This window comes from Gymnodinialimonas mytili (genome assembly GCF_037544085.1).
Taxonomy (GTDB): Bacteria; Pseudomonadota; Alphaproteobacteria; order Rhodobacterales; family Rhodobacteraceae; genus Gymnodinialimonas; species Gymnodinialimonas mytili.
Genome location: NZ_JBBIFW010000006.1, coordinates 111,821 through 165,596 on the forward strand (window position 1 = coordinate 111,821; position 53,776 = coordinate 165,596).

Sequence of the window (53,776 nt, forward strand, 5' to 3'; positions counted from 1 at the left end):
GGGATGCCCGGAGGCGCCAAAGCATAGCCATCCACCGCAATGCCGATGTGGTATAAACGATCTCCTTCATAGGCACCAAACCGGCGATCGATCTCGGACACCAAGATCGCTTCCCATTCTTCGGGGGTCGCATTCCGCGAGGGCGGGACTTGCTGCATGTTCTCGGCCACAACGATGTTGTGCGACAGGCGGAAGTCTCCCATCGGGGGTAGGTCTTCATCCAAAGGGTCCCCGGCGGCACAGGCCATCAGGAACAAAACCAACCCCAACGGGGCAAAGCGGGCCAATTTCCGGAATTCGAAAGTCATGCTCGGCGTCTCCTCAAGGTGGCGCGTCTGATGTTTTTCGATGAAATAGCGCAGGACGGCAAAGGCGTGAAGGGCAGCCGGCAGAATGACGCTGACCCTGTGGCCAAGATATCAAGCTCGGCGCCCGAAACTGGGGGAGTCCGAAGGACGGGGGGCATCCCCCGGGCTGCGTGCCAACGCAAAACAAGCGTATGCGCCGCAGGCGCGCAATTTGATCCAGGGCGGACCCTGTCGATCAGGTGAAGCGATTGTCTCGCGGGAAGCCACGCGGGGCCATGCGGCCAGCGCTGGCACGTTTTGCGGTCCATTCGGCCAAAGCCATTTCGGTCCGCGTTCGGCCCGCCGGATCCAACCAGCTGAGCCCATCGGCCAGCACAAAGGTTCGCACATCCGACAGACCGCCGTCCTTGTAGCGCTGCAAACGCACCCCTTTGCCACGGGCCATTTCCGGCAATTCCTCCAGCGCGAAGACCAGCAATTTGCGGTTCTCCCCCACGACGGCCACGTGGTTGTCACCTTCCCCGACCGCGACACACGCCACCGCTATGACATCGCCGCGCACGTTCAACACCTGTTTGCCGGACCGGGTCTGCGCGAGAATCTCCTCTTCGGCGACCACGAAGCCATCCCCGGCGCTGGAGGCCATCAGGCGCTTCACGCCAGGCCTGTGCACGAAGAGATCGACGATCCGTACCTCGTTGGGCAGATCCACCATCAGGCGCAATGGCTCCCCCAGACCACGCCCGCCCGGCAGCCCGTTGGCGGCAAGCGTGTAGACACGGCCCTGGCTGCCGAGGATCAACAGTTTGTCGGTCGTCTGGGCGTGGAAAGCGAAACGCGGGCCGTCGCCGTCGCGGAATTTCATCTCGGACGACAGATCCACATGGCCCTTCATGGCGCGGATCCAGCCCATCTGGGAACAGACGACGGTGATCGGCTCCCGCTCGATCATCGCCTCGATCGGCACATCCTCGACCTCACCGGCCTCGGCAAACATCGTCCGCCGCGCGCCGCCTTCGGCTTTGGCGCCGAACTTGGCACGGACCTCACGCAATTCTTCGGCGATGCGATCCCATTGCAGGCTTTCCTCGGCCAACATGTCCTCAAGCCCCGCGCGCTCCTCCATCAGGCGGTCGCGTTCAGCCTGCAACTCCATCTCTTCCAGGCGCCGCAAGGACCGCAGGCGCATGTTGAGGATCGCTTCGGCCTGCACCTCGGTCAGTTCCCCGGCACCTTTGGGCGTGCTGACATAATCCGCCTCGGAGGTGGCACGGACAAAGTCGCGGTCCCAATCTTCCCGCATCAGGGCGGCTTTAGGCGCGTCGTCATAGCGGATGATGTCGATCACGCGATCGAGGTTCAGGAACGCGATCAGAAACCCTTCGAGCACTTCCAACCGGTGATCGATCTGCGCCATCCGGTGGCGCGAGCGGCGCAGCAGCACGTCGCGCCGGTGGTCGAGGAAGGCCCGCAGCACCTCTTTCAACGAACAGACTTTCGGCGTCCGCCCATCGATCAGCACATTCATGTTCAGACTGAAGCGGTTCTCCAGATCCGATTGCCGGAACAACGTGCCCATCAGCACCTCGGCATCGACGGTCTTGGCGCGCGGTTCCAGCACGATGCGGATATCATCAGCGCTTTCATCTCGCACGTCCGCCAGGATCGGGACCTTCTTTTGCTGGATCAGTTCCGCCAGCTTTTCGATCAGCTTGGATTTCTGGACCTGATAGGGGATTTCGGTCACGACGATCTGCCATTGACCGCGCCCGAGATCCTCGACCTCCCACTTCGCGCGGACGCGGAAGCCACCTTTTCCGGTGCGATAGGTTTCAGCCATCGACTCGGGCGGCTCTACGATTACCCCGCCGGTGGGAAAATCCGGCCCCTTCACGTAGTTCAACAGCGTATCGTCCCGCGCATCGGGCGTCTTGATCAGATGCAGGCAGGCTGCGATCAACTCGTCCAGATTGTGCGGCGGGATATTCGTCGCCATGCCCACAGCAATCCCGCTGGATCCATTGGCCAGCAGGTTCGGGACCTGCGCGGGCAGCACTTCGGGCTCGGTCAGCGTGCCGTCATAATTGTCGCGGAAATTCACCGCATCCTCGGACAGACCTTCCAGTAGCGCCTCGGCCATCGCAGTCATGCGCGCTTCGGTATAGCGGGATGCGGCCGGGTTATCACCGTCGATATTTCCGAAATTCCCCTGCCCGTCGACCAGCGGATACCGGATCACAAAATCCTGCGCCAAACGCGCCATGGCATCATAAATCGCTGCATCGCCATGGGGATGATAGTTCCCCATCACGTCGCCGGAGATCTTGGCCGACTTTCGGAAGCCGCCATTGGAACTCAACCGCAGCTCGCGCATTGCGTATAAGATACGGCGGTGTACAGGTTTCAGCCCGTCGCGCGCGTCCGGCAGCGCACGGTGCATGATTGTGCTCAGCGCATACTGAAGATATCGCGAACCGATCGCGCGGCTCAGCGGTTCCGCCTCTAGGCGGCCATCTTGTGTGTCGTCATCACTGCTCATCTAGATCATGGGATAGCGTCCCGCGCGCGCCCCAACAAGGACCGAAAAGACGCCGATGCCACCACAGCCCAAGATTTCCCCTGTTTTTGCGTCAGAGACTTGGCATATCACCTGTGCCCGAGAGGATGAGGGAGGCCGCGGATGATCAAGTGGGCGATCGCATTGGTTGCGGCGATCTACATCGTGTTGCTGGTGATCCCGGATGAATCCGAGGCGCCGGAGGTGACCGAGGCATCTGAGACCTCCGATGGTGAGACCACGCTGGCGAACTTCTTTTCCGACCTGATCACGCAGGCCGAGGACAATGCCTCGCGCCCGCCCCCGAATGAAGCTGCATTCTCAGACGATGACGCCGCACTCCGCGAAGCAAACGGAAGCTATCAACTGGAGACAGCGGATGGCGAAGTGTTGGATGTGGTCGCTGTGATCAATCCGTTTGACACCACCATCACCGAGGACAGCGATCGTGAAATTGCGCGGGTCACACTTGGCAATGCCTCAGCGCAGCCACGCCCAGATACGCCCGCTGCCGAGATTTCGGCCGACGCGGCACCTGACGTAGAACCATCCGACGATACCTCAGCAGTATCCGCGCTGTGGCAGGTTACCGGTGATCGTGTGAATTTCCGTGCCGGACCATCGACCGACGATGCTATTCTGACGGCCTTGGTGCGTGGGGATCAGGTGGAATACCTGGCTGATGCGCCCGACGATTGGGCCAGGCTGCGCGTCGTCGCCACGGGCGTGGAAGGCTTCATGGCGCTTGAGTTTTTGGAACCTGTCACCAACTGACCCGGTTGCGCCAGAGACCACACGCGCCTAGGCAGGATGTGCAAGGCAGGGACATCATGACCAAATCCATCCTGATCACCGGCTGTTCTTCGGGCATCGGCTATGAGGCCGCGGTGACGCTAAAAGCGCGTGGCTGGCAGGTGTTTGCTGGCGTCCGGCGCGACGACGATCGCGCCAGGCTTGAGGCCGAAGGTTTCGACGCTCCGATCTTGGACGTTACTTCGGCCGAGAGCATCACCTCAGGTTTTCAGAGCGTTCTGGATCAAACAAACGGTCGCCTTGATGCTCTGTTCAACAATGCTGGCCATGGCTTGCCGGGCGCGGTCGAAGATCTGCCGGTCGATGGGCTGCGGGAATTGTTCGAGACCAATGTGTTTGGCCTGCACGATCTGACAACCCGCGCGATCGCCGTGATGCGCCGGCAGGGTCATGGACGGATCGTACAGCATTCCTCGGGCTTCGGGCGCCACGTGATGCCCTGGCGCGGGGCCTACAACGCCTCAAAACATGCGCTGGAGGGTCTGACCGATACGCTGCGACTGGAACTGCGCGGCAGCGGGATCCACGTCTCGACGCTGAATACCGGACCTGTCACGTCGAAGTTTCGAATCAACTCGATCCCTCCCTTCGAGCGCTGGATCGACTGGGAAAGCTCCGCCATTGCCGAACGGTACCGGGCCGAGTTGCTGCCATTTCTCTATGAAGACAAGGGGCGCGCGATGTTCCAGCGTGAACCAGACGCTGTTATTCGCCGCCTGATCCATGCCATTGAGGCGCCAAACCCGCGGCCGCGCTATCACATCACCCCGGCCGTCCATATTGCCGAGGCTCTGAAACGGGCACTTCCGCAACGGATGATCGATGCAATCGCCGCGCGGCTCTAGCCTTTGGACCGATGCCCTCTAGGTTGGCCTCGGACAGTGATCGGAGAAAACATGACAGACGACCCGCTATTGTTCCTTGCGCTGCTGGCCTGTGCCGCGGTGCTGGTTGTGCTGCTTTTAGGGATCAACGCCTTTCGCAAGGGCGGACCCGAGGCCAGCCGCCAATCCAACAAGTTCATGCAATGGCGGATCGGGTTGCAGGCCTTGGCCGTGGTTCTGATCTTGATCTTCGTCTTTTTCCGCCAGCAATCGGGGGGCTGAACCCATGGTCGTTCTCAACAAAATCTACACACGCACGGGGGATGCGGGCGAAACGGCCCTAGGCGATGGCAGCCGGGTCGCCAAGCATTCACAGCGCGTGACGGCTTATGGAACAGTGGATGAACTGAATGCGACGCTTGGGGTCGCGCGCCTCCATGCCGAGGGTGAAATGGCCGATCAGATCGCAATGGTGCAGAACGATCTGTTCGATCTGGGTGCCGATCTGTGCACTCCGAATATGGAAATGGATGGCAATCGTGAATATCCGCCGCTGCGGATCGCTGACGCTCAGGTTGAGCGGCTAGAGGCCGAGATTGACGCGATGAATGCCAAGCTGGATCCTTTGCGATCCTTTATTCTGCCAGGCGGCTCGGCGCTGGCAGCGCATCTGCATATTTGCCGGACAGTCTGTCGGCGGGCCGAACGGCTGTCGGTGGAGCTGGTGGGCGTCGAATCGATCAATCCGGCGGGCGTGAAATACCTCAATCGCCTCTCTGATTGGTTCTTCGTCGCGGGCCGCATCGCCAACAACAACGGCAAAGATGACGTTTTGTGGGTTCCAGGCGCGAACCGCTGAGGGAGGCTCTGAGGCGCAGCTTCGCTTTATGACGCGCGCGTCTTTTCAATGGCGCCCGTCCTTGTATTCGGAATAGCGCGTGGCGAGGATGCTCATCTCGCGCCATTCCAGAAGACGGGACAGATAGGTCAGCCAATCCCGGTCTCGCGCGGCAAAGGCGAACCGTTCAATCAACATCGCGGTCTGCGGCGCCTCCAACGCGGCAAGCAGATGTTGGCGATCCGCCAAAGGCATTCCGCTGAACCACAGGTGAAGATCCTTCGGGCTCGCCCTGCCATCGGGATGCGACGTGACATGCCCCCGGGCGAGCGTGGTCCATAGTCGAAGCTGACGCAGCGGTCGCGCTTGGCGAAATTCCTCAAACAGATCGGGCAGCCGGTTTCCGAACAGGCTCAGATAGCACAGCACGTTGTCGAACGATCTGGCCCTTTTGGCCACGGCATAGCGCGCCAAGTCCAGAAGGTAATCGTTGATCTCGGCCTGTTTCTGCGGGCCAAGGCGCGGCGCAAAACCTGTCGCGAACAGATAGGGGATCAGGTAATCGGCAGGCAGATAGTGATGTTGGCGGCTATAGTCGCGCGCTTCGGCATCGGGCAATGTCGTCATATGCCCCAAATGCGCGATCACATGGGTCAGGATGATGTACGCCTCCAGCCGCGCCTGTTCATCCGTCGCGGCCTCGACCGCCGCAGCGCCGCCGAAATACTGATTGATCAGGTCATCGGTTAGCCGTGTTGGAGGTGTCTTCCGTATGCGTTGCAACGCCTCGGGATCGATGCACCGATCACAACAACAGACCAGGTGCAGCTCCCGCAATGGATCTTCGGGTAACGCTGCGACCAAGGCGTTTGACCGGTCCGAGATGCGACAGGCCAAGCCTCTAATCTCGCTTTTCTTATAGCCCGTCCGCACCGCCATCACACATGAACACCAAATTGTTTCTCAGAATTTATGTGGCTGTTAACCGATCTTGGTCTAAACTTTTCTGCATGTCGCATATCAAACCCAACCGGCAGTATAGCAAGGCTGAATATGTTTCAGACGCTGTCGTGCATGGTTTGGGCATTGGCGGTGCGCTGGTTGCTGGACCCGTCCTGATCACCCTTGTCGTCGTGTGGACGAAAGATGTGGGGCTGACCACAGCGGTCAGCATCTACGCGGCCTGTTTGCTGGCCATGTGGGTCTGTTCGGCGTTGTACAATCTGGTGCAGCGGGCAGATTTGACGCCCAGACTTCGGCAGCTCGACCAATCGGCCATCTATTTCAAGATCGCAGGCACCTACACACCCTTTGTCGCGCTGGCCTCGGGGTCTGCTGGATTTCTGGCCGGGATATGGGCCACGGCACTGGGCGGCGCATCGATCATCCTATTCTCGCGCAAGGCGCCGCTTTGGCTTGCCATCGTGCTGTATCTGGGCCTGGGATGGGCGGGGGCTGTCTTGGGCGGGCCGCTTTTGTCCGGCATCAGCGAAACTGCGCTGGCCCTGCTGGTCATCGGCGGCTTGCTCTATTCTGCGGGAATCATCTTTCTGATCAGCCATCGATTGCCGTTTCACAACACGATTTGGCATGTCTTTGTGCTGATCGCGACGGTCAGTTGCTACGCCGCAATCGTCACGGAAGTGGCCCAAGCCGCTTGACGTGCACGTAACGCGGCGTCGGATCGCCGCGGCGCGTCGATTTTGGCCTATTTTCCACCTGCGCTTGGGTCTATCCCTTCTTGCCAGATAGTTGCTTGGGTCCGCCCCGGCTTTTGACAGAGGGAGAACGCCATGAAGGTCTTGGTACCTGTGAAGCGCGTGATCGATTATAACGTGAAGGTTCGCGTGAAAGCGGACGGCTCGGGCGTCGATCTTGCCAATGTAAAGATGTCGATGAACCCGTTCGACGAGATTGCGGTGGAAGAGGCCATTCGCCTGAAAGAGGCCGGAAAGGCCGAAGAGGTGGTCGCCGTCTCCATCGGGGTAAAGCAGAACCAAGAAACCCTGCGCACGGCCCTGGCGATGGGCGCGGACCGCGCCATCCTGGTGATTGCTGCCGATGACGTCCATACGGATATCGAACCGCTGGCCGTTGCCAAAATCCTGAAAGCCGTGATCGACGAGGAACAGCCCGGGCTGGTTCTGGCGGGCAAACAGGCCATCGACAATGACATGAACGCCACCGGTCAGATGCTGTCGGCTCTGCTGGGATGGTCGCAGGCCACCTTCGCGTCAGAGGTCGATGTCGATGGCGACAGCGCCAAGGTCACGCGCGAAGTCGATGGCGGCTTGCAGACCATCGAAGTGAAGATGCCTGCCATCATCACCGTCGATCTGCGCCTGAACGAGCCGCGCTATGCCTCTCTCCCGAACATCATGAAGGCGAAGAAAAAGCCGCTGGATGAAAAAACCGCCGCCGATTACGGCGTCGATGTCGCACCACGCCTGACGGTGGTCAGCACATCCGAGCCCGAGGCGCGCGCCGCCGGTGTGAAAGTCGGGTCGGTCGATGAACTTCTGACGAAACTCAAAGACGAAGCGGGGGTACTGTAATGGCTGTTCTTCTGATGGCAGAGGTCAATGCGGGCGAATTGTCGATGGACGCCACCGCCAAGGCCGTGACAGCAGCAACGCAATTGGGGGATGTGACCGTACTGTGCGCCGGAGCATCTGCCAAAGCCGCCGCTGATGAGGCCGCCACGATTGCGGGCGTCTCGAAGGTGCTGTGCGCCGAGGATGACGTGTTGGGTCATCGCTTGGCCGAACCGACAGCGGCGCTGATCGCTGAGCTCGCCGGCGACTATTCTCATATCGTGGCACCCGCCACGACGGACGCCAAAAACATCATGCCCCGCGTCTCCGCGCTACTGGATGTCATGGTGATCTCCGACGCGTCAGGCGTGGTCGATGCCGACACGTTCGAGCGTCCAATCTACGCGGGTAACGCGATCCAAACGGTGAAATCGTCAGACGCAAAGAAGGTTGTGACCTTCCGGACCTCAACCTTCGATGCCGCCGCCACGGGTGGATCCGCATCGGTTGAGATGATTGACGCCGCAGGCAATCCTGGCCTGTCGTCGTGGGTCGAGGACAAGGTCGCAGCCAGTGATCGGCCTGAACTGACCTCCGCCGGGATCGTCGTCTCGGGCGGTCGTGGCGTTGGCAGCGAAGAGCAATTCGCCCTGATCGAGGGCCTGGCCGACAAGCTGGGCGCTGCCGTTGGCGCTTCACGCGCTGCGGTCGATTCCGGGTATGCTCCGAACGATTGGCAGGTTGGCCAAACCGGCAAAGTCGTCGCGCCGGAATTGTATGTCGCCGTCGGAATTTCCGGGGCCATTCAGCACCTGGCGGGCATGAAGGACAGCAAGGTCATCGTTGCAATCAACAAGGATGAAGAAGCGCCCATCTTCCAAGTGGCTGATTACGGCCTGGTCGCAGATCTGTTCGACGCTGTGCCTGAACTGACCGGCAAGCTCTGAGGCGTTGCTCAACTTAGGATTGGCCCTGCACGGCGTCCGGTCGTGCAGGGCTTTTTTGATGATTCAAGACAAATGATTAAGCAATTCCGCCGCCGCGCGATCATGGATACGCGGACCGGGCAATAACCGGGCGGCCGCCTCTTCCCGCGGCCCGAAGAACTTACCCTTCGTGCTGTCAGCATCTTCAACCACATCAGGCACAGCGATTGTGACAGATGCTGCCATCTCAGACACGGCATCCAACATCCGCTGGCTGACAAAAAGTGGATCGCCCCCCAGGCCCTCGGGGGCCGGGCAATCAGGCGTCTTGTTCGAAAGCCATAGCAAATGCACCGGCGCATCAATGGAATCGATCAATCGCCGCATACGGGCGACCCAAGCGGCCTCAAGCTCGGTTTTGATGATACCAAACCGGTCTTCGGATAGGTTGTGCAGATGGCTGAGCAGATGCCGTGTGAAATGAAACTCTGTAAAATCCACATCAGGAAATATCGTACGCAGCATCGAGCTCGCCTTCAAAAAGCGATCGTTCCGGCGCGGATGCACATGGTAGAACCGATTGGTCATGTTGTGGGCGCTGGTGATCTGCAACACCACGGCATCCGCCTTTGCCATAGCGGAACCAATGGCAACATCGTTCGTCAGCACATCCAAACCCGCATTCACCACGCCTAGGTTCAAAACCGGTTGCGGGAGCGCCGAGTCCAACTGCGACGCGAATGGCGCATGTATGAAGCGCCCAAATGTTTCCGACCCGCCCACGCAAACGACACATGGCCCCAAGCTGTCGGATATTGGCCCACGGAACCTTAGAGGCGATCCCGGGAGCGCCGCTGTGTGATAATCAAGAGGCATTCGCCCCCGCTGCTCAAAACTCATAATTCCTCACTCCAATTGAAGGGAGACTCACCCAACGCCCATGGTGACACCAAGGCGTTGATCAATTCCTAAACGACTGTTTTATTGAAATTTTTCCTAGATTTGCACAGATCCGCTCCATTCCAGTCGCGGCGATAGCGATCTTGTGCCCGCCGCGACACCCTGCCTATGGTGCGCGCAACGAAACTCGGCACCGAAAAGGAGCGTCCATGGGCATCGACAGCATTGGGATCGTCGGCGCGGGCCAGATGGGAAACGGCATTGCGCATGTCTGTGCGTTGGCCGGGTATGGTGTGGTGCTATCCGACGTGAGCCAGGATTCATTAACCCGCGCGACAGAGATCATCGATGCAAATCTCGGGCGTCAGGTTGCTCGCGAGAAGATCTCGGCTGCCGAGAAGGATGCGGCCATGGGCCGGATCCGGACGACTCTGCGATTGTCCGACGTGGGGCCTACCGACCTGATCATCGAAGCCGCAACCGAGCGGGAAACAGTGAAGCAGGCAATCTTCGAAGACCTGCTGCCACATCTCAAACCCAATACAATCCTAACCTCCAACACCTCGTCGATCTCGATCACGCGGCTGGCCTCACGCACCGATCGCCCCGAGAAATTCATGGGGTTCCATTTCATGAACCCAGTGCCGGTGATGCAATTGGTCGAATTGATCCGTGGCATTGCCACCGATGAGCCCACCTTCACAGCTTGCAAATCCGTCGTGGACCGGCTGGGCAAAACCGCCGCAACGGCCGAGGATTTCCCGGCCTTTATCGTCAACCGCATTCTGATGCCGATGATCAACGAAGCGGTCTACACGCTGTATGAGGGTGTTGGAAATGTCACCTCCATCGACATGGCCATGAAGCTGGGCACCAACCATCCAATGGGGCCGCTGGAATTGGCTGATTTCATCGGGCTGGATACATGTCTGGCGATTATGAACGTGCTGCATGACGGATTGGCCGACACCAAGTACCGGCCTTGTCCTTTACTTACCAAATATGTCGAGGCTGGGTGGCTTGGTCGCAAAACCCAGCGCGGTTTCTACGATTACCGCGGGGAAGGCGGACCGGTTCCGACGCGATAGCGGGTCAGCCGCCGCCCCCACCGCGCCCACGCGCGGCGCTGGGCCTAAAGATCGGACGGGCCTGGGCCCGCTAGGGAGAACAGGCACGGACGCTCACGGGAGTGGCCCCGGGTGCGGATCTCGGTGAAAGTGTCGGTATGGCGCGCTATTGGTTCGGGTTGTCTTTCAAAGACAGCGTCCGCTCGCGTAGCCATGCCATGAACTCACGCGGCTTCCCAATCCGATCATGCCATTCTTCGGGCTGGATCGGCTTCCCGATGATCGGCGCTTGCGGTTTGTCGAAGCTGTTCACCACTTCGTGGATCAGCAGGCCCTGACGAATCACTGGGCTGATCCGATTGGCAATCTGATATGCGCGGCTGTTCGATCCGGTGAAGAAACACGGAACAATGGTCGCGCCGGATGTGCGGATCATCTTCGCGGTGAAAACGTTCCACTCCCCCTCCAAAGGCGGGCCCCACATCCGATCTGCCGCCGCAACGGCGCCAGACGGGAAAAGCGCAATCAACCCACGTTCCTTTAAATGCGCCATAGCCTGCGCCCGCATATCCAACATCTTTTGCTGGGCATCGGGTTCATGGGGAAACGGAACCGAGATCATGTAACTGGCCGCGGCTTCGTCCAAACCGGTCAGCAGAGCGCGTGTCAGGATCCGGTAATCGTTTCGGCGGCGTCCTATCAGATCCGCCAGGATCATCCCATCGACCAACCCATGTGGGTGGTTTGCAACAAAGACAACCGGACCATCTTTCGGGATACGGTCCAACTGGGATTGCGGGGTCTGCAGGTCGATCCCCATCACCTTCATCGTGGCGGGCCAGAAGGCCTGACCTTTGAATTCGCCCAAATTCTCGAATTGCCGCACGCGCCGCAAGATCGTGATCTTGCCGGTCATCCATTCAATGGCCTTGATCGTGAAGCGTACGATCGGACTGGGAAACGAATTGGCATAGGTCAGGGACCGACGGTCATACTGACCGTTGGCACCGGAAGCCCGGGTTGGCGCTGGGGCCGAGATATTTCGGGTACCGAGATCCGTCACGAGCCCTCGTCTTTCCTCATCCTGAGACGCTGCGCAAGTCCTGCAAGCGTGTCAGGTATCCTCGCCGAACCGCTGGGCGACCAGAGCGTCCAGCGCATTGGCCAGGTCTTCCGCCTGTACCCCACTGGTTTCGACTTCAATAAAGGTTCCCTGAGAGGCTGCCAACATTAAAAGGCCCATGATCGAGTCCCCGGCGGCGCTCAGCCCATCTTTGCGGACGATTGCCGTTGCGTCATAATCCTCAACCACCTCAACGAACCGGGCCGATGCGCGCGCATGCAGGCCCTTCACGTTCACAATCTTCATCTGGCGGGTATGCGTCGTCATCTCTGTCATGACGCCCGGCGTATCTTATTCCGGCGCCCCGTCAAAACTGTTGATGTAACGACGCCCCGCCTCTGTTGCACGCATGACAGCCTCTTCAACGGTCAGATGACGGGATTTGGCCAGCTTGATCAGCATGGGCAGGTTCATTCCGGTCAGGATCTTGCGGTTCGCTGGTCGGCAGGCCCGCAGCGACAGGTTTGACGGCGATCCGCCATACATATCCGTCACAACGACAACGCCGTCGCCGGTATCGACAGCATCCGCCGCATCGCAGATCTCGCGTGTCCGCGCTGTACGGTCATCCTCGGCACCTATCGAAATCGCACGCATGCCCATCTGCTGGCCCACGACATGTTCGGTGGCACGCAAAAACTCCGGCGCTAGGCCGCCATGGGCGACAATCACGATGCCGATCACGCTTAACTCGCTTCCTCATCTTCAACCGACGGGCTGGCTGGCGTTTGATGCGATGCAGGTGCGTGGGATTGCGGATCCGTGCGCGCCACATCTCGATGTCGTTTTGACACCCGCCAGCCCTGCTCCGCAAGGTGTTGCGCGGTAATCTCTACCAAAGCCACGGATCTGTGACGTCCACCCGTACACCCAAACGCCACGGTTAGGTGGCTTTTGCCCTCTTCGCGATAAGCCGGCAGAAGCAAATCGAGCAATCCCGCCACCTGATCGCAGAAGGGCGCGAACCTCGGATCATCCCTGATGTGGGCCTGCACATCCGGCGATCTACCGTCCTGTGGGCGCAGCAACGGGTCCCAGTGGGGGTTGCGCAAGAACCGGCAATCAAAAACCAAGTCTGCCCCCAAAGGCAGGCCGCGCTTGAAAGAAAACGAGGTCAGTTGCACGGCCAAGCCGGGCGCCTGATCATCAGGGAACATCGCGGCGATGCGTGCCTTCGTATCATGAGGCGTCAATCGGCTGGTATCCAGCAAGATCGTTGCCACATCTCGCAACGCGCCGACCATATCGCGATCCAACGCAATGCCTGCCATAGGATCGGCATCAGGCGCCAAGGGATGTCTACGCCGCGTTTCTGAATAGCGCTGCTGCAAGGTCGCCGTGTCACAATCGACATAGATCATTTCAGCTTCAAAAGCGGGATCGGCTTGCAGGCGCGCGAAGGCCTGCATCAACTCATCTGCGCTGAAATCGCGGGTACGTGAGTCGATCCCCAAAGCCAGCGGGCGGGCGGGCGGCGCACCCTCCAGCAAGCGCGAAAGAAGTGATAGCGGCAGGTTGTCAATTGCTTCAAACCCAAGGTCTTCCAGCACATTGATGATCGTTGAGCGCCCGGCGCCGGACAGGCCCGTGACGAAGATCACTTGGGCAGGGGATTGGGCGTCGGTCATGGAATGTTCCAGGTTTCAAAAGGTGGCGTTACAAGTGTGCGCGACCATAGCGAAGCATTTGGATCACGGCAGGCGCTAGGGTGGGCGCTCCAGCGCCTCGGATCAACTCTGCCTCGGCTGCACCAAAAGCGACGGAGCGTCGCGGCGGCAAGCGATCTGGTTCCGGCGTGTCCAGATCCACAGCCAGGTGAAGCGGCACGCTCGAAACGACAGGTCCGGCATTCAACAGCCCGATCCCTCTTGCCTCGATCAGCGGCGGGGCAGTCTCAGGGCGAACCAAATGGAGAATAGCGGCGCGTTGTTCAGCGATCACACCGTCGTCGGAGACAAGCTGCGCACCATAGGCCATCAAAGCCAGCGCGAGACTGGATTTACCCGATCCGCTTGCCCCCAAGATCAGAACCCCGGCATCGTCGAGCGCGACGGCACTTGCCCTCAGAAACACGCGTGAAACGTCGTTACCGGGGTAATCCGCCCATCCGGTCAGCACCTCTGGATCTGATGCGGATCCGACTGCCATATCACTAGATGGGCAGACCGACCACAAAGCGTGCGCCCAGCGGTTCCGAAGTGAGATCCGCTTCGGTGGGGCGGATGTTCTCGGCCCATATAACGCCGCCATGGGCCTCGATAATCTGCTTGGAGATCGCCAGGCCAAGGCCGGAATGGTTGCCAAATTGCTGCACTGGGCGCTCGGAATAAAAGCGGTTGAACACCTTGGTGAGCGCCTCTTCGGGGATGCCAGGCCCGGTATCTTCGACGACGATTAGCACACGATTTTCACGCCGCCGTGTCCAAAGCCGGACTGCATCGCCATCTTCGCAAAAGGAAATTGCATTGGTCAGCAGGTTCACGAAGACCTGCGCCAAGCGCCCCTCCAACCCGGCGAGACGGATCGGCGTGTCGGGCAGGTCCGAGATAAACTCAACCCCCTTGGCCGCTGCTTCCTCGGAATGGTAGTGGGAGAGATTGTCGAGTGTTCGGACGAGGTCGAACTCCTCCTCCTCCTCTTTGACCAGTTCGCTATCCAATCGCGATGCGTTGGAAATGTCACTGACCAGGCGGTCAAGGCGCTGCACGTCGTGCTCGATGACATCGATCAGACGCTGGCGCTGTTCGTCATTTTTAGCGAAGCCCAATGTTCCCACGGCAGAACGCAGCGAGGCCAGCGGGTTTTTGATTTCATGACTGACGTCAGCTGCGAATTGTTCGTTCGAATCGATCCGATCGTAGAGCGCCGCAACCATGCCGCGCAGCGCGCCAGAGAGGCGCCCGATCTCATCCGGGCGCCCGGTCAGATCCGGGATACGCACCCGGGTCGGCGACATCTTTCGGGCGTTCTTATCTCGACCCAACTCCGCCGCCGCCGAGAGATCGGAAAGCGGATTGGCGATTGTCGAGGCCAAGACCAAGGATAAGCCGATGGACACCAAAAGTGCCACCACGAACATCTGCAGCAATTGCTCCCGTTCGACCCGGACCAGCTGGTCGATTTCGCCCGCTGCCGTCGTCACAACAACGACCCCAACCGGACCGCCCAGGCCTTCAATGGGCGTCGCGGCAGCATACACCGAGCCAGTCGTATTCAACCCTCGCCGCAAAAACGTCGCGCCATCCAGAGCGCTGGCCACCATGGCGCGATGAAATCCCGAATCGTCAATTTGGGTTTCCGGCGCGTCGGAGTTCCCCAGGACTTGGGCCATTGTGTTCCAGATCGAATTCAGGAAATCCGTGATCATCAGGCTTTCGGATGACTCCGTCGCCAAACCGCGGACTGGGCGCGCCGCACTGCGTGACAGGGTGCGAGTGGATGTCACCAAGGTTCCGTCGTCGGCATAAACGACAATATCGACACCGTCGGACAATCCGATCCGCGACAACACATCGCCAGCGTCAAACGTATCACGGTCTGAGAGGTCGACCCGCGTATCAGCGGGCAGATTTGCTTCAAAGATATCTGCGATCAGCTGCGCCTCGACAGCCAACGCCCGCTCGCGTTGCACCACCAGGCTGTCGCGGAAGGGATTGAGGTACATGACCCCAGCCACCAACACGACGATTGCCAGGAGGTTGAACAGAATAATCTTGCGCGCCAGAGGAGAGCGATTGAGAGAGATAAGAGACCGCCGCGCGCGCGCTGCGCGCAGCTCACTCTCAACCGTGCCCTGGGGACGGTCCCAATCCTCTCCTAGGACGATATCCGCCCGCTCTACGGCGGCGCGGTTGGTCATCGATGCGTCGGCTGGCACGCCAGACCCCTGATTTATTCTTCGTTGTACCGATAACCGATGCCGTAGAGCGTCTCGATCGCCGAGAAATCATCGTCCACCGAGCGCATCTTCTTACGCAGGCGTTTGATGTGACTGTCGATCGTCCGGTCGTCGACATAGACCTGCTCGTCATAGGCAACGTCCATCAGCTGATCGCGGCTTTTCACAAAGCCTGGCCGCTGCGCGAGCGCCTGCAGAAGCAGGAATTCGGTCACGGTCAGCGTTACGTCCTGGCCTTTCCAGGCAACGGCGTGACGAAGCGGGTCCATCTTCAGATGTCCACGTTCCAGAACGGTGCTTTCTTCGGGGGTGCCGGTCGCATCGGAGGCAATCGCATCCTGGCGCCGGAGGATCGAACGGATCCGTTCCACCAAAAGACGCTGCGAAAACGGCTTGCGAACATAGTCGTCCGCGCCCATGCGCAGGCCCATCAACTCGTCAATCTCATCATCCTTGGAGGTCAGGAAGATCACCGGCATCTGCGACTTCTGACGCAGACGTTGCAGCAGATCCATCCCATCCATCCGGGGCATCTTGATATCAAACACACCAAGATCGGGCAGTTTACGATTAAATGCGTCCAACGCGGACTGGCCATCGTTGAATGTTTCGACGTCGAAACCCTCTGCCTCCAGGGTCATCGATACAGACGTCAGGATATTCCTGTCGTCGTCGACAAGTGCGATACGCGCCATTTGTCTATCCTCGATTACTGCTCGATTTTTAGTTTTTCGAACAGCTTCATTGTTTCAGTCTAAGAATCAATCGGAAATGACTGATCCGTAGCTTCGATGGTTCAGGACTGTGGCGGATTTGCGTTAACACTTAGTTTAACCCGCCCAATTTGGGGACAATCGGCAAAAAATGGGCTGGTTGTGGCCGATCAGTGCCACCAAAACATGCGGAAATCCGGTGGTTGCGCTAATGGTTGCGCTAACTGTGACGGCACATCCTATCCAGGTTCAAAATCATCATGTTATAGCGGGACCCTGGGTGGCGGTTTCACATAGCGAAACCGACCTTCAACACAGCAAATAAAGGCGAATCTCGCCTGACAGGAGCATGAAAGCCATGACCAACGGACGCGTGAACCCCGCACACACGCTTGAAACCCAAGGCATCACGGGGCTCGGCTCGGTCTATTACAACTTGCTGGAACCGGCGCTGATGGAGGCCGCGGTGGCGCGCGGCGAGGGCCGGATTGGCCTGGGCGGTACATTCCTGGTCTCAACCGGCCAATTCACCGGTCGATCCCCCAATGACAAGTTCGTTGTTCGCACGCCAGAGGTCGAAGATCATATCTGGTGGGACAACAATGCGCCGATGACGCCGGAGGCTTTCGACCGCCTGCACGAAGATATGCTCGCCCACATGACGGGCGGCGATTACTATGTTCAGGATCTATATGCAGGCGCCGACCCCGCGCATCGCCTGGATGTGCGTGTGGTCAGCGAGCTGGCTTGGCACAACCTGTTCATCCGCCACCTGCTGCGGCGCCCCGACGCCTCGGAACTGGCCAGCTTCATTCCCGAATTCACCATCATCAACTGCCCTAGCTTCAAAGCAGACCCCGCAAAACACGGCTGCAATTCGGAAACGGTGATCGCCCTGAACTTCTCGAAGAAGCTGATCCTGATCGGCAATACGGAATATGCGGGTGAGAACAAGAAATCGGTCTTCACGCTTTTGAACTACATGCTGCCGGAAAAAGGCATCATGGCGATGCATTGCTCGGCCAACCATGCGATTGGCGACCCAGACGACGCGGCCGTGTTCTTCGGCCTCAGCGGCACGGGCAAAACCACCCTGTCCGCCGATCCATCGCGCATCCTGATCGGTGATGACGAGCATGGCTGGTCTGACACCGGCACGTTCAATTTCGAAGGCGGCTGCTACGCGAAGACCATCAATCTGCGCGAAGAAGCTGAGCCTGAAATCTACGCGACGACCAAGAAATTCGGCACCGTGATCGAAAACATGGTCTACGACGAAAACACGCTCGAGCTGGATTTCGACGATGACAGCCTGACAGCGAATACGCGCTGCGCCTATCCGCTCGACATGATCTCGAACGCGTCTGAGACTGGGCTTGGCGGCCACCCGAAGAACATCGTGATGCTCACCTGCGATGCTTTTGGGGTTCTGCCGCCTATCGCGCGCTTGTCCCCCAGCCAGGCGATGTATCACTTCCTCAGCGGGTTCACTGCAAAGGTAGCAGGGACCGAACGTGGCGTGACCGAGCCGACGCCAACCTTCTCGACCTGCTTCGGCGCGCCGTTCATGCCGCGCCGCCCAGAGGTCTACGGCGACCTGCTGCGCGAGAAAATTGCGGAATACGGCGCGACATGTTGGCTGGTGAACACCGGCTGGACCGGCGGCGCCTTCGGCACCGGATCGCGGATGCCGATCAAAGCCACGCGCGCCCTGCTGACCGCGGCGCTCGACGGCACGCTGAACAAGGGCAAGTTCCGCAAGGATCCGCATTTCGGCTTTGAAGTGCCCGAAACCTGCCCCGGTTGCAGCGACGATCTGTTGGATCCACGCGGCACATGGGCCGATGGCGCCGCCTATGATCGTCAGGCGCAAAAACTGGTCCAAATGTTCTCGGACAACTTTGCGCAATATGTCGCCCATATCGATGACGACGTAAAAGCCGCCGCCATCTGAACCGCCTAAAGCGTTACGACGATTGGGCTGATCCTGACAGCGAGGGTCAGCCCTTTTTCATTGGGGAGCCGAATTATGCGGCGTGTGTTGGTGAGCCTTCTGGCGATCATTTTTGCCCTCTGCTCGGTGGCTCAGCCAGCCCAGGCCAATCCCAGAACCGGTGAAGATATCGCCGAATTGATCTATGGCATCTATTGCACCCGAGAGCCTGAACGGCAGGATCCGGCCCCTGACACGGCCTCTGGGTTTATCAATATCGTACCCGGCCTGCCCGACTTTGCCTTTCAACAGAAAGTTGTCCCTGCGGAGATCGGCATAGGCTTCGGGGTCTTGGTCACCGCCCGGCAGGGTCGGATCCTGGATCCGGTCACCATCACCGTCACACATCCGCCCTACCCGGATTCAGGCATCACAGTCGAAAGCTGGGTGACCGATATCGACGGAATGGGGCCCAGCTTGGCGGGATACTCCTTCGACACCCCCAATGAACTGGTGACGGGCGCATGGACCTTTGAAGGTCATGACGCGGCGGGGGTGGAATTGTTTCATATCACGTTCGAGGTGGTGGACCCGGCCATGATGCCCCAGGTGATCGACACGTGTTTTGATGCGTTCCTTTCTTAGCTTCGGGTGGCGTCAACCGAACAGACCGCGCCGCACCAGATTGGCCCCTGCGACAATCAACACGATCAGTGTCGCCTTTCGGAACAATTCCGCATCCAACCGATCACCGACCCAGAACCCCACGCGCATGCCAAGGAATGTCGGCACCAATAGCACCGCGGAAAACGTCGCCGTCGCCCAGGTGAAAACGCCAGACGTTATGTGCCCGACCAACAAACTGACCGACCCTAGGCTGTAGATCACGCCCTGGATCAGCATTTGGCGCGATTTGGGGGTGTCCAGCGCCATGAGATACAGCACCGTTGGCGGCCCCCACGTGCCCGTGAAACCACCCATTGTCCCGGCAAGCCCGCCGACCAGCCATTCGGCCATGCGGCGCCGTTGAGGCGGGATGACAAGACGCACACCCGACAATTGAATGATCGACAAAGCCAGAACCGGCACGCCCAGGACCAGATAGAATACTTGCTCCGGCACCAGTTTCACGAACTGCGCCACGATCAGGATCATGATGCAGACCAACAGGACGTAGCGGCGGAAATCCCAGATGGTGGCGCGCGCCTCAGCGATCGGATGGCGCGAGACCTGCAGCAGGTTCGACACCAGGGCCGGTAGGATCACACCCGCGACGGCAATCAACGGCTCCAAGAAAAGCGAGAGCCCCGACATGATGATCAATGGAAGCGCAAAGCCAATCGCGCCTTTCACGATCCCCGCGACAAACGCCACCAATCCCGCCGTCAGCAACGCCCAAGGCGGGATAAGATCGAACAATTCCGCAAGCATAGGCCTGTTCTACGTTGCTTCCGGCAGGGCTGCACCCGCAAAGTGGGCGCGACATTTTTGTGCGCGTATCGACGCATTGCAGCATTTATGTTGCGCTGCACCTGCAAACGCCCTAGGTCTTTGCGAAACGGCTATACTGCCAGCACCAGACGTTCGCCCGAGGAGATTCGAGACATGCCCCGCGACGCCCATCTGACGACCGAAACAAACGTGATTTTGACTGATCTTCTGGCCCTAACCGCCGCCGCAATCCCACCTGCCGAAACCTTGCTGGGGCGCGCCAAAGACATCCTGCGCGGGACGTTATCTGAGGATGGTCGCATTTCGGGCGCACGGATTGAAGAGAACCAAACAGCTGCGCACGGATTGGCTTGGATCGCCACCTATGTCGAGGCGCTGCGCCAAATGCATGGCTGGGCGGAGCGGCTGCACGCCGAGGACAAATTCGGCGAGGTCGAGCAGTTGATCCTGCAGATCACCTTTGGCGAATATCTGTGGCAGATGTATGGTGGCTTGCCGATGAGCCAGGGCGAAATTCTGCGCCCGCAAGATATCGGCCTGACCCAGGACGATCAGCGCGCCATGATGGATAGCGCCGTGATGACCTTGACCCAATCGGGCAACACGCAGGCCGCCCGCACGCGGTTGGTCGAGTTGATGCGCGAGCGCTCGGCCGAGATCACCGTGGGCGCCAGCGGGCTCGACGACGAACTGGAGATGATCCGCGAGCAATTCCGCCGCTATTCCGTCGATCGCGTTATCCCCGATGCCCATGAGTGGCATCTGAAAGATGAGCTGATCCCGATGGAGATCATCGAGGAATTGGCCGAAATGGGTGTATTCGGCCTGACCATCCCGGAAGAATTCGGCGGCTTTGGCTTGTCGAAAGCCTCCATGTGCGTCGTCTCCGAAGAATTGTCGCGCGGCTATATCGGAGTGGGCTCGCTTGGCACGCGTTCCGAGATCGCGGCCGAATTGATCCTGGCGGGTGGCACCGATGAGCAGAAGGCCAAGTGGTTGCCCGGCCTCGCCTCGGGGGAGATCCTGCCGACCGCCGTCTTTACCGAGCCGAATACCGGCTCCGACCTCGGATCGCTGCGTACGAAGGCGGTGAAGGATGAAAATGACGATTGGATCGTCAACGGTAACAAAACCTGGATCACCCACGCCGCCCGCACCCATGTCATGACTGTTCTGGCCCGCACAGTGCCAGACACGGACGATTATAAAGGCTTGAGCATGTTGCTGGCCGAGAAGACCCCCGGCACTGACGAAGCGCCCTGGCAGGATGCGGGGATCAGTGGCGGCGAGATCGAAGTGCTCGGTTATCGTGGTATGAAGGAATACACGGTCAATTTCGACGATTTCAAAGTGAAGGGCGAAAACCTTCTGGGCGGCGAAGAGGGCCAAGGCTTCAAGCAGCTCATGCAGACCTTCGAATCTGCCCGCATTCAAACCGCAGCCCGCGCCGTCGGTGTCGCGCAATCTGCCCTGGATGCGGGGATGCAATATGCCGAAGACCGCAAGCAATTCGGCAAGTCCCTGATCAATTTCCCCCGCGTGTCGGGCAAGCTGGCGATGATGGCCGTCGAGATCATGGTGGCCCGTCAGCTCACCTATTTCTCAGCACGCGAAAAAGACAATGATCGCCGCTGCGATCTGGAGGCCGGAATGGCCAAGTTGTTGGGCGCGCGTGTGGCCTGGGCCGCTGCGGACAATGCCTTACAGATCCATGGCGGCAACGGGTTCGCCTTGGAATATGGGATTTCCCGCATCCTCTGCGATGCTCGGATCCTGAACATCTTCGAAGGTGCCGCAGAAATTCAAGCACAAGTCATTGCGCGTCGTTTGCTCGCCTGACGAAACGATGCGAAAGGTCCGGCGGACCTTTCGCAGCCCTAGCGCTGGATGTGCTTTGACATTTTGACAAAATATCTTGAATTTGTCAGAACAGTTTTAACTATGGGATAACACCAGGTGGAGTTTTCCTATGACCAAGACCGTCCTTCTGACCGGCGTGACAGGGTTTATTGCCAAACGGATCGCGTTAGATCTGTTGAATGCTGGCCACAACGTCCGCGGGTCATTGCGCAACGTAGCGCGCAGTGAAGAGGTGCGCGACGCCCTTCGCCCGCATCTGACCTCGCCTGCCGCCCTGAACCAGCTTAGCTTCATCGAGCTGGATCTGACCAAGGATGACGGCTGGACCGACGCGATGGCGGGCGTGGACGTCGTGATGCACACCGCCTCTCCTTTTCCGATGGCGTCACCGAAGGACGAAAACGATCTGATCCGCCCCGCCATCGATGGCACGCTAAGGGCCTTGCGCGCCGCGCAAAGCGCGGGTGTGACGCGGGTGATCCTGACCTCTTCGGTAGCGGCTATCGAAGCCAAGGACAAAACCGATCCCCTTGGCCCCGAGGATTGGAGCGATCCCGACCACCCAATCGCAACCGCCTACTACAAATCAAAAACCCTGGCTGAACGTGCCGCCTGGGATTTTGTCGCGGATCATCCCGAGATGCAGTTGACCACGATCAATCCCGCGCTGGTCCTGGGCGCGCCATTGGATCAGAATTATGGCACCTCACTTGCGCTGATCGAGCGGGTGATGGGCGGCAAAGACCCCGCAGTCCCCTCATTGGGCTTTGGGATTGTCGATGTCGCCGACATCTCTGCAATGCATATTGCCTCGATGGACAAGCCTGTGAGCATCGGCAACCGCTATATCGGAAGCTCGGGCAGCATGACGATGCCCGACATGGCGGCATATCTGGCCAATGCCTATCCTGACCGCAAAATCAGCACACGGGTGGCCCCCAAATGGTTGCTTCGGGTGTTGGGCATCTTCGACCCATCCGTCCGTACGATCCTGCCTCAGCTTGGACGGCGACCGAAATTCGACGCCCAAACAACCGAGCGTGACCTGGGCATCAGCTTCACCTCGGTCAACACTGCGATCGACCGTGCCGCGGCAGCAGTGGCGCGCGCGTGATCCGCTCATTTCTCGCCCTGCCGATCCCTGGCGACACCGTTGATGCTTTGACCGCCCTGCAAGCAAGCATACCGTTCGGGCGCCCGGTGCCAGAGGACAATCTACATCTGACCTTGGCCTTTCTGGGCCAGGTCGATGTCGACGTGCTTGAGGCGCTGAATGATATGCTAACCAACGCACACCTGCCTGCACCTGACATCGCCTTCGACAATCTGGACACCTTTGCGGAGATGGAGCAAGGGCTGGTTTTCGCATCAGTGACACGATAGGACGCGCTGTTTGCGCTTCAATCCAAGGTCGCTAGCATGGCGCGTCAGGCGGGTGCAGACCTACCAAGGCGCCGGTTTCGGCCCCATGTCACGCTGACGCGGGCGAACCGGCAACCCAAGGGCCTCGACCGCGATCAGCTGGCCTTGGCCATAGGGCTACCTGTCGACATAGTCGGATATCGCGCAGACAGGCTTTGCCTTTATCGCTCTGAGCTAGGCCCAAAGGGTGCGTTGCATGAAGCTATGGCCGAGTATCCGCTCGGCTGAGGGCTTCGACAAAGCGTTGTCGCGCCGCAGGCAGCCTGCGATCCCCAAGGCTCGGCGCCAGATGTTGCGTCAGAAAGTGCCCGGTTGTTTGGAGCCCCGCCAAGACATCTGACAAGCTGCCATCGCCACCCACCATGACCGGCGGCAGGGGCAACAGACGATCCACCCAATCCCCAGCCGCGTGGCGCGCAACGGCGCGTCCTGTGCGGGGTGAGACGTAGCACAGATCCTCATTCGTACCGCTGACGGCACAGGCGCTCAGATCAAGGCCAAAACCCGTCTCTTCCAACAAGGCCATTTCCCAACCCAGATAGGCCTGCGCCCAACTCTCGGCTCCAAAATTATCCAATAACGCCAAGCTGCGCGCATAAAGCGCGGGATAAGCCGCGCGTTCCGGCAGAGCAAAGGACAGCAGCGCACAGACCGCGCTCAACCCCGCCAGCGCCAGCCTGTCATCCATCGCCTCTGCGGCGCGGCTGGTTTTCAGTTCGATTGTGAAGCTGCCTATGTGATCAGCCAGACGCGCACGCCAGGTGGCATCAAGCTGCGCCCCCACTTGCAGCAACGGCGCCATCTTGCGCGAGGCGCCGCCCCGCACGACACCCAGATGTCGACCGTGTTCAGCGGTAAACAGCTCAAGAATGGCCGCTGCCTCACCATGGCGCCGAACCGCCAGCAAAATCCCCTCTGCACGCCACTCCATGGCGGAACTATCCCGCCGAAAGGTGCGGTTGTCGATCCACAGGAGCAATGAAAAAAGCCCGGCCCCCTTGGAAATCAATGAAAGCTCGTGATTAGGGTTAGGCATGTTTCCCGCGCTCCCCCCTTCGGCCCGCTGGACGGCCTTGATCATCGCAATTGTCGCTGCGGCCTCGCTTGCGGGATTATTTGTGCACAACATGCAGATCGAACGTTATGGATCACCCGAAGCGACCGCCTGGGCGATGGCGCGCTTTTTCACGATCCTCACCAACATTGCGGTTGTGTTGACGTTTCTGGTCGCTGCGCTGCGCCGTGATGGGGTCGGCGGACCGTGGATCGCTGCGCTGACTCTCGCCGTGGTCCTGGTGGGTGCCGTGTTCCACATCTTGCTATCGGGCATCACAACCTTTTCCGGGATCGGCACTTGGGCAAATCAAGGCCTGCACACGATCGTGCCGATTGCGTGTTTCTTGTGGTGGCTGATCTTTGCTCCGAAACGCACGTTGGATTATCGGGATCTGCCGATGTTCATTGTCTGGCCTTGCGTCTACGTGGCTTACGCCCTAGCCCGCGGGGCGAATGACGGCATCTATCCCTACCCGTTCATGGATCTGACAGAGATCGGCGCCGCTGCCGTGGCCACCAATCTGGCGGGCCTTCTGCTGACCCTGCTGCTGGGTGGGGTGATTTTTGTGATGGTCGGCAAATTCGCCGACCGCTAGCGCCCCTAGTCGAGACCAGGCTCATCCAGCAGATGCCGACCGGCGCGATCTTCGACCTCCACCACCCAAAGATCCGGGTCGAACGCGCTCTGACGCGTGATGGCGGCGTCGACCTCGGCCTCCGCGCTATCGGTCAAAGTCATCCACATGCGCGCGCCAGTCGCCGGGTCCGTGCTGCGTTGAAAAAGCTTCGCCTGACCATCCAACGTGTTCAGCTTGATCAAAATGGCGCCGGCGGTGCCGTCACCACGCGCCACGATGAAGGCCGGGATATCGTATTGCCTGAGCCGTGCCAGATAGGCGGCGATCCAGAATTCCGCCGTCAGACGCATTACGCCCCATCGCGGAAATCGAGTCCCATTTCCGAGTAACGCTCGGCCTCATCCAGCCAGCCGGGCCGGACTTTCACTTGCAGAAACAGATGTACCTTATGGCCAACAAACTCCGTGATCTCTTCGCGTGCAGCCTTTGAAACAGCTTTGATCGTCTCACCGCCTTTGCCCAGAATAATGCCCTTATGGCCGTCGCGCGCCACATAGATCACCTGATCGATCCGCGCGGACCCGTCTTTACGCGCCTCCCAGCTCTCGGTTTCGACCGTGAGCTGATAGGGCAATTCCTGATGCAGTCGCAGGGTCAGCTTTTCGCGAGTCATCTCGGCGGCGATCATGCGCATGGGCAAATCAGCAATCTGATCTTCAGGGTAGAGCCACGGCCCCTCGGGCACCTCGGTCGCAAGCCAAGCGCGCAAGTCATCGACACCGTGACCCTTTTCAGCCGAGATCATGAAGGTCCGCTCGAATCCGAAGGCTGCATTCATATCTTCGGTCAGTTTCAACAGAACCGGCGCTTCGACCCGGTCGATCTTGTTGATCGCCAACGCGACTTTGCGCCCATCCGTCCGATCCTGCAGCCCGTCCAAAATGGCTTGGACGCCCTCGGTCAAACCACGATGGGCCTCGATCAGCAAAACCACCACATCGGCATCCGCGGCCCCGGTCCATGCGGCGGCAACCATGGCGCGGTCGAGCCGCCGGCGCGGTCGGAACAGGCCAGGCGTATCCACAAACACCAATTGGCTATCGCCTTCCATCGCCACGCCACGGATCCGTGCGCGCGTCGTCTGCACCTTGTGCGTCACGATCGAGACCTTCGCCCCCACCGTGCGGTTCAGCAGGGTAGACTTTCCGGCATTGGGTTCTCCGATCAGGGCGACGAAACCGGCACGGGTGGGCATGGAGGTATCCTTTTGATGCGGTACCGCGGCTCATAGCGGGAAACCACGCGGCGCGTAAGGGGCTAGCCGCTTTCCAACATTTGCAACAGGGCGCTGGCGGCGGCCTGTTCCGCTTGCCGTTTCGCCGTGGCCTGCCCGTCGGCATAACGCCCATCGGCAAGCGTCACACGCACCTGAAAGACCGGCGCGTGATCCGGACCGGATCGCGCCAACTCACTGTAGCTGGGCGGCGCCATACCACGGCCTTGCGCCCATTCCTGCAGGGCGGTTTTGGCATCGCGGGCGTCATCGGCGACCCGGTCGATCCGATCCCCCCACAGCCGCAAGACAACCTCTTGCGCCACATCGAAGCCCGCATCGAGATAGACGGCGGCGATCACAGCCTCCATCGCGTCACCAAGCAAGGCCATCCGCCGACGCCCGCCGGCGCTCATCTCGGATTTGCCAAGACGCATCGCAGCCCCGACATCGATCTGACGCGCCACATCTGCGCAGGCTTCTTTGCGCACCAACGCGTTGAAGCGCGGCGCCAATTGCCCTTCTTTGGCGGCCTCATCGGCGGCCAAGACTGCCTGCGCCATCACCAAGCCCAGTACGCGGTCGCCCAGAAATTCCAAACGCTGATTGTCGCCCCGCGTCGGTGACGACAAAGAAGAATGGGTCAGAGCGCGCGCCAAAAGCGATGGATCGGCAAAGCGATGGCCCAGCCGATCCATGAAGATCTCTAGCTCACGCGACGGTTTCACTCGATTTCCCGGAAGAACCGATCGCTGCGCCAGGTCCAGAAATAGACCATCCGATCACCCGCAGACGAAAAGATGACGCGATCCGCGCGACCCAAAAGGTTCTCGGCGGGGACGAAACCGACACCGCCTACGGTTTGTTCAAACCGCGAATCGATGGAATTGTCACGGTTGTCCCCCATGACGAAGTAATGTCCCTCGGGCACGACAAATTCGCCGGTATCATCGCCACGGGTGTCATCTGAGATGTTGAGGATCGAATGGGTGACGCCGCCCGGCAGTTCTTCGGTCGCGCGTTCTTTCTGGCAGAGGCCGCCCTCGCCCACCGGTGCGTTGGAACAACGGGGTATGTGGCCCTGGGGGCCCTGACGCTCGGCGACCTCTTCGAACGGCTCTTCCGGCGTCAGGCGCACCGGCTCTCCGTTCAGATGCAGCACCCCTTCAATCATCTGCACGCGGTCGCCGGGCAGGCCAATCACGCGTTTGATGAAATCGGTGCCGTTGGTGGGGTGACGGAACACAACCACATCGCCGCGCTCGGGATCGGAGCCAAAGATACGCCCTGAAAAGGGGCACATCGAAAACGGGCAGGAATGCTGCGAATACCCATAAGCCATCTTGTTGACGAAAAGAAAATCGCCGATCAGCAATGTGTCCTTCATCGACCCTGACGGGATCCAGAACGGCTGGAAAAACAGCGTGCGGAAGATTCCCGCGATGATCAAAGCATAGACGACGGTTTTCACCGTCTCCATGATCCCGCCTTCTGATTTTGCCATGTGGCCGCCCTTTGTCCTGCCATTTATGCCTCTGGCGGTTCTTGCCCGCGGGCCGCGCGTGAAGTCAAGCAAGCGCATCCGAAAAAGCCGTGACTGCACAAAACCTCAGTCGCACCCGGCGCGCCTTAGCTCACCTTGCGTTTGGAGACCGGGCCAACATTCGGGCGACGCTCTTCCTCTTCTGCGGGAAGGGCTTCGATCACCACCATTGCTTGAGCCCAGGGGTGATCGTCGGTCAATGTCACATGAATGACGGCGCTGTAACCGTCTGGGGTCATCTGGACCAAACGTTCCCGCGCCCAACCTGTGACCTCCATCACGGGTTGGCCAGATTGCAGGTTCCGCACGGCCATATCCTTCCACGCGATGCCCATGCGCAACCCAGTGCCCAGTGCTTTGGAGCACGCCTCTTTCGCAGCCCAGCGCTTGGCATAGATCGCCGCCGGATCGGTCATGCGTTCTGCCCGCGTTTGTTCGGTAATTGTGAACACACGATTGCGGAACCGGTCACCAAACCGGTCGAGCGCGCGCTGTATCCGTTCAATATTGGCCAGATCCGTCCCAATTCCGAGGATCATTGCAGCGTTACCGTCCCGGTTGCTTGGTTGACCGAGAACGTTACGATCTGGCTTAGGTTGCCATCTGGAAACCGGACCGGCACCGAGATTGTCAGGCCAGCAGAGGGATCATAGGCTGCCGTCGCTTCCGAAATCATCGCCTCGGCAAAGAAGGTCGGGCCGGGACCGGCATAGATGGCGGTGCAAATGCGAAACATCTCATAGTCTTCGACACCACCATTCGGATGCAGCACCACAATCGCCGCCCCTGCAGCGGCGGTGGGGCTGACATAGGCCTCCGCCACGCGGATCGCGCCATCTGCATAGGTCCGACTATAGGTTTCCCAGGGTTCCGATAGATTGGTGACGCTGACATAGGGATCACACTCCCCCACCACAGCAGCCTCTGCCCCATATGCAAACAACGAGACGGCGCCGAGAACGGCGACCGAGAATATAAAAAGGCGCATAAAACCTCCGGGTCTGAACGGCGGATGCGTCAACCCTTTCCGAAAACGCGAGGGTTCGCAACGGCTAAGCGGAAGGTGCCACGCCTGAAGACCGGGCGGCGTCCATCGCTGCGCGCATCCGCGTGATCGCACCGTCAAGACCCAGAAACACCGCTTCGCCGATCAGGAAATGCCCTATATTCAGCTCCGCAACTTCGGGCAGGGCGGCGATGGGACCAACCGTATCATAGGTCAGCCCGTGTCCCACATGGACCTCAAGCCCCAGATCGGTGCCGCGTTTTACGCCATCAATGATGCGAGCAAGCTCGGCATCCCGTGCCGCGATGTTCTCCTCAGCGTCGAAATCGGTATAGGCGCCCGAATGCAACTCGATCACCGGCGCCCCAATCCGCGCGGCGGCTTCGATCTGCACAGGATCAGCGGCAATGAACAATGACACGCGGATACCCGCATCGCTCAAAGGCCCGATGTAATGTGACAGGCGGTTCTGATCGGCTGCAACCTCTAGGCCGCCTTCAGTGGTCCGCTCTTCGCGGCGTTCGGGCACAATACAAGCCGCATGGGGGCTGTGGGACAAGGCAATCGCCTGCATCTCGTCAGTCGCGGCCATCTCGAAATTCAACGGAATCGAGATAGCCTCCATGATCGCTGCAATATCGGCATCGCGAATATGGCGCCGATCCTCGCGCAAATGCGCCGTGATCCCGTCCGCGCCCGACGCCTCAGCCGTCACCGCCGCACGTACAGGATCAGGTAGAGCCCCGCCGCGCGCGTTGCGGAGGGTTGCGACGTGGTCGATATTTACACCCAGCCGTAGCTTATCCATGTCTGATTACTCCGCCGCTTCTGCTTGCTTACGCAGCTTTTCCATTTTCTTATGTAACTGAGCCAGACGCCTTTTCTGATAGGCATGGATCACCGGGACGCTCAGGTAGTAGCAGATGAGCCCACACAGAATGCCGGGGATCAAACCACCGACGGCCCAAGGGAACACGATCGTATCCCAAAACACTTTCAGGTCGTTCCAATGGGCAACCTCATCGGTGAACATCGCTAGGAAATTGTGCCAAAGATCCGCCGCCGCATAGCCAAATCGCGCGAACATGGAATCGTTTACCTCGCCCGTCGGGCGGGTCCCCAGCATGAAGTGGCCCAGTTGCAGAGAGATGATCCCGATCGGCACATAGGTCAGGGGATTACCTATGAAGGTTGCCAACAATGACGCAATGATCGAACCGCGCATCAGACGCGCCAGCAACGCCGCCAGGACGAAGTGAAGGCCGAAGAAAGGTGTGAAGACCACAAAAGCGCCCGCAAAGATCCCGCGCGCGATTTGTTCCGGCGTTCCAGGCAAGCGCCGCATGCGATGTTGAACATATTGCGCGGCACGCCACCATCCGCCTCGCGGCCACAGCGCCTCGAAGACTACACGGTACCAGGGTCTGTAATCGCGGCGCCTGAACACGCGCGTTCCCTCCGTCGCGGGGCCGCCCTATGCGGCACCCTCTGGCGCAAGATATGGACCGGTTATGGGCGTCGGTCCAGGTTGCGGAACCGATCTAGTGTGGCCACATCCGAATCGGCCTCCACCGCCATCATGACAGCATGTAGATGTTCCGCGTCACGAACATCTAAATCTACCAAAAGTCTGAAAAAATCCGGCTTCCGATCAATAAAATGCAGATCTGAGATATTCGCGTTCTGTTCGCCGATCAACGTGCAGATACGTCCCAGGATACCATTTTCATTCGATATCGTGACATCCACGGTGACATTGTGAACGGCGGCATGGCGGCCTTCGGTCCAATGCAGGTCGATCCAGCGTTCGGGGTATTCGTCAAATGACGCAAGCGCAGGGCAGTCAATGGCATGCACGACCGGCCCTTTGCCCGGATAGGTGATGCCCACAATCCGTTCGCCAGGTACCGCCTGACAGCATTGCGCGCGCTGCGCCCTGGCGCCAGGTGGCAGGCCGATCACGGCGCGTTTGCTTTCGATGACGCCGTCGTCACGCTTATCGGCAATTTCAGGATAAAGCTGCGCTACGACGTCCCGCGCGCTCATCTCAGCGGAGCCGATGCGCGCCAGCACTTCCTCTCCGCTTTCCAGATTCAGGGCCTTCGCAGCCGTGTCCAAGGCCTTGTCGCTGGCTTTCTTGTCAACCTGTTCGAAAGCCACACGCGCCAATTCACGACCCAGCTTGATGTAGCGCCCGCGGTCGACCTCGCGCAGGCTACGGCGGATCGCGGCTTTGGCACGGCCTGTGGTCGCGATGTCGATCCAGGTGGCTTGAGGTGACTGGCCTTCAGCAGTAATCACCTCAACCGATTGGCCGTTTTTCAACCGCGTCCAAAGCGGCACGCGCAGCCCGTCGACCTTTGCGCCGACACAGGAATGCCCGATGCGGGTGTGGATAGAATAGGCAAAATCAATCGGCGTCGCCCCACGCGGCAATTTCACCACATCCCCCTTGGGCGTAAAGCAGAACACCTGGTCGGAGTACATTTCGAGCTTCACGTGTTCGAGAAATTCGTCGTGATCCTCGGCATTCTCAAAGCGTTCCGTCAGAGCCTCCAGCCATTTGGCCGGATCAACGGCGAATGGGTTTTCTGCGCGAACCCCGTCGCGGTAGGACCAGTGGGCAGCCACGCCTGCCTCGGCCACCTCATGCATCTGACGGGTGCGGATCTGCACCTCGACCTGCTTGCCGTCGCGCCCCGAAACCGTCGTGTGGATCGATCGATAGCCATTCGATTTCGGCTGACTGATATAGTCCTTGAAGCGGCCAGGGACAGATTTCCACCGTTGGTGGATCGCGCCAAGCACCCGGTAGCAATCGTCTTCCGTTTCCGCGATGACCCGGAAGCCGTAAATATCCGACAAGCGGCTGAAGGCGAGCTTCTTGTCCTGCATCTTACGCCAGATCGAGTACGGTTTTTTCGCGCGGCCAAAAACCTGCGCCTGAACCCCGTGCTTATCCAGAACCGCCTCGATATCGTCGGTGATCTTCGGGATCACGTCGCCGGTTTCCCGTTGCAGCGTGATGAACCGCCGCAAGATCGAAGAACGCGCCTCAGGGTTCACCACCCGGAATGACAGATCCTCTAGCTCTTCGCGCATCCACTGCATCCCCATACGCCCGGCCAAAGGCGCATAGATATCCATGGTTTCCTGCGCCTTCTGACGCTGCTTTTCGGATCGCATATGCCGAATGGTGCGCATGTTGTGCAGGCGGTCAGCGAGTTTGACCAAGATCACACGCAAATCCTTGGACATGGCCATGAACAGCTTGCGAAAATTCTCGGCCTGTTTGCTCTCGCGATTGCTCAGCTGCAGATTGGTCAGCTTGGTTACGCCGTCGACCAGCTTGGCAATTTCAGGACCGAAGCGCTCGACAACCTCACTATAGGTCGAACGCGTATCCTCAATCGTGTCATGCAGCAGTGCAGTTACGATGGTCGCATCGTCCAGCCTTTGCTCCGTCAAAATCGCGGCAACGGCAACCGGATGCGTAAAGTAGGGCTCGCCAGAATGGCGCAACTGGCCCGCATGCATTTCACGGCCATATTCAAAGGCGCTGCGAATCAGCGCCTCATTTGTCTTTGGATTGTAGTTGCGGACCAGGCTCAGCAGATCGTCGGCGTCGATATGGTCGTCGGCGCCGGCCAGGGGCTGAAGCCCAGCCTCCGCCGTCACTTCTGACCCTGCGCTTCCATGAGCGCGCGCAACATTTGCTCTTCGCTCATGTCATCTTGCGCGGGACGGTCCTGTTCAACACCCTGAAGCAACGCCATCGCATCTTCTTCGGGCTCATCGACCTCGATCTGGGTCTGATGCGATTCGATCAGACGCTCACGCAGGTCTTCGGCCTGTTGGGTCTCATCGGCAATTTCGCGCAAGGCAACGACGGGGTTCTTATCGTTGTCGCGATCAATGGTCAGCGGATCACCCGCCGAGATCTCGCGCGCGCGGTGCGAGGCGAGCATCACCAGTTCGAACCGGTTAGGAACCTTATCAACGCAATCTTCCACCGTGACACGGGCCATGGAACACTCCAGCAAGAAAACCAATCAGGGGCTTGAGCGGGCTACATAAGCCCGACCGCGCCTATTGACAACCGGATTCGCGGTGTTGCGTTGCGTCCGAAACGGGATGGATCTGCGCGATTTCGGCTGGGGGCAATGCATCCAGCATAGCGGCGACGCTTAATCCGGTAGCCGGATCAACCCAATCCGCGGCGATCTCCGCCAAGGGAACGAGCACAAAAGCACGTTCCGCGAGGCGCGGATGGGGCAAGATCAGCTGATCTGGCATCACTTGCGCAGCTTGTTCCGGGGTCAAACTCGCCCAACGGGCGCGGGTGGTTGGATCGGGTAAGATCGCATCATCCAATCCTATAAGATCAAGGTCCATGACACGCGCTTCCCAGCGATTGGACCGGGTGCGTCCAAATTCTTCTTCGACATCGTGGAGCACAGCCAACAAATCCGCCGCCGCACCATGCCATTCGACGCGCATCGCCGCATTCACGAATTGGGGCCCCGCCCCGGCTGGAAATGCAGGTGTGTGGTAAAGGCTGCTGCGCAGCACAGATCCGTCTACTCGCGCCGCAAGTGTGTCCATCGCCAACGGGACGGAGATTTCAGGCGGATTTCCGCCGGAATGAAGGTTTGCACCCAGTGCAACTAGTGCAGTTCTATGGCCACCTGTATACAACTTGACTTGCACCCCTGTGTCCTCGCCCCCATAGTAAATTATTAACCTGCGTCATGCGTCACCGGTTCACTCCCGGCATCTTAAAGCGTGTGGTGCATTACACTCACTCACGGGTATTGGACACCGTATGTTTTACCGGGATGAAAGGCTGGCGCTGTTTATTGACGGCTCCAACCTCTACGCCGCCGCCAAAGCTCTGGGCTTTGACATCGACTACAAGCTCCTTCGGCAAGAGTTTATGCAACGCGGCAAACTGCTGCGGGCTTTCTACTACACGGCTCTGCTGGAAAACGATGACTACTCACCCATTCGGCCCCTGGTCGACTGGTTGCACTACAACGGCTTCAGCATGGTCACGAAGCCAGCCAAGGAATTCACCGACAGCCAGGGACGGCGCAAGGTGAAGGGTAACATGGATATCGAACTGACGGTCGATGCCATGGAAATGGCTGGGCACGTTGATCATATCGTGCTGTTTTCCGGTGATGGAGATTTCCGCCCGCTGGTCGAAGCGCTTCAACGGCGCGGCTGTCGTGTATCGGTGGTCAGCACCATTCGCAGCCAGCCGCCGATGATCGCCGATGATCTGCGCCGACAGGCCGATAACTTCATCGAGCTCGAAGAGCTGAAGGATGTGATCGGCCGTCCGCCACGCGAGCCGCGGATGGAACCGCGCGAGCGCGTGGAAGAAACCGCGGAATAGTTCTGCATCCTGATCGAAAACCGTCCTCGCGCCATCAGCGAGGACGGTCCCTTTGCGTAAGGTTATGCAGTCAAGTCGTGTCGCGACAACGCCATCAAACCAGCGCCGACCAAGAGCAACGTTCCACCCGATATTACGGTGCGAATGATGTTGAACACCTGCCAACGCGGCGAATAATCGGCCCAGATCGCTCCGGCCTGCGCCAAATCTTCTGGGATTGCGACGTTGGCCAACGCCTCGTTCATTGGCACGTTGACCACCAGGGTGAGACCCAATCCGCCAACCAAATACAATACACCGCCTGCGGCAAATATGATCGCTGCGCGCGGTGAACCCGACCCATAGGCCAGAAACGCAGTGATCAGAACAGCGACCGGTGTTCCAAAAAATGCTGGCGCGAAAACGGCATTGCGAACCGACTCATTCATCGCCTGCATGGCTGCAATCGCGATCCGGGGATCTGCCGCGTCCAGCCCCCACATTGTCGAGCAAATCCACGCGTAGAAGAAGCCGAAGATCGCGCCTGCCAAAAGCAGCGACACAACGCCGAATCCAAACATCGCAAGGTGCATTACCACGATCCCTTCAATATCCGTAATTACAATTACGCCTTGTTGATATCCGTAACTGTAATTACGGTTTCGCGTCAAGGAGGATCTCCATGGATCGGACCCGACAAGAGGCGCGTCGTAAGCAAATTGAGGACGCGGCATATAGGATGCTCGGCGAAAGGGGGTATGCGGGCACATCCGTTCAAGCAATCGCCCGCGCCGCGAAAGCCTCTAACGAGACACTCTATAATTGGTACGGCGACAAGAAGGGACTGATGGCCGCTCTGGTGGCACGCAACACCGATACAGTGCGCATTGCCTTGGCACAGGCGTCTGGCGGCACCCCGATGAACCAACTGGCACAACTCGGACCGATCTTACTTGGAATGGTCCTGGGCCCCCGCGCCGTGGCGTTAAACCGCGCCGCTGCCGCGGATCCGTCAGGTGATCTTGGGCGCGCAATATCTGAAGGTGGACGTGAGGTGGTCGCGCCGCTGATCACCTCCATCATGGGCCAGGCAGTCCAAAACGGGACTCTATCCGGCTCGCCCGAGGATCTGGCGGAGCTTTACCTGACCCTGTTGATCGGGGACTTGCAGATCCGGCGAGTGACCGGTGCGATGGACACGCCCACCCCCGGCTACACCGCATCGCGAAGCGAAGCGGCACTGGCCGCCTTAAGCCGCATCGCGGCCTAAACAGCGCCCTCATATTCGCCGCGGGCGGGATAATCATTCGCGATCGCGAAATCGACGGCTCCCAGCAATTCGCGGAAATGCGGGCGCACGAAGGGCATGGTCTGGACAGACATGTAGTAAAGCGTCTGGTCTGGGTTGATTAAGAACAAGCCCGGCTCGGCAAAAAGCACTGGTTCTTCGATCCCGATAGATGTCTTGCCGCGAGAGGTCGAGATGTACAGGCCCCAGTCGCGCGCCTTCTCAAGCGACAAATCATAGCCAAATCGCAGCTTACTGGCGGCAATCTTGTCCTTCATGCCCAAAGCGCGATCCTCGACATCGCTGGAAATTGCGATGGTCCCGACACCCCGCTCAGCAAAGTCATCGACCAGCTTTTCCAACTCGGTCAGGTAGGTGGCGCAAAGCGGGCAATGCAAGCCGCGATAGAAACACACGATGGTTCCACGCGGATTGGCCTCGGCCGCCAAATCAAAGACCCCGCCACCGACCAGCGGCACGGAAAGGTCGGGCACAATCTGTCTGGGCATCAACATCGGCAATCTCCTCATTTGTCGATTGCACTCTGCACGGTGCGGATTTTGCTTCAATGCGCAGAGACCCCTGCGCCGATGCACCACTTTACGACCCGCGGCGCAGGGCTTACCTCTGGCATAATAGGAGATCCGCAATGACAAAGCCGCCGCTAACCATCTATCTCGCCGCACCGCGCGGGTTTTGTGCGGGCGTGGATCGCGCGATCAAGATCGTTGAAATGGCACTGCAGAAATGGGGCGCACCGGTCTATGTCCGTCACGAGATTGTTCACAACAAATTCGTAGTCGACGATCTGCGCGACAAAGGCGCGGTCTTTGTCGAAGAGCTGGACGATTGCCCTAATGATCGTCCGGTGATCTTTTCCGCCCATGGCGTCCCAAAATCCGTTCCCGCAGCCGCCCAGGCCCGCGAGATGGTCTTTGTCGATGCGACCTGCCCGCTGGTCAGCAAGGTTCATATCGAGGCCGCCCGCCACGCCGAGGCCGGATTACAGATGATCATGATCGGCCACAAAGGCCACCCCGAAACGATTGGGACCATGGGCCAGTTGCCCGATGGCGAGGTGCTGCTGGTCGAAACAGTCGACGATGTCGCCCATGTCGATGTACGCGATCCTGAGCGGTTGGCCTTTGTCACCCAAACCACGCTCAGCGTCGACGACACCGCCGATATCGTTGCGGCCCTTCAGGCGCGCTTCCCCGCCATCGTCGGCCCCCACAAAGAAGACATCTGCTATGCCACCACCAACCGGCAAGAGGCGGTGAAGGCCATGGCGCCCAAAGCCGATGCGATGTTGGTCGTCGGCGCGCCCAATTCCTCGAATTCCAAACGGCTGGTCGAAGTCGGCGCGCGGGCCGGCTGCGGCTATGCACAATTGGTGCAGCGCGGCACCGATATCGACTGGCGCGCCTTAGAGGGCATTGCGTCGCTTGGGATCACAGCAGGCGCCTCAGCCCCTGAAGTTCTGGTCAACGAGGTCATCGATGCGTTCCGTGATCGCTATGACGTAAGTGTCGAATTGGTTGAAACGGCCCAAGAAAACGTCGAGTTCAAGGTGCCCCGCGTGTTGCGCGAACCGGCTTGATTCATGGCTTTGCACCCCTCCGTCCAGGCGCTGCACGCGCTCGGAAAGCCGCTCCGTGACGATGACTTCGCGCTTATCGAGCAAGCGCATCCTTATATCGACGCCCTTCCCGCGCATCCCACCCGGGACGATGTCGCCGCGCTGCTGTCCATGCTGCCCGCGAACGGCGATACCGCCTCCGGCCTCAACTGGACAATCTTGCACCGCATCGAAGCGTCGCCCGACTGGCCGATCTGGGACCTTCTGGACCAGCCAGAGCACGAATGGCATCAAATCCTGCGCCAGCGCCTGATGAATGGAGGGGTCAAGCCTCCGAGCCGTACGTTTTGGCAAAAGATTCTCAAGCGCTAAGCCCGGTCCAGCATCAGCTGCTTGCACCCTCACAGAACAATCAACATTCTGTGGCAATGACCGAAATCACTTATGTTTATTCGGCGCATTCCGCCTTCGCCTATCTGGGCTCTGCGGAGCTATCACGCATCTGCACGGCCCACGGCGCGACATTGATTCACCGCCCGATTCTGCTGTCACCGGTCGTCGAAAAGCAAGGCAGTCTGCCCTTTCGCGACCGGAGCCAGGCCCATGTCGACTACTTCTTCGGGCGCGAGATCGAACGGTGGGCCGAGTTTCGCGGGGTACCGGTAATCGCCCATCGTCCTAAAGCCCATGATGCCGATTACAGCCTCGCCTCAGGCATGATCATCGCCCTCGGGGACAGCGGCGGCGGCGTCGACGATATGGCGCACCGGCTACTTCAAGCGCATTGGCGTGATGATATGGACCTGTCCGATGAAGCCGCTCTGAGGCGTGTTGCGGCAGAGGCTGGGCATGATCCCGAGATACTGCTCGCGCAGGCGGTTTCGTCCCCGGTGAAAGCGCAACTCGCCGCAAATAATCAATGGGCGCAGGACCACGACATCTTCGGCTCGCCCACCTACATCGTGAATGGGGACCCGTTTTACGGGCAGGATCATCTAGCCCTGGTAGAGCGCGCATTGGATCAGCCTTTCGCCCCAGCATGCTGGCACAATCCATCGGTGGATGGGTCACCTGACACCTCGGTATAGCGTGATCACGGCTCCGACCATTACCCGGGCGACTCGGCCAGATCCTTCCCTAGTGTTCCAGACGGACGCTATATTCGGAGCCATGGATCATCACGTAACATGCGACGCATAGAGGCCCGACGCGCTCGGAAAGACCCGGGTCGAGGAGGAATCCAGCGACCAACCCATCAATCTCGCCAATCCGAAAGCGCCAGCCGACGTGATCGGCACCTTGCGCTCACATAGCTTGCCAAATTTCAGATCGCTTGCCCAAAATTCTGGAATGCCGAACCCGTTTGATCTAGCAAACATTCTGATCCTGCCATTCATCGCCAGTCTCGTGACCATCGATACTACGAGTGCGCCCCGAAATGCATCGGTTTGGCTCGCATGGACAACAGAGACAATCAAAAAGCTGCCCAGCAAAACTTCCAGCTCTTCCAAGGGCATCACTCAAGACACGCGCATTGCCGTTTAAATGCTTCGCTCCGAGAATACGTCCTGCCGTAACCGTCCCGCCGGGCGTTTGATCAAGCTTGTGCAGCATAGCATTTTCACTAACGATGTCAGCGTCTTTCGAACCGCCTCCCTTCCATGCGCTACAAGGAATGTCCCGATGATCAGCCTGCAATTCCTCCTGACGGCCTTTGTCGTCGTCATCGCGCCCGGCACCGGGGTCATCTACACGCTGGCTTTGGGGCTTGGTCGCGGGCGTCGCGCATCGCTTTGGGCGGCACTAGGTTGCACCCTTGGGATTGTGCCGCACTTGCTGGCGGCGACCCTGGGCTTGGCCGCGGTGCTGCATGCCTCGGCGCTTCTATTCAACATCGTCAAATTCGCAGGCGTCGCTTATCTACTCTACCTCGCCTGGACCGCTTTGAAATCGGGCGGCGCCCTTCGTGTCGAGCCCAGTACCAGCGCCGAACCCGGCCTCGCCATTGCGCGCCGCGGCGCGCTGATCAACATCCTAAATCCGAAGCTATCGATCTTCTTTTTGTCGCTTCTCACACCTTTTCTCAGCGGCAATCCCGCGACAGTGACAGAGGAAACGCTTTTGCTGGGCAGTGTCTTCATGGCGATGACGTTTGCCGTCTTTGTGCTTTACGGCCTGTTCGCCGCCCAAGCCCGCAACTGGATCCTCGGCTCCGCCCGCACTATGGCTTGGCTGAACCGTTCTTTCGCCGCTATCTTCGCCATCCTTGCTGGTCGGCTCGCCTTAGAGCGCGCCTAATGCGCTAGCGTTCACACGCCAGCCAACCGCGCCCAGGTCGAAACGGTACTAACACCGCAATACGGTCAAATGCAGATATTGGCATCACATGGTTGGCGAACTTACGCTCCCAAAACACGCGGCGAGCTTTGGCGATTGCCAATTCAACGGCCAACCTTGTTTTGCCACGGGGCAACAGGGTCGACGGGTGGGCGACACGCCATGAGAGCCCCTTGCCGTCGATGCGAGACCGCGCCAAATACCACTCCATGACGCGCATCCCGACCTCCGCCCTGCTGCTCGGCCTCGCTGGCCTTGTCCCCTTTCTCTGGGGCGCGACCTCCTCGGTGGAACTTGCCCTGACATACCTACCGGTACCCGAAAGCCTCCCCAACGCCTTCATCGGGCCGGAGCTGCTGGTTACCTACGGCACCATAATCCTCAGCTTCATGGCCGGCGTGATCTGGGGCTTCGCTGCGAAAGGCTCCGGCACCTGGATGCCGATCGGGTTAACCCTGTCCGTCCTGCCCGCGCTTTGGATCTTCTTCTTCACGCCATCGCCAATCTCGGCACAAATCCTCGCCCTGATCGCGGGCTTCTCCGGGCTTCTGGCCATTGACTGGGCCTGTCTCCGACGCGGATTGGCACCGGATTGGTGGATGGCACTCCGCCTTCTGCTGACCGGTGTGGTTGTGTTTTGCCTCACAATCGGGTTCCTGTTTTTGCCATGACCCAGACAGATGCAGATGCCCAGACGCTTGCCGTCTATGAGCAGTCCGTCGACCGCTACGAAGCCGTGCCGATGTTGCCAGAACACATCGCGGCGCTGAATTCATTCGCCGACGCGCTTCCCAAAGGCGCTCGCGTGCTGGATCTGGGCTGCGGCCCAGGTTTACAAGCCGAGACACTGACCAAAGCCGGACTTGCCGTGGACGCCGTGGATGCGACCGAAGCCTTTGTGGCCGCCGCCATTGCCAGGGGAATTGATGCCCGCATGGCCACCTTTGAAGACCTGCCGGGCAACCGCGTATATGATGGGATTTGGGCGAGCTTCAGCCTGCTTCATGCCCCGCGCGACGCGGTGGCAGATCATGTGGCCCGGCTTGCCGGCGCGCTCACAGCCGATGGGATTTTCTTTCTTGGAATGAAAACCGGTGAAGGCGAGGCACGCGATGAAATCGGGCGTTTCTATAGCTATTTTTCAGTGGACGAGTTGCACACCATGTTAACCGATGCAGGGCTGACCGTGATTGATACGGTCACCGGCAATGGAAAAGGTCTATCGGGCTCTGATGACAGCTACGCTTTGATCCAGGCGCGCCGAGATGCCTGATCTATTCGCCTATACCGATGGTGCCTGTTCCGGCAATCCCGGCCCTGGTGGGTGGGGCGCGTTGATGCAAGCCAAAGATGGCGAGACAATCGTAAAGGAACGCGAGTTGAAAGGTGGCGAAGCCGAAACGACCAACAACCGGATGGAGCTTTTGGCTGCGATTTCCGCGCTTGAGGCGCTGGACCGACCTGCCCGGCTGACCATTGTGACCGACAGCGCCTATGTGAAGAATGGCATCACCGGTTGGCTACATGGCTGGAAACGGAATGGTTGGAAAACCTCCACCAAAAAACCGGTAAAGAACGTCGATCTCTGGCAACGTTTGGATGACGCGGCGGCCCGCCACCACGTCACGTGGGAATGGGTCAAGGGCCATGCGGGCCACCCCGAAAATGAGCGGGCCGACGAACTGGCCCGCGCCGGTATGGCACCGTTCAAGCCCAGCAAACGCAGCGCGGATGGATAAGGTTTGCCCGGTCGTCTTGCGCGGTGAGGAATTGCTTGTCTTTCGTCACCCCCTGGCCGGATGTCAGCTTGTGAAGGGCGGGATTGAACTGGGCGAGACTCCTCTGGATGCGGCATCCCGCGAACTTGCCGAAGAATCCGGCTTGCGCCTGCCACCGGCGCGCGATCTGGGACATAGCGACCGGATCACACCGAGCCAGCGCTGGCATTTCTGGCTGATGGGTCCCACCTCGGACACGTTGCCTGAGAGTTGGATTCATTGCACCCAGGATGATGGCGGCCACGATTTCGCGTTTTTCTGGCTTCCTCTCGGGACGCCCTCGCCACAGGGCTCTGCTGCTTTGTTTCAACGCGCTGCGGATACCATCGCTCGGGCGCTCGCCACCGGAAAGCCTGTGTCATGATCACAGCGCTCGCGCTCGACTATGCGGCGGCGGGCATTTTCGCATTGACCGGCGCGCCGGCCGCATCGCGTGGGCAATTGGACCTTGTCGGCTTCATCTTCTTCGTGGGGCTCACCGCAGTGGCTGGCGGCACATTGCGCGATCTGTTGCTTGATCGCGACCCTGTCTTTTGAATGGCCGACCCGATGCCGCTCGCCATTGCTGCGGGCGCCGCGCTTTTGATTTTCTTCACCGCGCATCGTTTGGAAAGCCGCCTAAAGTGGCTGATCTGGCTGGATGCCGCCGCCTTGGCCATCGCCGTGGCGGCCGGCGTCACCGTTGCACGTCGGATGGAGGTAGACGCATCCGTGGCACTTGTGATGGATGTTCTGACCGGCACGTTCGGAGGGTTGATGCGTGACGTGGTCGCCAATGAGGTGCCGCTGATCCTGAAACAGGGCGAGCTTTATATCACAGCCGCCTTTGCAGGAGCAGGCGCGGCTTTGATTGCTTCATTTTTCGCGGTGCCACCGCTTGTGCCGACGATTGCGTGTATCACCGTCACCTTCAGCCTACCGGCCGGGTCACTGCTGTTTGGAAGGTCGCTGCCGGTCTACAAACCACGCCCGCCGCGCAGCTAGTCGAACGTCCCGGTCACCCGCCCCAGAAGCATAAAAGCCCGCGCCGTGCGCGTCTCGGCGAGATAGACAATATCTTCGTCAGACGCGCCTTTCTCGAATTCCATAAAGGTCCGGTCGAAATGGCGCAGGAAGTGATGCACGGCGTCGCGAAACACCGGGTCTTTGCGCATTCGACCTGCGGCAAGCACCAACGAGGATCGGTCATGGATTCCCCCGAGCTGCGCAATCGGGCGCCCGCGTTCGCCTTGCGCAAATCGCCGCCAAACTTCAGGCCGCGCGCGATCAGGGCGCAGATCATCCATGTAGATGCCATCCTGGCTTAGCAAGGTCAGCACATCTTGGCTGGCACGGATAAGGCGTTCGGTCTGCCGATCTTCCAGCGCGCGGCGCAGGGTGCGAAAGCCTTCTTTGTCATGCTCATTTTCTGGAAAATTCAGCGCCCGGATAAAATCGGCCACCGTAATGGGCTCTTTATCCATCGGCTGTGCAAGGTCCAAAGCGGGTTGCGGCAAGGCCATGCCCGGCTCTGGCTCAACCTGAGGCACTGCGGCACGCATCTCGGACGGGTCGGCAGACCGCAGCGATGTAAACGTCGCCAATCGCGTTTCGGTATCCGCCTGGGCAGCGACCAAATCATCAAGCTTCTGCGCCAGTTCCGGCTTCATCTCCATAGACGCGCGCTGTTGCTGTTCCACATAAGCCGCACGCATCGCATCGATACTGCCTTGCAGCCGCGCCGCCTCCTGCCGGAGCGCGCGAGCAGTCCGCGCCGCCATCGCCGCCACCCAAATCAACGCCAATGGCAAAACAACGGCCATGATCGACAGCACAGACCACGAACTATTATCATCCGTAGCCTGGCCAAATCCCAAAAAGACCACCGCCGCGATCCAAGCCAGTGACATAAGAATGGCGACAACTTCGATCGTGGTGATCCGCGGCCCGGCATCCGCACCCGCATACAAACCCAAATCCAACGCCGTCGGCGTGGCCTGCGGGGACGTTATGTCTTGTGCGTTTGGGTCAGAGGACGGCATCGCAAAAACCTTATCGCGAAACGTCAATCATGCGCCGCGACGCGTTGGCCGATCAGACATACGAAATCTTGACGATTTCATAGTCCTTCGACCCGCCAGGAGTACGCACTTCGACGCTATCGCCCTCTTCCTTGCCGATCAAGGCGCGGGCCAACGGGGACTTGATGTTCAGCATCCCACGTTCGATATCCGCCTCGGCCTCACCGACGATCTGATAGGTCTTTTCCTCTTCGGTCTCTTCATCGACCAAATCGACGGTGGCGCCAAACTTGATCGGGCCAGACAGCGTTTTGGGATCGATGACCTGCGCCAGACTGATCATGCCCTCAAGCTCTTTGATGCGGCCCTCGATGAAGGACTGCTTTTCCTTGGCGGAGTGATATTCGGCATTCTCCGACAGATCCCCGTGTTCACGCGCCTCGGCAATCGCCTTGATGATCGCGGGGCGTTCCACAGATTTCAACTGCTTGAGTTCCTCGTTCAGGGCCTTATGGCCCGAGGGTGTCATCGGGATCTTGTCCATCACTCAACTGCCTTGCAAAAGCGTGCTAAAGCGGGGCTAAACCTCGCCACGAAAGTCAGAGGTTAGGCGCGTTCGCGTCAGGGTTCAACTGGGTTTGAGCCGCGTGAATCGCGCTTAGCTCGACCCCGCGATCCCGACCTCAACCTGCCCCGTGACGGCAACACCGACAGGCGGCGTTTCGTCTTCATCCGGAGGTATTGGCGCGCCATCGACACCACAGGCCGCAAGCAATCCGGTCAGTGCCAAAAGAACAATCGTTTTGTACATGACGTGCCCCTTTCGTTTGGGAATAGGCAAACCATCAACGCTTCGCGCCGTGCCGTCCAGACAAAACCGCATCCGACGACAGGCTAACGCGATGTCGGGTTGTCCAGAATGGCGCGCCAGCGGGCGATTTGTTCACGCACCCGCTCGGGCGCCGTGCCACCATAGGAGACCCGTGAGCGCACCGAATTCTCGACCCCCAACACCTCAAACACCGCGTCTGTAATACCACCATGGACGCTTTGCATATCGGTGAGGCTCAGATCCGGCAGGTCACAGCCTTTGTCTTCAGCCAGCTTCACCAAGCTGCCGGTGATGTGGTGCGCCTCACGAAACGGCAGATCAAGCACACGCACCAACCAATCTGCCAAATCCGTCGCGGTCGAGAATCCCGTAGCCGCAGCCTCGCGCAAGGCGTCGCGGTTGGCCTGCATGTCGCGCACCATGCCCTCCATCGCCGCAAGCGCCAGCATCAGGTTATCGGCTGCATCAAAGACCTGCTCTTTGTCCTCCTGCATGTCTTTGGAATAGGTCAGCGGCAGGCCCTTCATCACCGTCATTAGCGCGACATTGGCCCCAAAAATCCGGCCAATCTTGGCGCGGATCAGTTCGGCAGCATCAGGGTTCTTCTTTTGCGGCATGATGCTAGACCCGGTCGAGAACCGGTCGCTGAGTGTCACAAAGCGGAACTGCGCACTGGACCAGATCACCAGTTCTTCGGCCAGCCGGCTGAGATGCATCGCGCAAATGCTGGCCGCAGACAGAAAGTCCAGGGCGAAGTCACGGTCACTGACTGCATCCAGCGAGTTGGCCGCAGGCCGATCAAAGCCTAGCGCCTCTGCGGTCATGTCACGGTCAATCGGAAAGCTCGTGCCTGCCAATGCCGCCGCGCCCAGGGGCGCCTCGTTCATCCGCGCGCGGGCATCACGCATCCGGCTGACATCGCGGCCCAACATTTCAACATAGGCCATCATGTGGTGGCCCCACGTGACCGGCTGGGCGGTCTGCAAATGGGTGAAGCCCGGCATCACCCAATCGGAGCCCGCCTCAGCCTGGCCCAAAAGCGCGCGTTGAAGCGCCTCCAAACCTGAGACCGCCGCATCAATTTGATCACGCACCCAAAGCTTGAAATCAGTCGCTACCTGATCATTGCGCGACCGCGCCGTATGCAGCCGCCCCGCGGCAGGCCCCACAATCTCGGTCAGGCGAGATTCCACATTCATATGAATGTCTTCCAACGCTGCCGAAAAACCAAAGGAACCGCCCTCGATCTCTGACAACACCGTGAGCAGACCTTCCCGGATCGCCTCGACATCGCTAGTCTCTACGATGCCTGTTGCGGCCAACATCGCTGCATGGGCCCGGGAGCCATCGATATCCTGCCGTGCCATCCGCTGATCGAACCCGATCGAGGCATTGATCGCCTCCATGATCGCGTCCGGCCCATCGGCGAAACGCCCGCCCCACATCGTGTTGGCGGAAGAGGGTTTGGGATCGGAAGCGCCCGGCTTGGTCATAGTGAAATCGCCTTGTCGAAAGGGAACCCGATGGTTCGCAAAATGCTGGTCACAGCCGCTTACATTGCCGCTGGCTTCGGTGCAAATGGCGCCGCGGCACAAGACATCTCGGAAGACCTGCTAACTGGCTATATGCGTGCACTGGTCGTCCATGAGGTACCCGTCGACGCGTCTGCTGCGCCCTATCTGGTCACCGAAGAGACGCAGGGCGCTCTGGCCGATTATGCGGGCGATTACGTGGTGCTGAATTTCTGGGCCACCTGGTGTGCCCCCTGCCGCGAAGAAATGCCTTCGCTCCAGACTCTTCAGCAAACACTCGGCGGCGAGGATTTTAACGTTGTGACCCTGGCAACGGGCCGCAATCCTCCACAGGCGATCCGCCGTTTCTTCGAAGAGGAAGGCATCACCGATCTGCCACAATATCGCGACATTAACCAACAGATCGCGCGTGAGATGGGTGTGTTCGGGCTGCCCATTACCGTGATCCTCAATCCGGACGGACAAGAGATCGCGCGTCTACGTGGCGACGCCGATTGGTCCAGCCCCGAGGCCATCGCCGTTATTGAGACGCTGCTCGACAACAACAGCTAGTCGAGACCGGGCTAGAGCGCCGCTCGATCGGCCGAATTGCTCAAAAGATGGGGCCAGCACCCCCAACTTAAACGCTCTAACGCGCCAACGCCGCGACCTCGTCTCGGCGAAAGCAGCCCGTCAGGTGATCATTTACAACGCCGCAGGCTTGTAGCCATGCATAGACAATGGTCGGGCCGCAAAATCGAAACCCCACCTTCTTCAACTCTTTCGACATGCGTTCGGACATCTCGGTGGCGGCTGGAACATCGCCCAGCGTCTCGAATGCGTTCACCAAAGGCGTCCCCTCGACAAAATCCCACACAAACGTATCGAAGCCACCCCGCGCCTCGATCACCTGCCAGGCGCGCGCATTGCCAATCGCTGCCTCGATCTTTCCACGATGCCGCACGATCCCGGCATCGCCAAGCAAACGAGCGACATCCGCGTCGTTCCATTCTGCTATGATGTTCGGATCGAACCCCTCGAACGCGGTCCGAAACGCATCGCGTTTGCGCAAAATGGTGATCCAGGCCAATCCGGCCTGAAACCCATCGAGGATCAGCTTTTCCCACAATGCGCGGCTGTCATATTCCGGCACGCCCCACTCGGTATCGTGATAAGCCACGTAAATCGGATCCTCGCCGCACCAGCCGCAACGGCCCGTTTTCCCATCACACATCCGTCTAGATCCTTCCCATTTTAGACAAACGCTACCCTTCATCGTTCCTTAAACGCTAGCGCGCCATCACTCTGGGGAACAATGCGGCGTCGGAGTCAGATTATGCGCACCAGGGATGAGGATTTCGTCGAACCGGGCATGGAAAGCCCGCTCGATGCAGCCATCACGCTGCGCGACCGAAACACGTTCACAATGGTCAAAAATGCCGTGCAGCAAGGCAACCTGCGACTGGCCTTTCAACCCATCGTCCGCGCCGACGGCCAAGGCGTTGCATTTTATGAAGGCCTGATGCGGATCCTGGATGAAACAGGGCGCATCATTCCGGCCCGCGATTTCATGGACGCCGTCGAAGACACGGATGTCGGCCGCCAGATCGACTGCGCCTCATTGCTGATGGGCCTGACCGCGTTAAAAGCTCATCCGCGCCTACGCCTATCGGTAAATATGTCAGCGCGATCTGTGGGTTACCCACGCTGGATGCGGATCATGCGCAGGTTTTTGCGGGACGATCCGCACGTGGTCGAACGTCTGATCCTGGAAATTACGGAAAGCTCGGTCGTCCTGATGCCAGAGATCGTATCGGCCTTTATGGACGACATGCAAAGCAAGGGTATCACCTTCGCTTTGGATGATTTCGGCGCGGGATATACCGCCTTTCGCTATTTCAAGACGTTCTATTTCGACATTCTCAAGATTGATGGTCAGTTCTCCCGAGATGTCGCCGACGATGCCGACAATCAGGTCCTGACCGAAGCGCTGATTTCCCTCGCCCGGCATTTCGACATGCTCGTCGTCGCCGAGGCGGTCGAATCGGGGCGGGAAGCACAATGGCTTGTGAATGCCGGTGTCGATTGCCTTCAGGGCTACTATTACGGCGCTCCCTCGCTGAAATTGCCGGAAGCCGCGACAGGCGGCGTCGCTAAGGTCGGCTAGGGTTCTCAATCCACTCAATTGCGCATACATGTCTACCTGTCCTGACAGGCCTGAGACACCGTGTCAGTTGATGCTTCCCTTGCGTCACAGGTAAACGCCGTCTCAAATACGGACGTTGGCCGGTCAGTTATCCAATCCCCCGGTCAGGACAGGAAAGGACTCCTTCTTATGACACATGTCGTCATCGCCTCGGCCGCACGAACCCCGGTTGGCAGTTTCCTCGGCTCTTTCGCAAACACAGCCGCCCATGACCTGGGCAAGATTGTGATCGAAGCCGTCGTCGACCGCGCAGGCGTCGATAAGGGCGAGGTCTCTGAAACCATTCTTGGACAAGTCCTGACCGCCGCACAGGGCCAAAACCCGGCCCGTCAAGCGCATATCAATGCCGGCCTGCCACAGGAAAGCGCCGCATGGGGCATCAACCAGGTTTGCGGCTCGGGCCTGCGCGCGGTTGCCCTCGGCGCGCAACACATCATGCTTGGCGATGCATCCATCGTCGTCGCCGGTGGCCAGGAAAACATGTCGATGTCACCCCACGCGGCTGCGCTGCGCCAGGGTCAGAAAATGGGCGATATGAAATACATCGACACAATGATCCGTGACGGGTTGTGGGACGCTTTCAATGGGTACCACATGGGTCAAACTGCCGAGAACGTTGCCGAGAAATGGCAAATCTCGCGCGAGATGCAGGATGAATTCGCTGTCGCCTCGCAGAATAAGGCTGAAGCCGCCCAGAAGGCTGGGAAATTCGCCGATGAGATCACGGCCGTGACTGTGCCGAACCGCAAGGGCGATATCGTCGTCGAGAATGACGAATACATACGCCATGGTGCCACGATGGAGGCGATGCAAAAACTGCGCCCGGCCTTCACCAAGGACGGTTCGGTCACTGCGGCAAATGCTTCGGGCCTGAACGACGGCGCGGCCGCGACCCTTCTCATGTCCGCCGATGATGCCGAAAAACGCGGCATCCAGCCGCTGGCCCGTATCGCCTCCTACGCGACGGCGGGTCTGGACCCCTCGATCATGGGGGTCGGCCCTATCTATGCGTCGCGCAAAGCGTTGGAAAAAGCGGGCTGGAAGGTCGAGGATCTGGAGCTTGTCGAGGCCAACGAAGCCTTTGCCGCGCAGGCCTGTGCCGTGAACAAGGATATGGGGTGGGATCCGGAAATCGTGAACGTCAACGGCGGCGCCATCGCGATTGGCCACCCAATTGGCGCCTCCGGCTGTCGTGTCCTGAACACGCTCCTGTTCGAGATGCAGCGCCGGGATGCCAAGAAAGGCCTTGCCACGCTGTGCATCGGCGGCGGCATGGGCGTCGCCCTCTGCGTCGAGCGCGACTGATTGGATGATGATAGGCAAAGCGCTGCGCAATAATGTTGCGCAGCGCTTTGCATTATCCTAACAACCTTCCAACGATACACCCATAAGGAGAGAGACATGGGACGAGTCGCACTGGTCACCGGCGGAAGCCGTGGCATTGGCGAAGCCATTTCCAAGGCCCTGAAAGCCGACGGCTACGAAGTCGCCGCGACCTATGCCGGGAATGATGAAGCCGCCGCAAAGTTCACTGCGGAGACGGGCATCAAGACCTACAAATGGAACGTGGCCGACTACGACAGCTCCAAGGCGGGTATTCAACAGGTCGAAGCCGATCTCGGCCCCATTGAAGTGGTGGTCGCCAATGCTGGCATCACCCGCGATGCGCCCTTCCACAAAATGACGCCTGAGCAATGGCAGCAGGTCATCGACACAAACCTGACCGGCGTATTCAACACCGTGCATCCGGTCTGGCCCGGCATGCGCGAGCGCAAATTCGGCCGTGTTATCGTCATCTCGTCGATCAACGGGCAAAAAGGTCAGTTCGCGCAGGTGAACTATGCTGCAACGAAAGCGGGTGATCTGGGTATCGTGAAGTCACTGGCCCAAGAGGGCGCGCGCGCCGGCATCACCGCAAACGCGATCTGCCCGGGCTACATCGCGACCGAGATGGTCATGGCTGTTCCGGAAAAGGTGCGCGAATCGATCATCGGCCAAATCCCCGCAGGCCGCCTGGGCGAGCCCGAGGAGATCGCACGCTGCGTCTGCTTCCTCGCCTCTGACGAGAGCGGCTTCATCAATGGCTCGACGATCTCTGCCAACGGCGCGCAATTCTTCGTCTAGCGACATCCAAACCAAAAACGAAAGGCCTCCGTTAGACCGGAGGCCTTTCTTATGCGCGCTGGCCGTGGCGGACGTGGGAGGGCGGTTGGGCCGTCTGCCACGGCCAGGGCTTTTCCAGCCAATTAAACTCCACTAGGCCTGCGCCATGACCCGCCGCACATCCACCTCCATTGGCTTCGTCGCCGTCCTTCTCTGGGCGCTCTTGGCTCTATTCACTGTTGGAACGGCCCCTGTCCCGCCATTCCTGCTGAACGCACTGACATTTGCCCTGGGTGGCGCGCTTGGCGTGAGTTGGGTCACGGCCACAGGGGGATGGCACAAACTTCACGCCGTGCCGCTGCGCGTCTATCTGTTTGGAACCATCGGGCTGTTCGGCTATCACGCGCTCTATTTCAGTGCGTTGCGCCTTGCGCCACCTGCAGAGGCGAGTCTCATCGCCTATCTCTGGCCGCTTTTGATCGTATTATTCTCTGGCTTATTGCCCGGAGAGCGCCTTGGGCCATTGCATATCCTCGGCGCCTGTATTGCATTTTCCGGCGCTGCATTGATCGTGGCGCCAGGGCCGGATGGCTTTACCGGCGGCATCGGCCTGATCCTCGCCGGTCTCTGCGCGCTCACATGGTCGGGGTATTCTGTGCTGTCCCGGCGTCTAGGCGCCATCCCCACAGAAAGTGTCGCAGTCTTTTGCCTCGCCACAGCTGTGTTATCGTTACCCGCCCATTTGATCTTTGAAACCACCTATTGGCCTGCCGCGCCGGCAGGTTGGCTCGCCATCGTCGGGCTTGGCCTCGGGCCGGTTGGGCTGGCCTTCTATGTCTGGGACATCGGAATGAAGAATGGCGACATACAACTCCTGGGCGCCAGCAGCTATGCCGCGCCCCTCTTCTCCACACTCATCTTGATTGTCGCCGGCCTGGCAGATCCGCGCCCCAGCCTCCTCCTGGCTGCGGCGCTGATCGCTGGCGGTGCAGGTCTGGCGGCCCTGGGATCAGCCCGCGCTCAGCGCAGGCTCATCAAATAGCCATTCGTACGGGCAAGAGCTTGAGCGGCTTGGTCGCGGCGCATCCGTGCGGACCGCGCCAACTGGATTTGAGGTAAGGTAAAGAACATCTTAATTATCCGAAGCTACGTTGACAGAAAGAGGCCACGTATATCAGCCATCAAAGCAGAACAAATGTCTTTCATGCAACCCGGCCTCTCGCCAGGTGCAATGCTTAGTGACGACGGAACAGTGACGCGACCATTTTGCGGATGATCCGGCTCCGCTCGTGTTGCGCTTGGCGCAGAACTTTCAGCATCATGGGATCGTTTGCGTAATCAAGCATAGCAATTCTGCCTTCTGTGGGAGGATCGACCCAACTTATATAAACGCTTTGTCTTGCTGTAGTATTGCAAAGGTCGAAACCCCGATGCCCACCAAATGCAAGTTTACGGTTGGTTAGCTGCGACGGGTCAAGAAGCCCCAAACCTCACCCAAAGCCTTACCGCGTTCGGCGCGGGCTTTCAAAATGGCAGTACGAGTAGCGGGGTTGATGGTGCTGTAGAAAAACATCTCCATGTCCTTTCGGATAGTGTGGCGTGATGGGCCTAACATGGCCAAAAGCCGCTCAAGCGACAAACGAGACTTTCATGGCGTTCACATAAGCTGTACTTAACTGTACATGTCAGATCGTCTTCCACCCCTTACCGCCCTGCGCGCCTTTGACGCCGCTGCGCGACATATGAGCTTCGCAAAAGCCGCCGCGGAGTTAAATGTCACACCCGCTGCCCTTTCGTTTCAGATCAAGTCATTGGAAGAGCATCTGGGCGCGCCATTGTTCCGCCGCTTGAACCGTGCCGTAGAGCTAACGGATGCAGGCACCGCGCTTGCACCCGGCGCGGCTGATGGGTTCACGGCATTGGCAGCGGCCTGGCGCGCCGCGCGACGCACCGTGGATCAGTCCACTCTAACCGTGACTGCCGGACCGGCCTTCACCGCGAAGTGGTTGGCGCCTCGTCTGTTTGCATTTGCTCAAGATCATCCAGGGATCGAACTGCGGTTTTCAGCAACATTGCGCGTGATGGATTTCAGCCGCGATGATGTGGATGTCGCGATCCGCTTTGGATATCCGAAAAACGAACCCGGTCTCTACACGCAGCCAATCATCAGCGAATGGATGACGCCGATGATGACGCCGGACCTGGCCGCCCAATATCAAACGCCTGCCGATCTCGCGCGCGCGCCGTTGCTGCACCAAGATGATATTCGTTTTCTGGATCCCGCAGTCGATTGGCCCGCCTGGTTTCGGGCTGCCAAACTGCCACCGCGCTTCGCGGCGGGTGCGCGGTTTTCCCAAGCCGATCACGCGCTAGATGCGGCTCAAGCGGGCGGCGGTGTGGTGTTGGGGCGCATTTCCTTGGCGGAACGGGCCTTGCGAGAGGGGCGGCTTGTCATACCCTATCCAATCGCTCTGAGCACCGAGGCGCGCTATACATTCGTCTGCCCTGAAGGCGCAGAAACACGGCCGCAAGTGAAAGCCTTCCGCGATTGGGTTCAGGCCGAAACGGCATCCCTGGGCAAATTTGCCGAAGGGGTGACGTTCATCGAAGCGGCAGATGTGGTGCAATAGCGACTAGAGAAATGACCGCCTGGCATCCAAGCTGGGTCATGGTCGGACCGCAGCCAGTTGATATCAAATCAACCGCTGCGGCGAGGCTTGGAATTACACGCTGATGCGCGAAATCTCTTCTTTCAGCCTCAGCTTTTCTTTCTTCAACTCACGGACGGCCAGGTCATCGGTACCCGGTGAGCGTTGGGCTTCCTCGACCTTGGCCGAGAGGGTGGCGTGCTTCTTCTTGAGTTCCTGAAGATGGGCGCCTAACGACATATGGTTCTCCTCTCGATGGTTGCGGTTTGCACATGAAAGTGCAGCACAAGAATCGAGTCTTGTCACGCGCGCAAAGGTAAACGAGTAAAAAGCTATGGAAATAACGGGTTACTCAAAAACCAACGGAGCACAATCGCGCAGGATCGCCCGGGCTGTTGCAGAATAATCATCCCCATCGGCGAGGTGAGTATCACCTTCATGTATAAGAATTGGAGCAAGTAGCCTGAACGTGCCGCGGCTGCTTTTCCGAGCGCGCAGCACAATGCGGGTCGCGTCGCGACCTGTCCTGGGTGCCAAAGGCCGGACCGCGATGTCACCAAACCCATCCAGGGCCGCCAACACATCCGGCAAGCGCTCTGCCATATGAATTAACGTCAACCACCCCTTAGGCCGCAACCGCGCCCGCGCCACCGATCCCCATACCGGAAGCGGCGTGTCCTCACGCAATGCGCCGGTCCGCCCGGCATCCTCCGAGGCCGTGCCCTGCCCGTAATAGGGCGGGTTCATGATCACATGGTCAAAGCTCAATCGGCGCATATCTGTGGGCAAGTCGGCAAGATCGGCACAGGTCACATCAACACCATTCCGCGCGGCGAGTGCCGCATAATGCGGCTGCCGCTCCACCCCGCGCAAGACAACACCAGTCACCCGCGCCGCGACGCACAGGCCCGCGACACCGACGCCACAACCCAAATCCAGAACGCTGTCGCCAGGTTGTGCGGGGCAGGCCGCCGCCAGCAGCACCGGATCGACGCCTGCGCGATAGCCGCGCTTGGGCTGCCACGCCTGCACCTCACCGCCCAAAAAGGCGTCATGGGTCAGCGCGTCGTCGTCCAACATCACTCGGAAACCGGCAACTCGTTGTCGCGCAGAGCCACCCGCGCCCGATGCGCATCTTCACGTCGCACCATCAGCCGACGCGGCAAAATGCCAATGGATCCTTCCAGGCTGCTCATATGGACGTCCATCGTGAACACCTCTATATCCTCGCCAGACAGAAGCGCCGAGGCGAAGGCAATTACAGTCGGATCATTGCTGCGCAAAACTTCAAGCATATCTGACACGTAGGATGCCGCGCCCCCGGTGTCGAGATAGGGAACGCTAAGATGAGCCTCGATACACCCGCAACCAAGCCCCACGACCGGCTGCGCACGGTACTGGCCGCCGATCTGGACGGCGTGAACGGTCTGATCCAGGCCCGTATGGCATCAGAGCACGCTCCCCGAATTCCCGAAGTCACAGCCCATCTG

At 59.5% G+C, this 53,776-nt stretch carries 66 protein-coding genes and 1 pseudogene (2 of these 67 cut by a window edge); 33 read left to right on the forward strand and 34 right to left on the reverse strand.

Going from position 1 to position 53,776, the window contains the following annotated elements; all coding sequences use genetic code 11:
- Positions 1-308, reverse strand: partial view of a hypothetical protein gene (locus tag V8J82_RS20410; RefSeq protein ID WP_339978214.1) — the 5' portion only. Its footprint begins 352 nt before the window's first position; only the first 308 of its 660 coding nucleotides appear in the window; it begins with the start codon at positions 306-308; its stop codon lies beyond the left edge, outside the window.
- Between the two features lie 235 nt (positions 309-543).
- Complete coding sequence (parC, locus tag V8J82_RS20415; RefSeq protein ID WP_339978216.1) at positions 544-2,847, reverse strand: DNA topoisomerase IV subunit A; 2,304 nt, start codon at positions 2,845-2,847, stop codon at positions 544-546.
- 141 nt (positions 2,848-2,988) lie between these two features.
- On the opposite strand from parC, the gene V8J82_RS20420 reads away from it, so the two are divergent.
- The 4 genes from V8J82_RS20420 to V8J82_RS20435 are packed head-to-tail and all read left to right on the forward strand — an operon-like array spanning position 2,989 to position 5,361.
- A complete protein-coding gene (locus V8J82_RS20420) occupies positions 2,989-3,639 on the forward strand; it encodes an SH3 domain-containing protein (RefSeq protein ID WP_339978218.1) in 651 nt (216 codons plus the stop codon).
- Between the two features lie 56 nt (positions 3,640-3,695).
- Entirely contained in the window at positions 3,696-4,523 is an 828-nt protein-coding gene (locus V8J82_RS20425; RefSeq protein ID WP_339978220.1) for an SDR family NAD(P)-dependent oxidoreductase, read from the forward strand.
- A 51-nt stretch (positions 4,524-4,574) separates the two neighbouring features.
- Positions 4,575-4,784, forward strand: coding sequence for a twin transmembrane helix small protein (locus V8J82_RS20430; RefSeq protein WP_339978222.1), 210 nt, complete (start codon positions 4,575-4,577; stop codon positions 4,782-4,784).
- A gap of 4 nt (positions 4,785-4,788) precedes the next feature.
- Complete coding sequence (locus V8J82_RS20435) at positions 4,789-5,361, forward strand: cob(I)yrinic acid a,c-diamide adenosyltransferase (protein ID WP_339978224.1); 573 nt, start codon at positions 4,789-4,791, stop codon at positions 5,359-5,361.
- A 45-nt stretch (positions 5,362-5,406) separates the two neighbouring features.
- On the opposite strand, the gene V8J82_RS20440 is transcribed toward V8J82_RS20435, so the two are convergent.
- Positions 5,407-6,279, reverse strand: a complete 873-nt coding sequence (locus V8J82_RS20440; protein ID WP_339978227.1) for a hypothetical protein — start codon at positions 6,277-6,279, stop codon at positions 5,407-5,409.
- A gap of 71 nt (positions 6,280-6,350) precedes the next feature.
- Between V8J82_RS20440 and trhA the strand changes: the two genes are divergently transcribed.
- The 3 genes from trhA to V8J82_RS20455 all read left to right on the forward strand — a co-directional run bounded on the left by trhA (position 6,351) and on the right by V8J82_RS20455 (position 8,821).
- Positions 6,351-7,001, forward strand: a complete 651-nt coding sequence (gene trhA, locus V8J82_RS20445; protein ID WP_339978229.1) for a PAQR family membrane homeostasis protein TrhA — start codon at positions 6,351-6,353, stop codon at positions 6,999-7,001.
- A gap of 132 nt (positions 7,002-7,133) precedes the next feature.
- Positions 7,134-7,895 carry an electron transfer flavoprotein subunit beta/FixA family protein gene (locus tag V8J82_RS20450; protein ID WP_339978231.1) on the forward strand — a complete coding sequence of 254 codons (762 nt, stop codon included), beginning with the start codon at positions 7,134-7,136 and terminating at the stop codon, positions 7,893-7,895.
- The gene (locus V8J82_RS20455) at positions 7,895-8,821 is read left to right on the forward strand and encodes an electron transfer flavoprotein subunit alpha/FixB family protein (protein WP_339978233.1); all 927 of its coding nucleotides are present in this window, start codon (positions 7,895-7,897) and stop codon (positions 8,819-8,821) included. The genes V8J82_RS20450 and V8J82_RS20455 overlap by 1 nt, the downstream gene beginning before the upstream one ends.
- Positions 8,822-8,884: 63 nt before the next feature.
- Here V8J82_RS20455 and V8J82_RS20460 read toward each other — a convergent pair whose 3' ends face one another.
- Positions 8,885-9,700 carry a DUF6473 family protein gene (locus V8J82_RS20460; protein WP_339978235.1) on the reverse strand — a complete coding sequence of 272 codons (816 nt, stop codon included), beginning with the start codon at positions 9,698-9,700 and terminating at the stop codon, positions 8,885-8,887.
- A 209-nt stretch (positions 9,701-9,909) separates the two neighbouring features.
- On the opposite strand from V8J82_RS20460, the gene V8J82_RS20465 reads away from it, so the two are divergent.
- Positions 9,910-10,788 carry a 3-hydroxybutyryl-CoA dehydrogenase gene (locus V8J82_RS20465; RefSeq protein ID WP_339978237.1) on the forward strand — a complete coding sequence of 293 codons (879 nt, stop codon included), beginning with the start codon at positions 9,910-9,912 and terminating at the stop codon, positions 10,786-10,788.
- A 145-nt stretch (positions 10,789-10,933) separates the two neighbouring features.
- Here V8J82_RS20465 and V8J82_RS20470 read toward each other — a convergent pair whose 3' ends face one another.
- The 7 genes from V8J82_RS20470 to V8J82_RS20500 are packed head-to-tail and all read right to left on the reverse strand — an operon-like array spanning position 10,934 to position 16,483.
- Positions 10,934-11,830: a lysophospholipid acyltransferase family protein gene (locus V8J82_RS20470; RefSeq protein WP_439650092.1), complete on the reverse strand. Its 897-nt coding sequence runs from the start codon at positions 11,828-11,830 to the stop codon at positions 10,934-10,936.
- Between the two features lie 51 nt (positions 11,831-11,881).
- Entirely contained in the window at positions 11,882-12,166 is a 285-nt protein-coding gene (locus V8J82_RS20475) for an HPr family phosphocarrier protein (protein WP_339978239.1), read from the reverse strand.
- Positions 12,167-12,181: 15 nt separating this feature from the next.
- Entirely contained in the window at positions 12,182-12,574 is a 393-nt protein-coding gene (locus V8J82_RS20480) for a PTS sugar transporter subunit IIA (RefSeq protein ID WP_339978241.1), read from the reverse strand.
- A gap of 2 nt (positions 12,575-12,576) precedes the next feature.
- Entirely contained in the window at positions 12,577-13,518 is a 942-nt protein-coding gene (gene rapZ / locus V8J82_RS20485; protein WP_339978243.1) for an RNase adapter RapZ, read from the reverse strand.
- A gap of 28 nt (positions 13,519-13,546) precedes the next feature.
- The gene (locus V8J82_RS20490) at positions 13,547-14,038 is read right to left on the reverse strand and encodes an HPr kinase/phosphorylase (protein WP_339978245.1); all 492 of its coding nucleotides are present in this window, start codon (positions 14,036-14,038) and stop codon (positions 13,547-13,549) included.
- Positions 14,039-14,042: 4 nt separating this feature from the next.
- A complete protein-coding gene (locus V8J82_RS20495) occupies positions 14,043-15,749 on the reverse strand; it encodes a sensor N-terminal transmembrane domain-containing protein (RefSeq protein ID WP_339978556.1) in 1,707 nt (568 codons plus the stop codon).
- Positions 15,750-15,781: 32 nt separating this feature from the next.
- The gene (locus V8J82_RS20500; protein WP_339978247.1) at positions 15,782-16,483 is read right to left on the reverse strand and encodes a response regulator; all 702 of its coding nucleotides are present in this window, start codon (positions 16,481-16,483) and stop codon (positions 15,782-15,784) included.
- Positions 16,484-16,859: 376 nt separating this feature from the next.
- Here V8J82_RS20500 and V8J82_RS20505 point away from each other — a divergent pair, with 376 nt between their 5' ends.
- Positions 16,860-18,455 (forward strand): phosphoenolpyruvate carboxykinase, encoded by a 1,596-nt coding sequence (locus V8J82_RS20505; RefSeq protein WP_339978249.1) that lies wholly within the window; start codon positions 16,860-16,862, stop codon positions 18,453-18,455.
- Positions 18,456-18,530: 75 nt separating this feature from the next.
- A complete protein-coding gene (locus V8J82_RS20510; protein WP_339978251.1) occupies positions 18,531-19,079 on the forward strand; it encodes a DUF3859 domain-containing protein in 549 nt (182 codons plus the stop codon).
- Positions 19,080-19,091: 12 nt separating this feature from the next.
- Here V8J82_RS20510 and V8J82_RS20515 read toward each other — a convergent pair whose 3' ends face one another.
- Positions 19,092-19,865, reverse strand: coding sequence for a sulfite exporter TauE/SafE family protein (locus tag V8J82_RS20515; RefSeq protein ID WP_339978253.1), 774 nt, complete (start codon positions 19,863-19,865; stop codon positions 19,092-19,094).
- Between the two features lie 174 nt (positions 19,866-20,039).
- Here V8J82_RS20515 and V8J82_RS20520 point away from each other — a divergent pair, with 174 nt between their 5' ends.
- From V8J82_RS20520 to V8J82_RS20530, 3 genes are all read left to right on the forward strand, one after another.
- Positions 20,040-21,725, forward strand: a complete 1,686-nt coding sequence (locus tag V8J82_RS20520; RefSeq protein ID WP_339978255.1) for an acyl-CoA dehydrogenase family protein — start codon at positions 20,040-20,042, stop codon at positions 21,723-21,725.
- A gap of 130 nt (positions 21,726-21,855) precedes the next feature.
- A complete protein-coding gene (locus V8J82_RS20525) occupies positions 21,856-22,860 on the forward strand; it encodes an NAD-dependent epimerase/dehydratase family protein (RefSeq protein WP_339978257.1) in 1,005 nt (334 codons plus the stop codon).
- Positions 22,857-23,129 carry a 2'-5' RNA ligase family protein gene (locus tag V8J82_RS20530; protein WP_339978259.1) on the forward strand — a complete coding sequence of 91 codons (273 nt, stop codon included), beginning with the start codon at positions 22,857-22,859 and terminating at the stop codon, positions 23,127-23,129. The genes V8J82_RS20525 and V8J82_RS20530 overlap by 4 nt, the downstream gene beginning before the upstream one ends.
- A 241-nt stretch (positions 23,130-23,370) precedes the next feature.
- Here V8J82_RS20530 and recO read toward each other — a convergent pair whose 3' ends face one another.
- Positions 23,371-24,099, reverse strand: coding sequence for a DNA repair protein RecO (recO, locus tag V8J82_RS20535; RefSeq protein ID WP_339978261.1), 729 nt, complete (start codon positions 24,097-24,099; stop codon positions 23,371-23,373).
- A 103-nt stretch (positions 24,100-24,202) separates the two neighbouring features.
- Here recO and V8J82_RS20540 point away from each other — a divergent pair, with 103 nt between their 5' ends.
- On the forward strand, positions 24,203-24,820 hold the full coding sequence (locus V8J82_RS20540) for a Pr6Pr family membrane protein (RefSeq protein ID WP_339978263.1): 618 nt from the start codon (positions 24,203-24,205) through the stop codon (positions 24,818-24,820).
- 5 nt (positions 24,821-24,825) lie between these two features.
- Here the strand turns inward: V8J82_RS20540 and V8J82_RS20545 are convergent, their stop codons facing one another.
- The 11 genes from V8J82_RS20545 to folK all read right to left on the reverse strand — a co-directional run bounded on the left by V8J82_RS20545 (position 24,826) and on the right by folK (position 33,334).
- Entirely contained in the window at positions 24,826-25,152 is a 327-nt protein-coding gene (locus V8J82_RS20545) for a DUF1491 family protein (protein WP_339978265.1), read from the reverse strand.
- Positions 25,152-26,057, reverse strand: coding sequence for a GTPase Era (gene era / locus V8J82_RS20550; RefSeq protein ID WP_339978267.1), 906 nt, complete (start codon positions 26,055-26,057; stop codon positions 25,152-25,154). Before era ends, V8J82_RS20545 begins: the two co-directional genes overlap by 1 nt.
- A 62-nt stretch (positions 26,058-26,119) precedes the next feature.
- Positions 26,120-26,803 carry a ribonuclease III gene (gene rnc / locus V8J82_RS20555; protein ID WP_339978269.1) on the reverse strand — a complete coding sequence of 228 codons (684 nt, stop codon included), beginning with the start codon at positions 26,801-26,803 and terminating at the stop codon, positions 26,120-26,122.
- Positions 26,800-27,579: a signal peptidase I gene (gene lepB / locus V8J82_RS20560; protein WP_339978271.1), complete on the reverse strand. Its 780-nt coding sequence runs from the start codon at positions 27,577-27,579 to the stop codon at positions 26,800-26,802. The genes rnc and lepB overlap by 4 nt, the downstream gene beginning before the upstream one ends.
- 125 nt (positions 27,580-27,704) lie before the next feature.
- Entirely contained in the window at positions 27,705-28,157 is a 453-nt protein-coding gene (gene acpS / locus V8J82_RS20565; RefSeq protein WP_339978273.1) for a holo-ACP synthase, read from the reverse strand.
- Entirely contained in the window at positions 28,154-28,606 is a 453-nt protein-coding gene (locus V8J82_RS20570; RefSeq protein ID WP_339978275.1) for a hypothetical protein, read from the reverse strand. Before V8J82_RS20570 ends, acpS begins: the two co-directional genes overlap by 4 nt.
- 64 nt (positions 28,607-28,670) lie before the next feature.
- Entirely contained in the window at positions 28,671-29,432 is a 762-nt protein-coding gene (locus tag V8J82_RS20575) for a pyridoxine 5'-phosphate synthase (RefSeq protein WP_339978277.1), read from the reverse strand.
- Between the two features lie 6 nt (positions 29,433-29,438).
- Positions 29,439-30,071, reverse strand: a complete 633-nt coding sequence (locus tag V8J82_RS20580) for a DUF2062 domain-containing protein (RefSeq protein WP_339978279.1) — start codon at positions 30,069-30,071, stop codon at positions 29,439-29,441.
- 62 nt (positions 30,072-30,133) lie between these two features.
- The gene (locus tag V8J82_RS20585; protein WP_339978281.1) at positions 30,134-32,302 is read right to left on the reverse strand and encodes a RelA/SpoT family protein; all 2,169 of its coding nucleotides are present in this window, start codon (positions 32,300-32,302) and stop codon (positions 30,134-30,136) included.
- Positions 32,299-32,652 (reverse strand): DNA-directed RNA polymerase subunit omega, encoded by a 354-nt coding sequence (gene rpoZ, locus V8J82_RS20590; RefSeq protein WP_339978283.1) that lies wholly within the window; start codon positions 32,650-32,652, stop codon positions 32,299-32,301. The genes V8J82_RS20585 and rpoZ overlap by 4 nt, the downstream gene beginning before the upstream one ends.
- Before the next feature lie 61 nt (positions 32,653-32,713).
- On the reverse strand, positions 32,714-33,334 hold the full coding sequence (folK, locus tag V8J82_RS20595) for a 2-amino-4-hydroxy-6-hydroxymethyldihydropteridine diphosphokinase (RefSeq protein WP_339978285.1): 621 nt from the start codon (positions 33,332-33,334) through the stop codon (positions 32,714-32,716).
- Positions 33,335-33,449: 115 nt separating this feature from the next.
- Between folK and V8J82_RS20600 the strand changes: the two genes are divergently transcribed.
- On the forward strand, positions 33,450-34,025 hold the full coding sequence (locus V8J82_RS20600) for a LabA-like NYN domain-containing protein (protein ID WP_339978287.1): 576 nt from the start codon (positions 33,450-33,452) through the stop codon (positions 34,023-34,025).
- A 62-nt stretch (positions 34,026-34,087) separates the two neighbouring features.
- Here the strand turns inward: V8J82_RS20600 and V8J82_RS20605 are convergent, their stop codons facing one another.
- Positions 34,088-34,585: an anthrone oxygenase family protein gene (locus V8J82_RS20605; protein WP_339978289.1), complete on the reverse strand. Its 498-nt coding sequence runs from the start codon at positions 34,583-34,585 to the stop codon at positions 34,088-34,090.
- Between the two features lie 101 nt (positions 34,586-34,686).
- On the opposite strand from V8J82_RS20605, the gene V8J82_RS20610 reads away from it, so the two are divergent.
- Positions 34,687-35,274: a TetR/AcrR family transcriptional regulator gene (locus V8J82_RS20610; RefSeq protein WP_339978291.1), complete on the forward strand. Its 588-nt coding sequence runs from the start codon at positions 34,687-34,689 to the stop codon at positions 35,272-35,274.
- Here the strand turns inward: V8J82_RS20610 and V8J82_RS20615 are convergent.
- A complete protein-coding gene (locus tag V8J82_RS20615) occupies positions 35,271-35,807 on the reverse strand; it encodes a peroxiredoxin-like family protein (RefSeq protein ID WP_339978293.1) in 537 nt (178 codons plus the stop codon). The two genes, V8J82_RS20610 and V8J82_RS20615, sit on opposite strands and share 4 nt — an antisense overlap.
- 134 nt (positions 35,808-35,941) lie before the next feature.
- On the opposite strand from V8J82_RS20615, the gene ispH reads away from it, so the two are divergent.
- The 10 genes and pseudogenes from ispH (at position 35,942) to V8J82_RS20665 (ending at position 41,970) form a co-directional block, all read left to right on the forward strand.
- Positions 35,942-36,892, forward strand: coding sequence for a 4-hydroxy-3-methylbut-2-enyl diphosphate reductase (ispH, locus tag V8J82_RS20620; protein ID WP_339978295.1), 951 nt, complete (start codon positions 35,942-35,944; stop codon positions 36,890-36,892).
- A gap of 3 nt (positions 36,893-36,895) precedes the next feature.
- The gene (locus V8J82_RS20625) at positions 36,896-37,243 is read left to right on the forward strand and encodes a hypothetical protein (protein WP_339978297.1); all 348 of its coding nucleotides are present in this window, start codon (positions 36,896-36,898) and stop codon (positions 37,241-37,243) included.
- A 56-nt stretch (positions 37,244-37,299) separates the two neighbouring features.
- Positions 37,300-37,959, forward strand: a complete 660-nt coding sequence (locus V8J82_RS20630; RefSeq protein ID WP_339978299.1) for a 2-hydroxychromene-2-carboxylate isomerase — start codon at positions 37,300-37,302, stop codon at positions 37,957-37,959.
- 262 nt (positions 37,960-38,221) lie between these two features.
- The gene (locus tag V8J82_RS20635) at positions 38,222-38,416 is read left to right on the forward strand and encodes a hypothetical protein (RefSeq protein ID WP_339978301.1); all 195 of its coding nucleotides are present in this window, start codon (positions 38,222-38,224) and stop codon (positions 38,414-38,416) included.
- A gap of 138 nt (positions 38,417-38,554) precedes the next feature.
- Positions 38,555-39,169, forward strand: a complete 615-nt coding sequence (locus V8J82_RS20640; protein WP_339978303.1) for a LysE family translocator — start codon at positions 38,555-38,557, stop codon at positions 39,167-39,169.
- A 248-nt stretch (positions 39,170-39,417) separates the two neighbouring features.
- Positions 39,418-39,879: a DUF3429 domain-containing protein gene (locus tag V8J82_RS20645; protein ID WP_339978305.1), complete on the forward strand. Its 462-nt coding sequence runs from the start codon at positions 39,418-39,420 to the stop codon at positions 39,877-39,879.
- Entirely contained in the window at positions 39,876-40,481 is a 606-nt protein-coding gene (locus V8J82_RS20650; RefSeq protein WP_339978307.1) for a class I SAM-dependent DNA methyltransferase, read from the forward strand. Before V8J82_RS20645 ends, V8J82_RS20650 begins: the two co-directional genes overlap by 4 nt.
- Positions 40,474-40,947: a ribonuclease HI gene (rnhA, locus tag V8J82_RS20655; protein WP_339978309.1), complete on the forward strand. Its 474-nt coding sequence runs from the start codon at positions 40,474-40,476 to the stop codon at positions 40,945-40,947. The genes V8J82_RS20650 and rnhA overlap by 8 nt, the downstream gene beginning before the upstream one ends.
- Positions 40,940-41,350, forward strand: a complete 411-nt coding sequence (locus tag V8J82_RS20660) for an NUDIX hydrolase (RefSeq protein ID WP_339978311.1) — start codon at positions 40,940-40,942, stop codon at positions 41,348-41,350. The genes rnhA and V8J82_RS20660 overlap by 8 nt, the downstream gene beginning before the upstream one ends.
- A pseudogene (locus V8J82_RS20665) lies at positions 41,347-41,970 on the forward strand (trimeric intracellular cation channel family protein). The gene V8J82_RS20660 and the pseudogene V8J82_RS20665 overlap by 4 nt, the downstream one beginning before the upstream one ends.
- Here the strand turns inward: V8J82_RS20665 and V8J82_RS20670 are convergent.
- The 4 genes from V8J82_RS20670 to argH all read right to left on the reverse strand — a co-directional run bounded on the left by V8J82_RS20670 (position 41,967) and on the right by argH (position 45,311).
- Positions 41,967-43,007 (reverse strand): hypothetical protein, encoded by a 1,041-nt coding sequence (locus V8J82_RS20670; protein WP_339978313.1) that lies wholly within the window; start codon positions 43,005-43,007, stop codon positions 41,967-41,969. The pseudogene V8J82_RS20665 and the gene V8J82_RS20670 overlap by 4 nt on opposite strands.
- 52 nt (positions 43,008-43,059) lie before the next feature.
- Positions 43,060-43,530 carry a transcription elongation factor GreA gene (greA, locus tag V8J82_RS20675; RefSeq protein ID WP_339978315.1) on the reverse strand — a complete coding sequence of 157 codons (471 nt, stop codon included), beginning with the start codon at positions 43,528-43,530 and terminating at the stop codon, positions 43,060-43,062.
- A 114-nt stretch (positions 43,531-43,644) separates the two neighbouring features.
- A complete protein-coding gene (locus V8J82_RS20680) occupies positions 43,645-43,797 on the reverse strand; it encodes an argininosuccinate lyase (protein WP_339978317.1) in 153 nt (50 codons plus the stop codon).
- An 83-nt stretch (positions 43,798-43,880) separates the two neighbouring features.
- Positions 43,881-45,311 carry an argininosuccinate lyase gene (gene argH / locus V8J82_RS20685; protein ID WP_339978319.1) on the reverse strand — a complete coding sequence of 477 codons (1,431 nt, stop codon included), beginning with the start codon at positions 45,309-45,311 and terminating at the stop codon, positions 43,881-43,883.
- A 42-nt stretch (positions 45,312-45,353) separates the two neighbouring features.
- Here argH and V8J82_RS20690 point away from each other — a divergent pair, with 42 nt between their 5' ends.
- Complete coding sequence (locus V8J82_RS20690; protein ID WP_339978321.1) at positions 45,354-45,902, forward strand: TlpA family protein disulfide reductase; 549 nt, start codon at positions 45,354-45,356, stop codon at positions 45,900-45,902.
- Positions 45,903-45,978: 76 nt separating this feature from the next.
- Here the strand turns inward: V8J82_RS20690 and V8J82_RS20695 are convergent, their stop codons facing one another.
- Positions 45,979-46,563, reverse strand: coding sequence for a DNA-3-methyladenine glycosylase I (locus V8J82_RS20695; RefSeq protein WP_339978323.1), 585 nt, complete (start codon positions 46,561-46,563; stop codon positions 45,979-45,981).
- 102 nt (positions 46,564-46,665) lie between these two features.
- Between V8J82_RS20695 and V8J82_RS20700 the strand changes: the two genes are divergently transcribed.
- The 5 genes from V8J82_RS20700 (at position 46,666) to V8J82_RS20720 (ending at position 52,268) form a co-directional block, all read left to right on the forward strand.
- Positions 46,666-47,496: an EAL domain-containing protein gene (locus V8J82_RS20700; protein WP_339978325.1), complete on the forward strand. Its 831-nt coding sequence runs from the start codon at positions 46,666-46,668 to the stop codon at positions 47,494-47,496.
- 168 nt (positions 47,497-47,664) lie between these two features.
- On the forward strand, positions 47,665-48,840 hold the full coding sequence (locus V8J82_RS20705) for an acetyl-CoA C-acetyltransferase (protein ID WP_339978327.1): 1,176 nt from the start codon (positions 47,665-47,667) through the stop codon (positions 48,838-48,840).
- 96 nt (positions 48,841-48,936) lie between these two features.
- On the forward strand, positions 48,937-49,659 hold the full coding sequence (gene phbB, locus V8J82_RS20710; RefSeq protein ID WP_339978329.1) for an acetoacetyl-CoA reductase: 723 nt from the start codon (positions 48,937-48,939) through the stop codon (positions 49,657-49,659).
- A gap of 145 nt (positions 49,660-49,804) precedes the next feature.
- On the forward strand, positions 49,805-50,680 hold the full coding sequence (yddG, locus tag V8J82_RS20715; RefSeq protein ID WP_339978331.1) for an aromatic amino acid exporter YddG: 876 nt from the start codon (positions 49,805-49,807) through the stop codon (positions 50,678-50,680).
- Positions 50,681-51,320: 640 nt separating this feature from the next.
- Positions 51,321-52,268 (forward strand): transcriptional regulator GcvA, encoded by a 948-nt coding sequence (locus V8J82_RS20720; RefSeq protein WP_339978333.1) that lies wholly within the window; start codon positions 51,321-51,323, stop codon positions 52,266-52,268.
- A gap of 93 nt (positions 52,269-52,361) precedes the next feature.
- On the opposite strand, the gene V8J82_RS20725 is transcribed toward V8J82_RS20720, so the two are convergent.
- From V8J82_RS20725 to V8J82_RS20735, 3 genes are all read right to left on the reverse strand, one after another.
- The gene (locus V8J82_RS20725; protein WP_339978335.1) at positions 52,362-52,526 is read right to left on the reverse strand and encodes a YdcH family protein; all 165 of its coding nucleotides are present in this window, start codon (positions 52,524-52,526) and stop codon (positions 52,362-52,364) included.
- Between the two features lie 108 nt (positions 52,527-52,634).
- A complete protein-coding gene (locus V8J82_RS20730) occupies positions 52,635-53,366 on the reverse strand; it encodes a tRNA1(Val) (adenine(37)-N6)-methyltransferase (RefSeq protein WP_339978337.1) in 732 nt (243 codons plus the stop codon).
- Entirely contained in the window at positions 53,366-53,581 is a 216-nt protein-coding gene (locus V8J82_RS20735) for a putative signal transducing protein (RefSeq protein ID WP_339978339.1), read from the reverse strand. The genes V8J82_RS20730 and V8J82_RS20735 overlap by 1 nt, the downstream gene beginning before the upstream one ends.
- A gap of 51 nt (positions 53,582-53,632) precedes the next feature.
- Between V8J82_RS20735 and V8J82_RS20740 the strand changes: the two genes are divergently transcribed.
- A protein-coding gene (locus tag V8J82_RS20740; RefSeq protein ID WP_339978341.1) for a polyprenyl synthetase family protein crosses the window boundary here: on the forward strand, positions 53,633-53,776 show its start. The gene runs 867 nt beyond the window's last position; 144 of the gene's 1,011 nt are visible here — the first part of the coding sequence; the start codon lies at positions 53,633-53,635; the stop codon falls past the right edge of the window.

What these genes read in the sequence shown, in the direction of transcription:
- V8J82_RS20610 (WP_339978291.1), top strand. Translation starts at nt 34,687, where the DNA reads ATGGATCGGACCCGACAAGAGGCGCGTCGTAAGCAAATTGAGGACGCG.
- V8J82_RS20670 (WP_339978313.1), bottom strand. Translation starts at nt 43,007, where the DNA reads ATGCCGTCCTCTGACCCAAACGCACAAGACATAACGTCCCCGCAGGCC.
- V8J82_RS20650 (WP_339978307.1), top strand. Translation starts at nt 39,876, where the DNA reads ATGACCCAGACAGATGCAGATGCCCAGACGCTTGCCGTCTATGAGCAG.
- V8J82_RS20440 (WP_339978227.1), bottom strand. Translation starts at nt 6,279, where the DNA reads ATGGCGGTGCGGACGGGCTATAAGAAAAGCGAGATTAGAGGCTTGGCC.
- V8J82_RS20430 (WP_339978222.1), top strand. Translation starts at nt 4,575, where the DNA reads ATGACAGACGACCCGCTATTGTTCCTTGCGCTGCTGGCCTGTGCCGCG.
- V8J82_RS20465 (WP_339978237.1), top strand. Translation starts at nt 9,910, where the DNA reads ATGGGCATCGACAGCATTGGGATCGTCGGCGCGGGCCAGATGGGAAAC.
- V8J82_RS20510 (WP_339978251.1), top strand. Translation starts at nt 18,531, where the DNA reads ATGCGGCGTGTGTTGGTGAGCCTTCTGGCGATCATTTTTGCCCTCTGC.
- V8J82_RS20475 (WP_339978239.1), bottom strand. Translation starts at nt 12,166, where the DNA reads ATGACAGAGATGACGACGCATACCCGCCAGATGAAGATTGTGAACGTG.
- acpS (WP_339978273.1), bottom strand. Translation starts at nt 28,157, where the DNA reads ATGATCCTCGGAATTGGGACGGATCTGGCCAATATTGAACGGATACAG.
- argH (WP_339978319.1), bottom strand. Translation starts at nt 45,311, where the DNA reads ATGACCAAGCCGGGCGCTTCCGATCCCAAACCCTCTTCCGCCAACACG.
- V8J82_RS20435 (WP_339978224.1), top strand. Translation starts at nt 4,789, where the DNA reads ATGGTCGTTCTCAACAAAATCTACACACGCACGGGGGATGCGGGCGAA.
- V8J82_RS20500 (WP_339978247.1), bottom strand. Translation starts at nt 16,483, where the DNA reads ATGGCGCGTATCGCACTTGTCGACGACGACAGGAATATCCTGACGTCT.
- rapZ (WP_339978243.1), bottom strand. Translation starts at nt 13,518, where the DNA reads ATGACCGACGCCCAATCCCCTGCCCAAGTGATCTTCGTCACGGGCCTG.
- V8J82_RS20730 (WP_339978337.1), bottom strand. Translation starts at nt 53,366, where the DNA reads ATGTTGGACGACGACGCGCTGACCCATGACGCCTTTTTGGGCGGTGAG.
- V8J82_RS20455 (WP_339978233.1), top strand. Translation starts at nt 7,895, where the DNA reads ATGGCTGTTCTTCTGATGGCAGAGGTCAATGCGGGCGAATTGTCGATG.
- V8J82_RS20425 (WP_339978220.1), top strand. Translation starts at nt 3,696, where the DNA reads ATGACCAAATCCATCCTGATCACCGGCTGTTCTTCGGGCATCGGCTAT.
- greA (WP_339978315.1), bottom strand. Translation starts at nt 43,530, where the DNA reads ATGGACAAGATCCCGATGACACCCTCGGGCCATAAGGCCCTGAACGAG.
- V8J82_RS20680 (WP_339978317.1), bottom strand. Translation starts at nt 43,797, where the DNA reads ATGTACAAAACGATTGTTCTTTTGGCACTGACCGGATTGCTTGCGGCC.
- rpoZ (WP_339978283.1), bottom strand. Translation starts at nt 32,652, where the DNA reads ATGGCCCGTGTCACGGTGGAAGATTGCGTTGATAAGGTTCCTAACCGG.
- ispH (WP_339978295.1), top strand. Translation starts at nt 35,942, where the DNA reads ATGACAAAGCCGCCGCTAACCATCTATCTCGCCGCACCGCGCGGGTTT.
- rnhA (WP_339978309.1), top strand. Translation starts at nt 40,474, where the DNA reads ATGCCTGATCTATTCGCCTATACCGATGGTGCCTGTTCCGGCAATCCC.
- V8J82_RS20540 (WP_339978263.1), top strand. Translation starts at nt 24,203, where the DNA reads ATGTTTCCCGCGCTCCCCCCTTCGGCCCGCTGGACGGCCTTGATCATC.
- V8J82_RS20525 (WP_339978257.1), top strand. Translation starts at nt 21,856, where the DNA reads ATGACCAAGACCGTCCTTCTGACCGGCGTGACAGGGTTTATTGCCAAA.
- V8J82_RS20495 (WP_339978556.1), bottom strand. Translation starts at nt 15,749, where the DNA reads ATGACCAACCGCGCCGCCGTAGAGCGGGCGGATATCGTCCTAGGAGAG.
- V8J82_RS20450 (WP_339978231.1), top strand. Translation starts at nt 7,134, where the DNA reads ATGAAGGTCTTGGTACCTGTGAAGCGCGTGATCGATTATAACGTGAAG.
- trhA (WP_339978229.1), top strand. Translation starts at nt 6,351, where the DNA reads ATGTCGCATATCAAACCCAACCGGCAGTATAGCAAGGCTGAATATGTT.
- V8J82_RS20645 (WP_339978305.1), top strand. Translation starts at nt 39,418, where the DNA reads ATGACGCGCATCCCGACCTCCGCCCTGCTGCTCGGCCTCGCTGGCCTT.
- yddG (WP_339978331.1), top strand. Translation starts at nt 49,805, where the DNA reads ATGACCCGCCGCACATCCACCTCCATTGGCTTCGTCGCCGTCCTTCTC.
- V8J82_RS20625 (WP_339978297.1), top strand. Translation starts at nt 36,896, where the DNA reads ATGGCTTTGCACCCCTCCGTCCAGGCGCTGCACGCGCTCGGAAAGCCG.
- V8J82_RS20725 (WP_339978335.1), bottom strand. Translation starts at nt 52,526, where the DNA reads ATGTCGTTAGGCGCCCATCTTCAGGAACTCAAGAAGAAGCACGCCACC.
- V8J82_RS20615 (WP_339978293.1), bottom strand. Translation starts at nt 35,807, where the DNA reads ATGTTGATGCCCAGACAGATTGTGCCCGACCTTTCCGTGCCGCTGGTC.
- V8J82_RS20660 (WP_339978311.1), top strand. Translation starts at nt 40,940, where the DNA reads ATGGATAAGGTTTGCCCGGTCGTCTTGCGCGGTGAGGAATTGCTTGTC.
- lepB (WP_339978271.1), bottom strand. Translation starts at nt 27,579, where the DNA reads ATGGCAAAATCAGAAGGCGGGATCATGGAGACGGTGAAAACCGTCGTC.
- V8J82_RS20640 (WP_339978303.1), top strand. Translation starts at nt 38,555, where the DNA reads ATGATCAGCCTGCAATTCCTCCTGACGGCCTTTGTCGTCGTCATCGCG.
- era (WP_339978267.1), bottom strand. Translation starts at nt 26,057, where the DNA reads ATGCCCACCCGTGCCGGTTTCGTCGCCCTGATCGGAGAACCCAATGCC.
- V8J82_RS20720 (WP_339978333.1), top strand. Translation starts at nt 51,321, where the DNA reads ATGTCAGATCGTCTTCCACCCCTTACCGCCCTGCGCGCCTTTGACGCC.
- V8J82_RS20700 (WP_339978325.1), top strand. Translation starts at nt 46,666, where the DNA reads ATGCGCACCAGGGATGAGGATTTCGTCGAACCGGGCATGGAAAGCCCG.
- V8J82_RS20735 (WP_339978339.1), bottom strand. Translation starts at nt 53,581, where the DNA reads ATGCTTGAAGTTTTGCGCAGCAATGATCCGACTGTAATTGCCTTCGCC.
- V8J82_RS20545 (WP_339978265.1), bottom strand. Translation starts at nt 25,152, where the DNA reads ATGCGTCTGACGGCGGAATTCTGGATCGCCGCCTATCTGGCACGGCTC.
- V8J82_RS20630 (WP_339978299.1), top strand. Translation starts at nt 37,300, where the DNA reads ATGACCGAAATCACTTATGTTTATTCGGCGCATTCCGCCTTCGCCTAT.
- parC (WP_339978216.1), bottom strand. Translation starts at nt 2,847, where the DNA reads ATGAGCAGTGATGACGACACACAAGATGGCCGCCTAGAGGCGGAACCG.
- V8J82_RS20490 (WP_339978245.1), bottom strand. Translation starts at nt 14,038, where the DNA reads ATGGCAGTCGGATCCGCATCAGATCCAGAGGTGCTGACCGGATGGGCG.
- V8J82_RS20505 (WP_339978249.1), top strand. Translation starts at nt 16,860, where the DNA reads ATGACCAACGGACGCGTGAACCCCGCACACACGCTTGAAACCCAAGGC.
- V8J82_RS20695 (WP_339978323.1), bottom strand. Translation starts at nt 46,563, where the DNA reads ATGTGTGATGGGAAAACGGGCCGTTGCGGCTGGTGCGGCGAGGATCCG.
- V8J82_RS20690 (WP_339978321.1), top strand. Translation starts at nt 45,354, where the DNA reads ATGCTGGTCACAGCCGCTTACATTGCCGCTGGCTTCGGTGCAAATGGC.
- V8J82_RS20605 (WP_339978289.1), bottom strand. Translation starts at nt 34,585, where the DNA reads ATGTTTGGATTCGGCGTTGTGTCGCTGCTTTTGGCAGGCGCGATCTTC.
- V8J82_RS20420 (WP_339978218.1), top strand. Translation starts at nt 2,989, where the DNA reads ATGATCAAGTGGGCGATCGCATTGGTTGCGGCGATCTACATCGTGTTG.
- V8J82_RS20515 (WP_339978253.1), bottom strand. Translation starts at nt 19,865, where the DNA reads ATGCTTGCGGAATTGTTCGATCTTATCCCGCCTTGGGCGTTGCTGACG.
- V8J82_RS20600 (WP_339978287.1), top strand. Translation starts at nt 33,450, where the DNA reads ATGTTTTACCGGGATGAAAGGCTGGCGCTGTTTATTGACGGCTCCAAC.
- V8J82_RS20705 (WP_339978327.1), top strand. Translation starts at nt 47,665, where the DNA reads ATGACACATGTCGTCATCGCCTCGGCCGCACGAACCCCGGTTGGCAGT.
- V8J82_RS20460 (WP_339978235.1), bottom strand. Translation starts at nt 9,700, where the DNA reads ATGAGTTTTGAGCAGCGGGGGCGAATGCCTCTTGATTATCACACAGCG.
- V8J82_RS20570 (WP_339978275.1), bottom strand. Translation starts at nt 28,606, where the DNA reads ATGCGCCTTTTTATATTCTCGGTCGCCGTTCTCGGCGCCGTCTCGTTG.
- V8J82_RS20575 (WP_339978277.1), bottom strand. Translation starts at nt 29,432, where the DNA reads ATGGATAAGCTACGGCTGGGTGTAAATATCGACCACGTCGCAACCCTC.
- V8J82_RS20635 (WP_339978301.1), top strand. Translation starts at nt 38,222, where the DNA reads ATGCCGAACCCGTTTGATCTAGCAAACATTCTGATCCTGCCATTCATC.
- V8J82_RS20520 (WP_339978255.1), top strand. Translation starts at nt 20,040, where the DNA reads ATGCCCCGCGACGCCCATCTGACGACCGAAACAAACGTGATTTTGACT.
- recO (WP_339978261.1), bottom strand. Translation starts at nt 24,099, where the DNA reads ATGGAGTGGCGTGCAGAGGGGATTTTGCTGGCGGTTCGGCGCCATGGT.
- phbB (WP_339978329.1), top strand. Translation starts at nt 48,937, where the DNA reads ATGGGACGAGTCGCACTGGTCACCGGCGGAAGCCGTGGCATTGGCGAA.